Raw genomic sequence first — 56,936 nt, forward strand, 5'->3', positions numbered from 1 at the left:
CGCCTGGTTCTGTTCGCGGAGCTGCTTGGACTGAGCCTGGATATCCGAGAGCTCATCGGCGTGACCGACCGCCGCAAAGGCGAACACGGCCACCGTAGATAAAAGAATCTTTTTCACGTAAATCCCCCGAGTAAAGGCGCGACACGAATTATTCGCGAACCTGCCATCATGATGAGACCTCGAATGAGGTCCCCCTAGACGACCGATCCTGCATCAACGCCCCCACAAAACATGTCACTCCCGTGCAACAGGAATTCTCGAAGCCGACAAAAATTTCTAAAATGATTTTTAGAATAAAAAAAAATTTATTAAAAAAAATTTTATCCAACTTCGCACACTGAACCGATCGCATAGTTGAAGGACAGAGACATTGTGAAACCGGCTCGCTGATGCAGCCTTCAAATGCCTCTGTCTCTCTTATTCAATCATCCAATCGCTCGATCACGCATCAGAACTGGTAGCGCAGACCAACGCCCGGATCCCACGCAGACACCTTGTTGTAGGTGTTGTACGTCGCGGCAACAGCAGGGTTGGTCGCGGTGAGGATGAAGCCGTTGGCGATACCACCGGTCTTTTGCGAGTACATCACACCCGCGTAGAGATCGAACTGCCGCGCGAAGCGCCAGTCGATAACGAACGAGCCCGCATCCAGCGCACCGCTACACGCGGAAGAGATGGAAGTGGTGCAGGTTCCGGTCGGGTTCGTGGAGTTCACGAAGCTGTTCTGCCGTTCGCCGTAATAAGCACCGACGATATCGAGGGTCGGCGTAATCGCATATTTCACGCCAGCCCAGAAGATCTGCAGGTCCTTATCGGTGGTGTAGTTGGTGTTGTTGACGTTGCTGAGATTGTAGCCGCCCTCGACAAACGCGCCGGCAGTCAGCGGGTTATTCGGGTTGGCGTATTGGATATACTCATAGCCACCATAGAGCTTCCACGGCCCGATGGTGTATTTGGCGGCGACCTGAACGTAGGTGTTGTCGGAGATGGTTCCGGACAAACAGCCGAGCGAACAGCTGACCCCGGCAGTACCGGTATTGATCGCCGTGACCTGCGCTGCTGTCAGAGTGGTTCCGACGGCGTTGGCATCGAAGGTTTTGCCGCCGACGACGTCCGCGGAGAAGCCCATATAGTCGATGCCGATATTGCCCTGGAAGATGTTGCCGGTGGCGCTGTTGCCACCGTTCCTGGCCTGCGCTTCAGCCGCCAACCGAACCGGCCCGACATTCAAGCGGTATTCGAATGAGTTGTCGAGAATGCGGTCTTCGGTATCGCCGCCACCGCCGGTCGCACCCTCATAGGTGATGATCGAAAAGGCGTTCGAACCGGAGATCGGGTCATAGTTGACGACCAGATCCGAGGTCAGCGCGCTCTGGCGGCCCATGGTGAACGTACCGTAGGTCGGCGAACTGATACCGAAATACGCCGCGTTGTTGAACATCTGACCGGCCTTGGACGAATCGCCGTAGGAATTCGCACCCGGCAGCGCGCCCGCGGCGCCCAATCCGTTGTTCTGCGCAATGGATCCGGGACCGTTGGCATTCATGCCGCTCGCCGGGTTGAACAGGGTCTGCAAGTTGAAGATAGCGTACAGACCGTCCGCGACTTCCTGCTTGCCCCTCAAACCGATGAACGAGGTGCTCATCTGGTTGGGGCCGGCGCCGAAATACGCACCGTTCGAGGTCTTCTGGACCGAATAGTCCAGCGGACCGCCCGCCAAGGCGTTCAACGGCGCGCCGTGGTTCTGATAGCTCACACCCATGTCGATGTCGCCGTACAGACAGACGCCATGCCAGCACAGGTCATTATTCGCAGGAGCAGGAGCCTTGACGGCGGCCTTGTAGGGCAGGTCGGCAGCCATCGCATCGCCCGGATTGATGCGCGGCGCTGCGGTCTGCGCCTGTGTCGCGGGCGACTGCGCTTCAAGCTTCTGCTGGCGCTTCTCGAGATCCGCGAGACGCTTGGTCAGCGCCTGGTTCTGTTCGCGGAGCTGTTTGGACTGAGCCTGGATATCCGAGAGCTCATCGGCGTGACCTACCGCGGCGAACGCCAACACGGCCACTGAAGATAAGAAAATCCTTTTCACTTAAGTCCCCCCAAAAAGGCGCGACACCAATCGTTCGCGAACCTGCCATCATGATGAAAACCTCGGATGAGGCCCCCAAGACGACTCATCCTGCATCAGCGCGCTGAGAAAATATGTCACCAGCGCGCAACAGGGAATCTGGAAGCCGACAAAGTTCGATAAATACGGATTTACAAATTAAACTTTTTGTTATGACAAAAAATTTAAGGAATAAAACGAACAACACCGCGACCGAGCACGAATTTAAAAAAATCCTTCATCTGTTGCCAAAGACACTGATGTCAAAGACAGAGACATTTCGAAATCGCGTCACCGATGCGAGCCGTAAATGCCTCTGTCCTTGATTGTCTCTGTCGCTAGATCAAAACATCAGAACTGGTAGCGCAGTCCGACACCTGGATCGAACGCGGATGCCTTGTTGCCAGTCGCTCCCGGCAATCCGTTCGCCAGGGCGAAGCCGTTGGCGAGACCGTTCTGCACCTGCGACCACATCACGCCGGCATAGGCATCGAAGTGTCTCGCAAAGCGCCAATCGGCGACAAAGGAAACCGCATCGAGCGATCCACTGCAGCCCGCGGAGACAACAGTGTTGCACGTCCCTGTTGGGTTGCTGCCGTTCCCGATGATGAAGCTGTTCTGGTTCTCGTGGTAGTAGGCGGCTGTCAGGTCAAGGTCGGCCCTGACCGAATATCTCGCGCCAACCCACACCGTCTGCAGGATTTTGTCGGTGGTGAAGTTGGTGTTGTTAGGATTGCTGACGTTGTATCCGCCCGCGAGGAAGGCACCGGGCAGCAACGGGTTACTCGGGTTGGCGAAATCGATACGCTCATAGCCGGCAAAGAACTTGAACGCCCCGATGGTGTATTTGGCACCGACCTGGAAGAGGGTGTTGTCGGAGACGGTGCCGGCCACACAGCCCAGGGAACAGCCGAAGGTCGCGGTAGACAACGCCGTTACTTGCGCAGCACTCAGAGGCGCCGCGGAAACGGCGTCGTAGATTTTGCCGCCGTTGAAATCCATCGAGAAGCCCATATAGTCGAAGCCGATATCGCCTTCGAAGGCATTTCCGGTGCCGCTATTGCCGCCATTGCGAAGCTGGGTTTCCACGGCAAGGCGAACGGGGCCAACGTTCAAGCGATATTCGAACGAGTTGTCGTAGACACGATCCTCGGTATCTCCGCCGCCGCCGTTTGCCCCCTGATAGGTGAGCACCGACCAGGCGTTCGAACCGCCCAGGGCATCATAGTTGGTGACGAGGTCCGAGCTCAGCGTGCTTTGGCGGCCCATGGTGAGCGTGCCGTATGTCGGCGAACTGATACCGAAATAAGCCGCGTTGTTGAACATCTGGCCGGCCTTGGAAGAATCGCTGTACGCGTTCTGCTGGGTCAGGCTCAATCCGTTGTTCTGGAAAACGGACCCTACCCCGTTGGAACTCGTGCCACTCGCGGGGTCAAACAATGCCTGCAGGTTGAACACGGCGTACAGATTGTCCGCAATCTCCTGCTTGCCCCTCAGGGCGATAACCGACGTGCTGAGCTGGTTGGGGCCAGCACCGAAATACGAACCGTTGGAGTTCTTCGACACCAGATAGTCCAGCGGTCCGACGGCCATGGGGCTCAACGGGGCGCCATGGTTCTGATAATTCAGACCCATGTCGATATTGCCGTACAGACAAACGCCGTGCCAGCACAGGTCGTCGTTCACCGGGGCGGGAGCCTTAAGCGCCGCCTTGTAGGGCAGATCGGCAGCCATCGCATCGGCCGGATTGATGTGCGGCTGCGCAGCTTGCGCTTGCGGCTGCTCAAGCTTTTGCTGGCGCTTCTCGAGATCCGCGAGGCGCTTCGTCATCGCCTGGTTCTGTTCACGAAGCTGTTTGGCCTGAGCCTGGATATCCGAGAGCTCGTCGGCATGGCCCGCCGCCGCGAAGGCAAAGACAGCCACTGAAGATAGAAGAATCCTTCTCACGTAAGTTCCCCAAAAAAACGCGGCACACACAATCCGCGAACCAAGTTACGGAGCCTTCGGACGAGGACCCCTTCGGCGTTCTTCTGCGGCAGCGCACGCGCAAATTCTGTGGCCAGCTCGCCACAGCAACCAGGAAGCCGACAAAAATTGCCGCTGCAAACGCACACGTGAAAGCGGCGCTGCATGAGGTCGCTACGATGTGAACCTCCTTGAAAGAAACTTCGTAGGCCTGTCATAAAACCGTCAGTCGAGATGATCCCGACCTGTTGAATCACACCTTGCCGAGCTGCTTCAAAAGCAGCATGCTGATTAACAAAAATATGACCGCGGGATTTCTCGTCCCCGGCGGCAGGGGAGGCGACCATGAAAGAACAAAGAGAAGACCAAAGAAAAGAACAAGCAAAAGACCAAGGCTTCGACCGGCGCGACTTTCTCAAGACCGCCATTGTCGGCGGCGCTGCCGCGGCAGGCGGGACCGCAGGGATCACAACACCTGAAACCGCGCAGGCCCAGCAACCGGCAGCGCCCGCCGCGGCGGCCGGATACGCCTTTCTCAATCTCGATGAGGCGGCTTTCGTCGAGGCCCTGGTCGATCACATGGTCCCTGCCGACGAGATCAGCCCGAAGGGCACCGATCTCGGCGTCAACATTTATATCGACCGCGCCCTGGCCGGCGCCTGGGGCAAGGGCGAGCGGCTGTACATGCAAGGACCCTGGAAACTCGGCGCCCCGAGCCAGGGCTACCAGCTGCCGCTGACTCCGGCGCAGCTCTATCGTGCCGGCATTGAGGCCACCAATACGCATTGCCGCAAGGCCTACGGCAGGACATTCGACCGCATCGAGGAGGCGCAGCGCCAGGAGGTACTGATCGGCCTCTCCACCGGCAAGATCACCTTCGACAGCGGACTGCCGGTGCGGGTGTTCTGGACCACGCTGTACCAGACCGTGATCGAAGGCATGTATTCCGACCCGATCTATGGCGGCAATCGCAACAAGGCGGGATGGGCGATCATCGGCTTTCCCGGCGTCATCGCGGTGCATCGCGATGACGTGGAGAAATATCGCGGCAAACCGTTTCCGAACAAGCCCGTCGGCATCGCGGACATGAGCTGAGGGGGACACGTCATGGCCACAAAACTCAAGGAAGTCGACGTCGTCATCGTCGGGCTGGGCTGGACCGGCGGCATTCTGGCCAAGGAACTGACCGAGGCCGGCCTGAAAGTGGTCGCGCTCGAGCGCGGCGCGCAACGCACCAGCGAGAACGATTATTCGCTGCCCAATATCCGCGACGAGCTGCGCTATGTCGTGCGCCACGATCTGATGCAGAACACCGCGCGCGACACCATCACGGTACGCAACAATCCGCAGCAGCCATCGCTGCCGATGCGCCGGCTCGGCTCTTTCCTGCCCGGCGAGGTGGTCGGCGGCTCCGGCGTCCACTGGAGCGGTCACACCTGGCGCTGGACCGACATGGAATTCAAGATCCGCTCCAACTATGAAGAGCGCTACGGCAAGAAATCCGTCCCCGACGACATGACGATCCAGGACTGGGGCATCAGCTACGCCGAACTCGAGCCCTACTACGACAAGTTCGAATATACCGCCGCGGTCTCCGGCAAGGCCGGCAATCTCGGCGGCCAGATCCAGGCCGGCGGCAATCCGTTCGAGGCGCCGCGCGCCCGCGACTATCCGCTGCCGCCGCTGACGCCGATCCTGGCCAGCGAGATGTTCACCAACGCGGCGCGCGATTCCGGCTATCATCCGTTTCCGCGGCCGTCGGCGAACGCCTCGCAGCCCTATACCAATCCGGACGGTTCGAAATTCGGCGGCTGCCAGTATTGCGGCTATTGCCAGCGCTTCGGCTGCGAAGCCAACGCCAAGGGCAGCCCGCATATGACGGTGATCCCGATCGCGATGCGCAATCCGAATTTCGAGCTGCGCACCAATTCCTGGGTCACCAAAGTGCTCAAGGCCTCCGACGGCAAGCGCGTCACCGGCGTCACCTATACCAACGTGCTCAACGGCGAGGAATTCGAACAGCCGGCCACCATCGTGCTGCTGTGCGCCTATGCGATCAACAATGTGCACCTGATGCTGCTGTCGGGCATCGGCACGCCCTACGACCCGGTCGCGCAGAAGGGCGTGATCGGCAAGAATTACTGCTATCAGACCGGCGCCGGCGCGACATTGTTCTTCGAAGGAAAGTACTTCAACCCGTTCATGAACGCCGGCGGCTCCAATGCCACCATCGACGACTTCAACAGCAACTGGGCGTTCGACCGCGCACCGCATGATTTCGTCGGTGGCTATGTCGTCGCCGGCGGCTTCAACACCCCGCTGCCGATCGGCTACCGGCCGGTGCCGTCAGGCACGCCGCAATGGGGCAGCGACTGGAAGCGAGCGACCGCGAAATGGTACCAGACCGCGATGGTGATCAATGCCAGCGGCAGCGTGATGGCCAACCGCTACAATTGCTACGACCTCGACCCGACCTACCGCAACGCGTTCGGCCAGCCGCTGATGCGCATGACGTTCGACTACAAGGACAACGAACATAAAATGGGCGGCCATGCCGCCCAGACCATCAACACCATCGCCAAGTCGATGAATCCCACCAGGCTCAACCCCGCGTCCGCGCGAACCGATCCCTGGACCGTGGTGCCCTATCAAAGCACGCACAATACCGGCGGCACCATCATGGGCACCAATCCGCGCGACAGCGCCCTCAACAAATATCTGCAGAGCTGGGATTGTCACAATCTGTTCGTGATCGGCGCCAACGTCTTCCCGCACAATTCGGCCTACAACCCGACCGGACCGGTGGGCGCGCTGGCTTATTGGACCGCGGACGCGATCAAGAACCGTTACCTGAAAAACCCCGGTCCGCTGGTGCAGGCATGATCGGCAGGGTGCGCGCGGCGCAGTTATTGGTGACGGCGGTGCTGGTCACGACGTTGCTGCCGGTCGGCATAGCTCGCGCCGCCGACGGCGACCCGGTACGCGGTGAAGCGCGCTTCCAGGAATGCGCCGCCTGCCACAAGCTCGAGGCCGGCGCCAACGAAGTCGGACCAAGCCTGCATGGTCTCTTCATGCGCAAGGCCGGTGAACTCGCCGATTTCCGCTATTCGCCGGCGATGAAGCGCAGTGGGATCGTCTGGACGCCGGAGACACTCGAGAAATACATCGCCGATCCGCAAGCCACGGTGCCGGCCAACCGCATGCCCTATGCCGGCATGGCCAACGCCAGCGACCGCGCCGATCTCATCGCCTATCTGTCGAAGGCATCGAAGTAGACAATTGGTTGCAGCGCCCCGGCCGCGGGGCCTATGCTGGCGATGAACCTAAGAAAAGATTTTCTGGACGATACCGGAAAGGAACAAGACGTGAGCGTTGACCAATATAGAGACGGCCGCAGCGGCGTGCCCGCCATTTTCACCGCGCTGTTCAGTAACGCGACCGTCGATCCGATCCTCGCTCCCTACGGGCTTTTTGTGTTGCGCGTGGCGGTCGGATTTGACTGGATTGTGCACGCCTTCCTCAAGACCTCGCGCGGCATGGAAACCCATGCGGCGCTGCTGGCGAAGAATGGCATCACGCCGCTATTGGCATGGCCGACCTTCAGCCTTGAAGTGATCGGCGGCGTCGCCATCCTGCTCGGATGGTACACCCGCCAATGGGCCGCGTTCCTGCTGGTGTTTCTGGCCGTCGTGGTCTGGATCAAGTGGCCGGTGGGCTGGGGTTACTCCAACACCGGCGGCGGCTGGGAATACCCGTTGTTCTGGCTGGTTGCCCAGGCCGCATTGGTGCTCGCCGGCAGCGGCGCCTTTTCGCTGCAGTCGACGCTCGGCCCATCAAAGCTCTGACGCGCGCGGCGACAATTGGCCGGCGCCGCGATTGCTATTCGGCCGGCTTGTCGTTGACGTTGACAACAGTGCATTTGGCAGAGCTGCCTGACACGCAATAGCCCAGGGCAATTTGGCGCGCCTCCTCGACGGTGCGGCGGCCGGTGGCCCATCCGAAACGCGAGTTGCCGGCGGCCGCAAAGGCCTTGTTGGGTCCGCTATCGAGATAGGTTTTGAACGCGGCGCGGCCGTTTGGGCTCAGGCTGGCCGGCGGGTTTGGCACCGGAATTTCCATCAGATGGTCGCGGAACACGAGATTGTTCGACGCCAGAAACCGGTCGACGATCGGCGACCAGACCGGGACGCCATTGGCGGCGCTGAAGAGCTGGTGCCCATCGCTCCCGAATGGCGGCGCCTTGATGTAGGTGAGATTGCCGCCCGCCGCCGAAAATGCGCCGGTCAGTCGCGGCACCAGAAGCGGGCCGAAGAAGTGATCGTTTTGCGCGGACACCCACAGCAAGGGCAGCCGTGATGTCCTGCCATATTCGGCGAACGCCGAAACAAGCTGCTTCTCGCCGCATACCGCATCGGGGCCGCTCGATCCCCTTCCAGGCGCAAAGCTGATCGCGGCGGCGAGGCCAGGCGGCGGGTCGGCGGTCAGCGCCACGGTGGCGAAGGCCCCGGCCGAATGACCGACACTGATCCACTTGCCCTTGCCGACATAGGGTTCGGCCATCATGAATTTGGCGACGGCGGCGATATCGCTCGCCCCGGCCCGCCCGGCGGTTGCGTAATCCGGATTGGAACAAGGGCCATAGCTTTCGGCCCATTCACCGCCGGAGCGACCATAGCCGCGGCGCAGGAAAGCGACCGCGACCCAGCCGCGCCGCGCGAACGCGACCGCCTGCGCCCATAGGCCAAAGGGCGTCATGGTGGGACGATCATCCGCGCTTCGCGGGGAGCCGTGGTTAAGCACCACCAGCGGATGAGGCAGCCGGTCGTCCGGGCGAACCACCATCGCTTCCAGCACGACGGACGCAGCACCACCTGATCCGGAGACCGGAATGTTCAGCGCGTCCAGACGAATATCCTCGGCGCGCCCTGGCGTGGCCGAAACCATTGCAGCGACCGCCACAAGCAAGGCCGTCGCGAAATATCTGAGGTGTTTGTTCCGAATCACGCAATCCCGCCAGTCCGCTCACAGCCCATCTGTAGCGATCGGCCGACTGGAGGCAATCCTTGCCGGGATCAGGCGGCGTGCGCAGGCTGCAGCTGATTGACGATCATCCGCTGCAGGGTTTCGATCGACTGGAAATTCTCGGGCGTTATTTCGGATTGCGGAATCGTGAAATCGAATTCGGCTTCGACACCGAGCATCAGGTTGACCATGTCCATCGAGGTCAGCCCGACATCCACCAGCCGCGATTGCGGATCGACTTCAGCGACAATCGCGTTCTGTTCGAGGATGGCCTTGACCAGCGCAAGGACCCGGTCCTGAACATCGGCTTCAAAGGCTTTCATCTCTGACCTTCCACCTGTCGCCGTCCGATCGGACGCTGCGGAACTGATCCCAGATTTATAACCCCACTGGGCCTGAAAGACAGTGGCTCTGGTTTGACGCAACTTGTCATTTTGCTCTTAACGCTAACGCGCGGTTGCGCAAAGATTGATGGGCAGCGAGAAATCGATGGGTATCAAAATACGCCTGATTAACCGTCAAGGTTGAAATGAATGTCATTTACCCTGAATTTCGTCGACGCATTTGAATTAAATCCTTAGCCTTGAGGCACGATCGGATGCTGTTGCGCGATCGATGCGAAAATCGGGCGCCATGCTTGCGCGGACGTTTCGCACCGACAAACCCCGGAGGTTATATCGGTCATGAACGTGCAGGAACTCAAGTCACGTACCGCCGCGCGCAGATCCGGCGAACACGCCTTTGTCGACAGAAGTTCTTTCCTCCAGCGCACGACCATCGTCGCGGCCGCAGCCACCGCTGAAGCCGAGGACGTCGATCGCCAGGCACGTTTCCCGCAGGGCGCGATCGATGCCGCCCGCGCGCAGAGACTGCTGGGAATCCAGATTCCGCTGGCATTCGGCGGCGACGGCGCGTCGATGTCGGACGTTACCGACATGTGCTACACGCTCGGCCGCGCCTGCGCTTCCACGGCCATGATATTCGCGATGCATCAGACAAAAATCGCCTGCCTGGTCCGGCACGGAACCGGCAGCGACTGGCACGAAACGCTGATGCGCCGGGTCGCGGCCGAACAATTGCTGCTGGCCTCGTCGACGACCGAAGGACAGAACGGCGGCAACGTCCGCTCGAGTTCCGCCGCCGTCGAGCGCAACGGAACGGATATCTCGCTGGTGCGCAACGCGACGGTGATTTCCTACGGCGCGCAGGCCGACGGCGTCATCACGATCGCCCGCCGCGCCGACGATGCCGCCGCATCCGACCAGGTGCTGGTGGCCTTCACCAGGGATAATTACACGCTCGAACGCAGTCTCGAATGGGAGACGCTGGGCATGCGCGGCACCTGCAGCGCGGGATTCGAACTGAAGGCAACAGGTTCGGCCGAGCAGGTGTTCCCGGAAGCCTACGACAAAATCCATGCGCAGACGATGACCCCGGTGGCCCATCTATGCTGGGCTTCGGCCTGGGCCGGAATTGCCGCCGCGGCCGTCGAGCGCGCTCAAGCGTTCATCCGCAAGGCCGCGCGCGGCGCTGGTGGCCAGATGCCTCCTGGTGCCGCGCACTTTACCGCGGCCAAGATGACGCTCGCCAAGCTGCGCGCCATGATTACTGCGAATCTCGACACCTACATGGCCCACGAGCACGACGAGCGCGCGCTCTCGTCGCTCGACTTCCAGTCACAGATCAACCTGCTCAAGGTGGAAGCTTCCGAACTCGCGGTCGAAACCGTGATGAGCGCGATGCGGGCCTGCGGCCTGTCGGGATATCGCAACGACGGCGATTTCAGCGTCGGTCGGCATCTGCGCGACGTGTTGTCCGCGCCGTTGATGATCAACAACGACCGCATCCTCGCCAACATCTCAACCGCCAGCCTGATGAGCGGCGTGCCCGCCGGTCTTCGCGACTAACGTAATGGTCCTTCGATACAGACATAAGAGGCCTGAACATGAATGTAGTCATCCGGACGACCACCTCCGAGACCACACCGCAACCGGCCGATCCGCTGGATTATCTCGCCAGCGCCCTGTTCCACCCCATGGGCACCGATGGCGTCTACGCCAGGACGGCGCTCTATGAAGGCATGATCGAGCGGCTCGCCGCCCTGATCACGCGGCATCGCGAGCCTGACACCGAGGTGATGCGCTTCCCGCCGGTCATGAACCGCGGCCAGCTCGAGAAATCCGGCTATCTCAAGAGCTTCCCCAATCTGCTTGGTTGCGTTTGCGGCCTGCATGGCACGGAACGTGAGATCAACTCCGCCGTCAGCCGCTTCGACGCCGGCGGTGACTGGACCACATCGCTTTCGCCGGCCGATCTCGTGCTCTCGCCGGCGGCCTGTTATCCGGTCTATCCGATTGCCGCGAGCCGCGGCCCGCTGCCGTCAGGCGGCCTGCGATTTGACGTCGCGGCCGACTGCTTTCGCCGCGAACCATCGCGCCACCTCGACCGGCTGCAGTCATTCCGGATGCGCGAATATGTCTGCATCGGCAGCCCGGACGATGTCTCCAATTTCCGCGAGCGCTGGATGGTGCGGGCCCAGGCCATCGCACGCGATCTCGGCCTGACCTTCAGGGTCGATTATGCCAGCGATCCGTTTTTTGGCCGCGTCGGCCAGATGAAGGCGGTCAGCCAGAAGCAGCAGGAGCTGAAATTCGAGCTTCTGATCCCGCTGCGTTCGGAAGAACAGCCGACGGCCTGCATGAGCTTCAATTATCACCGCGACCATTTCGGCACCACCTGGGACATCAAGGACGTGAACGGCGAGGCGGCCCATACCGGCTGCGTGGCGTTCGGAATGGACCGGCTTGCGGTGGCGATGTTCCATACCCACGGCATCGACCTCGCCAAGTGGCCGGTCGGTGTGCGGGAGACGATCGGCCTGTAACAACAGGGAATTCGTGCTGTACGGCCACAGATCAGGCGTGGGCAAAGTCCCAGTATAGTTTGCGCGCCCGGCCATAGAACGGCCCGGGCTGCAGACTGCGATCGTCGATCCGGATCACCGGCGCGACCTTGGCGAAATTGCCGCTGGAGAAGATTTCGTCGGCGCGCAGAAAATCAGCATAGGTCAGGATGGTCTCGACCACCGTGACGCCGTCGGCGCGCAACAGACCCATCACGCGCTGCCGCGTGATACCGTTCAGGAAGGTTCCATTAGGCGCCGGCGTATAAACCACGCCATCCCGCGCCATGAATACATTGGCATTGCCGAATTCCGCGACATTGCCGAGCATGTCGAGCATCAGGCAATTGTTGAAGCCGCGTGCCTGCGCTTCGATCAGCGCGCGCGAATTGTTGGGGTAGAGACAGGCGGCCTTGCAGTCCACCGGGGCGCTTTCCATCGTCGGCCGGCGGAACGGCGACAAGGTGATCGCCGAGCCCGACGCCGGCGGCATCGGCGCCACGTGGATGCACAGACACCAGTTGGTGGTTTCGGGATCGAACAACACGCCGCCGCCGCTGCCACTCTGGGCCCAATACATCGGCCGAATGTACAGTTCCGCATTGGCGTCGAAGCGGGCAATTCCCTCGCGGGCGAGCCCCAGCCATGTTGCGGTATCGACCACCGGCTTCAGCTTGAAATTGATCGCGGACTGATTGACCCTCGCACAATGGCGGTCGAGATCGGGCGCCACCCCCTCGAACGCGCGCGCGCCGTCGAACACCGTCGATGCCAGCCAGGCCGCATGCGTGCGCGGACCCATGATCGGCACATTGCCTTCATGCCAGTCACCTTCAAAGAAGGTCAGGGTTTGCGAATAGCTGACGGGTTTTACGATCGGGGCCATGGTTGTCATCCACGCGGCAGCGCAAGGTAGCGCCACTATTGTCCGAATTTCCTAAGGATTCCCTCTCTGAGGATTCCCTCCCTAAGGATTCCCTTGCCATGGCGGCGCCAGCGATGGATCCACAATTGACCGACGACGATAAGCCACTACTTTTCCCTTAACCGGAGGCGGCTATGCCCCTTGATCCCGCGGCGCAGCGTTTCCTTGCGATGATGGCGGCGGCCGCATCGGAGGGTCGGTCGCCTTCTACGCTCGGTGAACGCCGTCAGGCGTTTGCGAAAATGATGCGGCTCGCCCGCGCCGACGTGGCGGCGGTGACCGGGGTCGACGGCGTCATGCCGGGACCCGCGGGCGATCTTCCATACCGGCTCTATGCGCCTGCCGATGACGTAACCGAACTTCTGCCGGGCTTCGTGTACTTCCACGGCGGCGGCATGGTCGGCGGCAGTATCGAGAGCCACGATCTTGTCGCCGCCGCGCTGGCGCAGGTGACGGGCTGCCGGCTGGTTTCCGTGGGCTATCGCCTGGCTCCCGAGCACAGATATCCCGCCGCGGTCGAGGATGCGATCGCGGCGACCAAATGGGTTTCCGAACAGGCGCGCTGGCTCGGTATCGATGCGCAGAGGCTGGTGGTCGGCGGCGATTCCGCCGGCGCGACGCTCGCGGCCATCATTTGCCAGGAGGCGCTGCGCAGCGGCGGCCCGGCGATAGCGGCGCAATGCCTGATATGTCCCGTGCTCGATTTCGAAGAGACTTCCCCCTCGCGCGCGGAATTCGCCGAAAACCATCTGCTCGACAGCGCCACGCTGGAGGCGGACCTCGCGCTTTATCTGCCGGAAGGGGTGGAGCGTGGCGATCCCAGAGTTTCGCCGCTGCGCGCCGTGAAATTCGCCGGGCTACCTGCCGCCATTATCCATACCGCCGAGTTCGACCCGATGCGCGACGAGGGCAACGCCTATGCGGCAAAACTGGTCGCGGCGGGGGTTGCCGTCGAACACACCTGTCACGACGGGATGATCCATAACTTCCAGGCCATGGGCGCCATCCTTCCGCAGGGGCGTCTGGTCCTTCACCAGATCGGCGAACAGGTCAGGCGCGCGGTCGGCTGACCGGCACCGCCGAGGGCCCGACCAACGCATTTCGACTACCGGCAAAAGCTCGGTCGAAGGCGCGAACATGGTTACCCGACGATAACAAATTCATTCAAATTTTAATCAATACGCTGACCTCCATTAGGGTTATTTCGTCAATGTTGGCGCGAATTATTGCCCGCTTGACCTCTGCCCTCTAACAAGGGCACGGGCGAAAAAACGCATCCCGAAATGCGTACGCGGAGGTGGAAGATGCGCAACGAAACGATTGCAATTCACGCCGGCTACGATCCCGATCCGACGACCAAGTCCGTCGCCGTTCCGATTTACCAGACCGTGGCTTACGCCTTCGACAGCGCCGATCACGGCGCCGCTCTGTTCAACCTCGAAGCGGAAGGCTACCGCTACAGCCGGATCGCCAACCCGACCACGGCGGTTCTCGAGAAGCGCGTCGCCGAGCTCGAAGGCGGCGTCGGCGCACTCGCAGTCGCCACCGGACAGGCGGCGCTGCATTTCGCCCTGGTCAATCTCGCCGACACCGGCGGCAACATCGTCTCCGTTCCCCAACTCTACGGCACCACACACACTTTGCTCGCGCATGTGCTGCCGCGCCAGGGTATCACCACCCGCTTTGCCGACAGCGACAAGGCCGATGCGATCGAGAAGCTGGTGGACGAGAACACCAAGGCGATTTTTTCCGAGACCATCGGCAATCCCGCCGGCAATGTCTGTGACATCGAGGCGCTGGCCAAGGTCGCGCATCGCCACGGCGTCCCGCTGGTCGTCGACAATACCGTCGCCACTCCGATCCTGCTGAAGCCGTTTGACTATGGCGCCGACATCGCCGTCCATTCGCTGACGAAATTTCTCGGCGGCCACGGCACCACGCTCGGCGGCGCGATCGTGGACAGCGGACGCTTTCCTTGGGCGGAGCAACCGCGCCGCTTCCCGGCCTTCAACGAACCGGACGAATCGTATCACGGGCTGGTCTACACGAAGCAATTCGGCGCCAGCGCCTACATTCAGCGCGCGCGCAGCGTCTACCAGCGCACCATGGGATCGGTGCTGTCGCCGTTCAACGCCTTCCTGCTGTTGCAAGGTATCGAAACCGTAGCACTTCGCATCGAACGGCATGTCGAGAACGCCCGCAAGGTCGCGGAATTCCTGCGCGCCGACCCGCGCGTCGACTGGGTCAATTATGCCGGATTTTCCGACAGCCCCTATTACGAACTGGTCCAGAAATATCTGGATGGCCACGCCTCATCCCTGTTCACCTTCGGCATCAAGGGCGGTCTCGAGGCTGGCAAGACATTCTACGACTCACTGAAGCTGATCACGCGGCTGGTCAATATCGGCGACGCCAAGTCGCTCGCCTGCCATCCCGCGTCGACCACGCACCGGCAGATGTCGGCCGAGCAGCAGCGCATGGCCGGGGTATTGCCGGAAACCATCCGGCTGTCGATCGGCATCGAACACTCCTCCGACATCATCGAGGATATCGACCAGGCGCTCGCGCAAGCCTGCGCGAGGCATCCGCGGCTTGAAGCCGCAGAATAAGGCGACCGAGCCAGGCATGACCCTTCTGCACGATAGGCGCCGATTGATCGTCAGCCCGGCGCTGGCGCCTGCGCAGATGCGCGAGACCGACCGACTCGATCGCGGTCAGGAAGCTACCGATGGCGTGCTCACGATCGGGCTCATCAACAACATGCCGGACTCCGCGCTGCAGACGACGGAACGGCAGTTTATGCGGCTTCTGACCGCCGCCGCCGGCAGCAATCTAATCCGCTTCCACTGTTTTTCGCTGCCATCCGTGAACCGGTCGCAGCCGGCGAAGTCGCGGACCGATCAAAAATATACCGACATTGCCGATCTCGACCGCCTGCACATCGATGGATTGATCGTCACCGGTGCCGAACCAAACGCAGCCTCGCTTCCGGAAGAACCGTTCTGGCAGGACCTCACCGCGATCGTCGACTGGGCGAAGACCAACACCCGCTCAACCATCTGGTCGTGTCTTGCTGCCCATGCCGCGGTCCTGCATCTGGACGGCATCGAGCGACAGCGGCTTGATACAAAATGTTCCGGGGTCTACGAGTGTTTTGGGGTTGCCGACCATTGGCTGACGGCAGGTCTGCCTTCGCCGTTCCGGGTTTCGCACTCGCGTTTCAATGAGCTGCGCGCGGACGATCTGGCGGCGCGGGATTATCAGGTGCTGACGCTTTCGCCGCAAGGCGGCGTCGATATCTTCGCCAAGCAACTGCGCAGCCAGTTCATCTTCTTTCAGGGACACCCTGAATATGACCCGCTGTCGCTGGAGCGGGAGTATCTGCGCGATATCTCCCGCTTTCTGGCAGGCGAGCGCAACGGCTACCCTGCCCTCCCCGCGGATTATTTCGATACCGAGACCGAGCAGAGGCTCGCGGCTTTCGAGCGGCGCGCGCGCGTCGAACGCCGGCCGGGGCTGAGCAGCGAGTTGCCCGACCGCACGGTTCGGCAGGACGCCGCGACCGCTGCCGCGGCGACGGCGATTCTGCGTAACTGGCTCAACTATCTTTCCGACGGTGCGCACGCGGCGCCACCGCACCCCAACCTTTGACCTGGTGAAAGTGGCATCATGCGCCCGGATTGGTCTGCATTAAGGGCGCGTGTCAGCAACCGCCTGGCCCGGCATTTCTGCATCGCGCCGTTCCGGCTGCAAAACAAAGCCCCGATGGTCAGCTTCACCTTCGACGATACCCCGAAGAGCGCGGCCACCGTCGGGGTCCCGATCCTCGATGCGTATCATGCGCGGGCGACCTTCTATGTCGCGGGTGGGCTGGTCGATAAGCCGTCGAGCCATTGGGCCGGAATCAGTGCCGACGAGATTGTGGAGCTTCACAGCCAGGGCCACGAAATCGCCTGCCACACCTTCTCGCACACCCGAACCACCGACCTCGATGCGGCGGCGCTGGCGGCCGAGATCGAGGATAACCGTCGCTATCTGCTGGCGCTCGACCCCTCCATCCGGATCGAGAATTTCGCCTATCCCTATGGTCTCGGATCGGTGTGGCGCAAAGCCCAGCTCGGGAAAATCTTCCATTCCTCGCGTGGCATTATACCCGGGGTCAACAGCGGGGTCGCGGATCTGCAGTTTCTGCGCGCCACCCCGTTGATCGATCGCGATATCGATCGCGATGGCGTCGATCGCGCCTTTGACGAAGCCGTCGCCACGAACGGCTGGCTCATTTTCTACAGCCATGACGTGGCCACCGAGCCAAGTCCCTACGGCTGCTCGCCGGCGCTGCTGCGGCATGCGCTGGAAGCGGCAGCGCGCCTGAATGTCCAGATCCTGAGCGTGGCGGACGCGTTGCGGTCGGCAGGCGCATGAACGCCGCCGGGGCCGGCGCATAAGCACCATTTTACTTCGCGTTGGACGTGCAGGACGGCCCGAATCAGGAATAGAGCTGTTAGGATCGCGATCCGGGGTCTTGGCCTTGGAGATTGATCCTCATCAGCTTCTGTTCGGGCAAACTAAACCGCATGTCTGTTCCTGCCACCGCCCCGGCTTCCAGGCGTTCCCAAGACATCGTCCCCGACGCGCTTTCCGTGCTGAATTCCGTGTTCGGCCTGCCCGGCTTTCGCGGCGCGCAGGAAGAGATCATTGGGCATGTCGTCGGTGGCGGCAATTGCCTGGTGCTGATGCCGACCGGCGGCGGCAAGTCGCTGTGCTATCAATTGCCGTCCCTGTTGCGCGAAGGCTGCGGCATCGTCGTCTCGCCGCTGATCGCGCTGATGCGCGACCAGGTCGCGGGGTTGCTTGAGTCCGGCGTCAAGGCGGCGGTGCTGAACTCTACGCTATCCCCGGACGAAGCCTCCGCGGTCGAGGCGCGGCTTTTGGCCGGTGATCTTGATCTGCTTTATATTGCGCCCGAACGCCTGCTGACGCCGCGCTGCCTCGCTTTGCTCGGCCGGGCGCGGATCGCCCTGTTTGCGATCGACGAGGCGCATTGTGTATCGCAATGGGGGCATGATTTTCGTCCGGAATATATCGGCCTGTCGGTGATATCGGAGCGTTTTCCGGATGTGCCGCGCATCGCGCTCACGGCCACCGCCGACGACCTCACGCGCCGGGAGATCATCGATCGGCTCGGACTCGCCGATGCGCCGAGTTTTGTGGCGAGTTTCGATCGCCCGAATATCCGATATGAGATCGTCGACAAGCAGAACGCGCCGGCGCAGCTCAAGGCCTTCATCAGCGAGCGCCACGCCGGCGACGCCGGCATCGTCTATTGCCTGTCGCGCGCCAAGGTCGAAGACACAGCCGCCGCGCTGACCAAGGCCGGTATCGAGGCGCTGCCCTATCACGCCGGTCTCGACGCCAACATCCGGGCGCGCAATCAGGATCGCTTCCTCAACGAGGACGGTGTCGTGATCGTCGCCACCATCGCGTTCGGCATGGGCATCGATAAACCCGATGTGCGCTTCGTGGCGCATCTCGACTTGCCGAAAAGCATCGAGGCCTATTATCAGGAGACCGGCCGCGCCGGCCGCGACGGCAAGCCGTCCAGCGCCTGGATGGCCTATGGCCTGTCGGATATCGTGCAGCAGCGGCGCATGATCGATGAATCCAGCGGCGCCGAAGCGTTCAAGCGGGTGTCGATCGGCAAGCTGGAGGCGCTGGTCGGCCTCGCCGAAACCACCAACTGCCGGCGCACCCGGCTGCTCGGATATTTCGGTGAAAACCTTGCGATCGCCAGATGCGGCAATTGCGACAACTGCCTGTCGCCGCCGCAGCTGCGCGATGGCAAAGTCATCGCACAGAAGCTGTTGTCCTGCGCCTATCGCACCGGGCAACGTTTCGGCGCCATGCACTTAATCGACGTGCTGATCGGCCGCCTGACCGATCGCGTCAAGCAATTCGGTCACGACAGGATTTCCGTGTTCGGCATCGGCGCCGAGCTCAACGAAAAGCAATGGCGTGGCGCGATCCGCCAGCTGGTGGCGATGGGCCATCTGCAACCCGACGCCGAGGCCTTTGGCGCGCTGAAGCTGACGGAGACCGCGCGCGGCGTATTGAAGGGCGAAACTGAAGTGATGCTGCGCGAGCCAACCGCCGGCTCCCATCGCCCCAGCCGGACCAAATCGAGGCGCGGCGATATTGCTTCGGTAACGGCCGGACAAGGTAAAGCCGGCGATCCCACTTTGATCGGGTCCCTCAGGGCGTGGCGGTCCGAGGTGGCGCGCCAGCGCGGTGTGCCGGCCTATGTCGTGCTGCATGACTCAACGATCGACGGCATCGCGGCGTCGCGCCCGACCACCCCGGGGCAGCTCCGCAACATCCCGGGGATCGGCGACAAAAAGCTCGAGCATTACGGCGACGAGCTGATCGCCTTGGTGAAAGCCAGCCGCGCCTAGGCGAAGGCAACGCCTTCGCCGGTGACGATCGAAATGCCCACCAATGAGCCAATCGGCCAGCGCGCCATGGTTTCATGTCCACCGGACCTCACCAGCAGCCGATCGCGCAAGGAGTCGCTGCACTCGATATGGGTATCGACATAGCCGCCCTGATACACATGCGCGGCGATGGTCCCGCTGGTCGCGCAAGGCTGCGTGGCTTCCGTCAACACAAGGTGTTCGGGGCGCACGAACAGATCGACCGCCGCGGACGCCGCGACATCTTTTAAAGGCTCGCGCGGTACCTTGACCCGCGCGATCCCGACGGCGATGACGGCCAATGTGCCGTCGATACTGTCCAGCCGGCCGCGCAGCACGTTGCTGTCGCCGACAAACGACGCGACAAAGCGGTCGCAGGGCTGGCGGTAGATTTGCTCCGGGGTTCCGAGCTGGCGAATGCGCCCCTCGGACATCACCGCGACGCGGTCGGACAGGCTCAGAGCCTCGCTTTGATCGTGGGTCACGAAGATCGTCGTCACATTCAGCTTGCGCTGGATTTCCCGCAACTCCACCTGCATCGATGCCCGCAGATTCTTGTCGAGCGCGGAAAAGGGTTCATCGAGCAGCAGAACGGTCGGATTGATGACCAGCGCCCGCGCCAGCGCGACGCGCTGCTGCTGTCCGCCGGACAGCTGACGCGGCGTGCGGTCTTCAAATCCCGTGAGCCGGACCAGCGCCAGCACCGCTTCGACACGGCGGTCTCTCTCCTGCCTGGAAACGCCGCGAACCTTCAGGCCATAGGCGACATTGCCGGCAACGTTCATGTGCGGGAACAGCGCATAGTTTTGAAACATCATGCCGATCTCTCGCTGGTAGGTCGGCACGTCATTCATGCGCTCGCCAGCGATCAGGATTTCTCCGCTGTCGGGACCGAGAAATCCGGCTGCCAGATTGAGCAGCGTTGTCTTGCCGCAGCCCGACGGGCCGAGCAGGGTCATGAACTCGCCCTGCCTGATCGACACCGACACGCCGTCGAGCGCGGTGGTCTCGCCGAAACGCTTGGTCACGGCATCGAACCGGACCGCGCCCTCCGCATGGGGGGCGATCGATCCGTGCGGCGCCTTTGCACCTCTGTCAGCGGCTTTGTTCAATGTTCAGCACCTTGCCGAGACCGAGATACGCATTGGCGAAAACAATCAGCGCGGCGGTCGCCGCGATGTACATCACGGAGAGTGCGGCCATCGAGGGATCGGCGAACTCCCTGACATAATTATACATCGCGACCGGCAAGGTCTGCGTCCGTTGCGCGGTGACAAACAGAGAGGCCGTGAACTCGTTGAACGACAACATCGCGGCGAACAGCCAGCCGCTGACCAGGCCGGGGACCAGCAGCGGCAGCGTGATGGTCACCAAGACCCGCAGCGGCGACGCCCCCAGGCTGGCGGCGGCGCGCTCATAGCTTTGATCCAGATTGCGCAGGGAAACATAGACGCTGCGCAGCACGAAGGGGAGCACCAGCACCACGTGGCAGGCGATCACCACCGCATAGCTGCGATTCCAGCCGATCTGCGCCGCCAGGATCAGAAAGCCAAGCCCCACCGTGAAGTGCGGGATCACCAGCGGCGACAACAACACGGCCTCGAGCGTCTTCTTGAAGCGAAATCGGTAGCGGTGCAGCGCAAAGGCGAACATAGCTCCGATCACCAGCGCGATCGTCGAGCTCCATGCCGTGACAATCAGGCCGTTGCGAAAGCCGTCGCGAAAATCCTGATAGGCGATGGCTTTGGCGAACCAGCGCCAGGACCACGCCTGCGGCGGAAACGACAGGATCGCCTTGTCGTTAAATGCCGCGATGGTCACGACCACGGCCGGCAGCACCAGGAAGCCGAGGATCAGCACAACGGCGAGCTTTCCGATGAGGCCGAGCAGGCGCTGATAGGTCGAGCGCGGCATGTCAGTGCGGTCCGATATTTTCGAGCGGGCGCGCCACCAGCCGCAGCGCGCTCAAGACCACGATCGTGAGCGCCAGGCCGGCCACGCACAGGCTGGCCGCGAACGGGAAATTGAAACTGGAGAAACCGAGCTGATACACCAGGTTAGAAATCATGTTGACCCGTCCACCCCCGATCAGCTGCGGCGTGGCGAACGCGCTGAAGGTCCACGCAAAGGCCGTGGTGACGCCGGCCACAACGCCCGGCATCGACAATGGCAGCGTCACCGTCAGGAACACACGAATGGGACCAGCGCCAAGGCTCTCGGCGGCGCGTTGGTAGTCCCGGTCGATATGCGACAGGCCCGCCGCCAGCATGATCACCATGACCGGCATTGTCACATGGACCAGCGCCACGACCACGCCGAAGGTGGTGAACATGAACTGGATCGGCTGCCGGATGATCCCGACATTGAGCAGAACAGAATTGATGAAGCCGTTGTTGCCCAGCACGATGATCCAGGAATAGGTGCGCACCACCTCGCCCAGAAACAGCGGCGTGACGACGATCACGAGAAGAATGGATTTGATGACCGCGCTCTGCGTGCGAACCAAAGCATAGGCCAGGGGATAGCCGACGATCAGCGTGGAGACCGCGGTCAGGAAACATATCACCACGGTGTCGAAAAACACCCGTGCATAAAGCGGCTTTAGCAAATCCGTGAAGTTCGCCAACGTAAAGCCGCCGGGATCGAGCGAGCCGGGAACATAAGCGCGCAGGCTGAATTGCAGCACGGCCGCCAACGCCAGGAGGAAGCCGAAGGCGCACAGCACCGCAGGCGCCGTGAAGGTACGGAGAAAGGGTTGCGGGTTCACGGACTGGGCGGAACTGATGGCATGATCAATTCTGGCATGATCAATTCATGATGTTCTCGGCAAACCACTTGCGCCACTCGGCGGTTTTCTCGGCACGCAATTTGGCATCGATGTTGATCTGCTGCTTCCATTGCGCCGCCGTGGTGAAGACGCCGGGAAGCTTGGCTATTTCTGGATCGATTTTGGCATTGAGCACCGCCGGGCTGCCCTTCTTCAGCTTGGCAATCTCGGCCTGAATCTCCGGATCGTAGAGCGTGTTGATGAACTTGTAGGCGAGGTCGGCCTTCTTCGAACCTTTCATGATGGCCACGGTGTCGACGCCGAGAACCGCGCCTTCTTTCGGTATCGCCAGCGTAATCGGCACGCCCTGTCCGATCATGTAATAGGCATTCATCGACAGCACGATCTGCACCGGCGTTTCACCGCTGGCGAGCAACTGCTGGCTGTTGGCATCGTTGGTATAGAACGCCTTGAAATTGGGTTTCAATGCCTTGAGTTTGTCCTGTCCCTTTTCCCAATGCGCGGCGTCGCTGCCCGAGAGAATCGCCGCGACGGCGATGATATGGCTGGGATCGAAATCCGGTCCCGCGATCTTGCCCTTCAATTCGGGTTTCCACAAATCGTTCCAGCTCTCGAACTTCACGTCACCGAGCAAATCGGCGCGATAGCCGATGGTGTAGACGTAGGCCCAGGCACCGAGGTGGAAAGGACTTATGCGGGCTTCATCGGCGAGGTTTTTGGCGTTTGGAATCTTTGCAAGATCAAGTTCTTCAAACAGCCCGTCATTGGCGTAAAGCCAGCCGACATGGGACGTGGTGAACGTAATGTCGCTTTCGGGATTGCCCTTGGCGAGCTTTTCCTTATTCAACCGGTCGATGGTGCCGCCGGTGATAAACTCGACCGGGACGCCGGTCTCAGCCGTAAATTTCTTCGCGACGGTTTCTGCGACCAGATCGCGCCAGCTGCCGCCCCAGATGCTGATGACCAGTTTATCCTGCGCCTGCGCGGGCAAGGCAATAGCAAGCGAAGAAATCGCAAGCGCAACGATCGCGAGCCAAAAACGTTTCATGTTGGGTCCCCTGTCCGCACTATCCGCTGCTATCCGATCCCGCACCACGCCGTCTCAATATCCTGCACCATCGGTGTCGGATCGACAACAGCACCGATCTTTCCTACATTCGCGGCCGTCATGCCCGAGCGCAGAACTTAAACGCCGTCGGAACAGGATGAAGCGGCGGCAAGCCGCTCACCCCTGAAGTCGCTCACCCCTAAAGGAGAACATTGATGGTGGCGCCGGGTAAGCAATCCGCAACTCCGCATCGGCCGTCCGAGATCCTCAATACTCTGAAACGTCTCGGCTTTGGTGTTGCAATTGCTGTGCCGGACAGCTGGCTCGGCGAGATTCTGGTACGCATCGAGCAGGAACCGGCCATCAAGTTGGTGCGGGCGACGCATGAGGAGGAGGCCCTGGCGATTGCGTGCGGCACCCGGCTGGGCGGCTTGCGCACGGCGATGTTTGTGCAGAATGCGGGATTGCTGAGCATGGGTGCCGGCATGGTCTCGCTGGCCCAGCGTTATCAGTTTCCACTGTTGATGCTGGTCTCATATCGCGGGACCATTGAAGATCCCGTGTTCTATCACGCCCCCAAGGGACGGGTGACGGAACCGGTCCTCAAAGGCATCGGCCTTGCTTATGCGCTGGCCGATCGAAACCGGCCGATAGGTCCCCAGGTCGAACGCGCCGCAACCTATGCCGAGGAAGCCTCGTGTCCGTTCGCGCTGCTGTTGTCGCAGGAGGATGTTCAATGGTGAACGCCATCAGGCCAAGCAGGGCCGACTACTATCAGGTACTCGCGGACAAGCTGCCCAAGGACGCGCTGGTGGTGACGGCGCTCGGCAATGCATCCTATTTGTGGGCGGCGATGCATCACCGGCCCGAGAATTTCTACTTTGAGGACGCGATGGGACTGGCGCTTCCGCTGGCGCTCGGTCTGGCGATCGCGCAACCGGCGCGGCCGGTTGTCGTGGTCGAGGGCGACGGAGCCGTCCTGATGCATATGGGAGCCCTGGTCACCGTCGGAGCGATGGCGCCCGGCAACCTGACCGTGCTGCTGATCCAGAACGGCGTTCACGCCGCTTCCGGCGGACAGGCCCTGACCAATGCCAGCCTCGACCTCGCCGCGCTGGCGCGCGCGGCCGGCATCGACCGCGCGCAGAATGTCACGACGCCAGAGGCTTTCGCTGCGGCGATGGGCGCTCCCGCCGAAGCCGCCGGCGCCCGTTGTCTGGTGCTCTCGACCAAGCCGGATCCCGACGTCGTTCGGCCCCCGATTGCGTTCGATCCGGTTTTGACCAAACACCGCTTCATGTCCGCCATCGGAGCGCCGCGCTATGTACCGACCATGTTTGGCGGTGGACGGCTCCAGCACGATTAGCGTGGGCCGCCCTTTTCGTGCCCGCGATGAAACCTCGCAACTACATCGGCGGGATCACGCCGTCCTTGCCGAAGAGAACAGCGCCGCCGTTCAGGGCGCCATCCGGCTGACGTTGGGTCGGCACGAACACGATCGCACCGGGTTTGATCTCTTCCCTGGTCGCCGGGACAATCGTAACGACCGGGACATTGGCGGGAATGTCGATTTTCTTTTCGCCACCCTTATAGGTGACGGTCACGGTTTGACCTTCGATGCCCTTGACGGCATTGGCGACCGTCGCATTTGTCATCATGCTCGATGAGCCGAGGTCCCAGGGATAGTGACCTTCGCCGGTCCCGCGCATTTTATCGGGGAACACCACGACTTCCAGCGATCGCAAGGTCGAATCGGGTTGCGTCACCGTCGCGGTGCCGATGAACGTGCCTTCCTTGATATCCGCCATCGAGGACTTCACCACGGCCAGCGCGGCAAAATTCTCGGCCAGATTGACGGTGATGTCTTTGCCGTCCTTGGCGTGAACCACGAGTGTGGTCCCCTCGAGGCTCACGACGGCGCCGCGCACGCGGACGGGGGTGCCATCGGCAAAGGCGGATGCGGAGACAAGCGCCATCGGAATGAGGGCCGTGGCAAAAGCGAGCGCCAGACGTCCATAATTGTATGAAAGCCTCATGATAGCTCCTCCTGTGTTCTGTTGCGGCCGCTGCTGCGGCCTTGCTGTTGGTGTTGAATCGGAACACCGGGGTGTCCGGACTATTCCGCGACGGCCCCATTTTCGGAGCCACGGCCGGTCCGCGTCAGGAAAACGCGTCAAAAAAACTCGGAACCGAACAGGCTCCCGACCACACGCGCGTCATTTTTGCCGCGCGGCCGCGATTTCCTTTTGATACCCGCCCAGCACGCGTGCCCTGTATTCGCCCGGCGCCTCGTCGAACCAGCGATGTGAGGCGCGAAAGAAAGTGCTCTGATCCGCATAGCCCAGCAGATAGGCGATTTCGGCCAGCGTGACGCGCCGGTCGGCCAAATGGTGTTGCGCCAATTCGCGGCGGGTGTCGTCCACGAGTTCGGTAAAGGACGTGCCTTCGGCGGCAAGCCGGCGCTGGAAAGTATGGTCGCTCAGGTTCAGCTCAGTGGCGATCGTCGAACGCAGCGGGTTACCATCCTGCAAATGTCGCGCAATGGCTTCCCGGGCGCGATGCGTCGTATCGGCCTTTTCCAGCTTTTGCAGCGCCAGGCCGGCGATGCGGTCATGCAGATCCGCCAGTTGTGGAATCGCGGTGGGCAGCTTGCTGGCGAGATCTTCTTTGGAAATCAGAATGCCGCTGAATTTTGCGTCGAAATGCAGCGGGCAGTTGAACGCTTCATTATAGACCGCGAGCGATATCGGCACCGCATGAACGAAACAGGCGGCTAGCGGCTTCAAAGGCCGGCCCAGCATCCAGCGGCACAGGGTCAGCAAGGTCAGGATCGCGTAGTCGTAGCGTTGACGCGGAACGGGACGTTCGCCGCCGTAGAGTTCGAACTTGACCCTGCGGCCACCGGTACCTGGTTCCAGCGTGATGGTAACGGCATCACTGACCAGGCACAGATAACGGATCAGGCGCGTGAGCCCGGTCAAAAGGTCGGGGCTCGACATCATGGCATAGCCGACGATCCCGTATTGATCCGGCCGGGGCACGTGCGGATTGGATAATCCGATGTCGGGATTGCCGGACCTTTCCGCGGCTTGCGCCCAGAGACGGCTGGCGTCCTCCGTCGGCCAGCGATAATCGGGATCGTCGAGATGTTTGATCGATAGCCCCAATTCCGCGAACATCGCGGGCGCATCCAGTCCTGCTGTCGTCAACGTATTGGCGACCCCGCGCATCCATGCGGAGGAAGTACTTCGATGCTTCATAGACCCCTTGGCCTCCCACGGTCAGTTATTTGGCACTCTAGGGTCAATGCTGGCAATCCGTGAAGCGCCTAGAACGTTTATGCGCGATCACGGTGGACGGGCAGAGATGCTGCCAACGTTGACGAGCGAATCCTTTGGAGCGGAATCGATGTCGAAGACCATCATGTTGGTGCATGGAGCGTGGGTCACCACGGATTGTTGGGCGAGCTTTCGCTCCTTTTTCGAGGCCAAAGGGCATCGTGTCGTCGTCCCGCCGTGGCCATATCTTGACAAGCCCGTCGACGAATTACGTCGAAGCCCCGATCCGCGTCTCGCCGGGATGACCATCAAGGCATTGGTCGACCATTTTGAAGCACAGATTCGAATGCTGCCGGAGCCGCCGGTTTTGATCGGGCATTCCTTTGGAGGCTTGATCGTCCAGATGCTGCTCGATCGCGGCCTGGGGTCCGCAGGGGTGGCGATCGACGCCGGTCCGCCGCGGGGCGTGCTGCCAAGCCTCACCGCTATCGGTGCCGCGCTTCCTGTTCTCACGATGTGGCGGGGTTGGAATCGCATCGCGTCGATGTCGTTCCGGAGTTTTTCGACAACGTTTGCCAATACGCTGCCGCCCGATGAGCAGCGCAAGGCCTATGACCGGCATATCGTGCCGGCGCCCGGCCGCATCTATTTCCAGGCCGCCCTCGGCATCGGAAATGCCGTCGATTTCAGCAATACGAAACGCCCGCCACTTCTGCTGATTGCCGCCAGCGAGGATCGCACATGCACGCCGTCGATGGTCAAGGCCATGTACCGAAAACATTCCCGCGCCCCGAGCAGGACCGATATCAAGGAGTTTCCTGGCCGCAGTCACTGGCTGATCGCCGAGCCCGGCTGGGAAGAGGTCGCGGATGGTGCACTCACCTGGATCGAGGCCAACGTAAAAACGCGGGCTTCGTTGGAAAGTACGGCCCAACTCTAGCAGTTTCGCAACCACGCCAGGAATTCGTTCGGCCAATACTAGGCCGTCTCCGCAACGAAACGTTCAACCAGAAAATCGATGAACAGTCGTACCTTGACCGCCAGATGTCGCGTGGGGGGATAGATCGCGTAAAGCGCCAAAGGCGGCGCGCGGTAGTCCTCAAGCACCGCCCGCAGCGTTCCCTTTTTGAGGGCATCTCCTGCGATGAACATCGGGATAAGGGCCACGCCGCGTCCCTTGACAGCCGCGTCGCGCAGCACTTCCGCATTGTTGGCGCACAGCGTCCATTCCGGCTGGATCCAATGCTCGCCATCCTTGCCGATGAGCTTCCACTGATTACCGGTGAGCAGGAAGCCGTAGGTCAGCAGGGCATGGCTGCGCAAGTCACCGGGATGCTTTGGCACGCCATGTTGAGCGAGGTAGGACGGCGACGCGCAGATCGCGCGATTGATCGCCACGATCTTGCGCGCGATCAGGCTGGAGGATTCGAGATCGGCGATGCGCAGGGTGACGTCGTAGCCGCCCTGCACGGGATCGACCTGCTCGTCGCTGAGAACGAGCTGAATCTTCAGTTCGGGATAGAGCGCCATGAAATCGGCGAGCGCCGGCCCAAGCTGCAACGTGCCGAACGACATCGGCGCGTTGACACGCAACAGCCCGCGCGGTGTCGCCTGCAACTGCGCGACGGCGTGATCCGCCGCATCGAGTTCGGCGAGAATTCCAAGCGCTCGCTCGAAATAGGCCTGGCCGTTTTCGTTCGGACTGGCGTGCCGCGTGGTGCGGTTCAGAAGCTGGACGCCAAGATCCTGCTCGAGGTCGCTGACGTATTTCGAAATCGCCGAGCGCGACAAGCGGAGTTGCCGGCCGGCTTCCGAGAAGCTGCCGAGTTCAACGACTTTGACGAAAGCGCGAAGGCTGGTGAGCTTGTCCATGATTGTCTTCAAATCATAGACAGTAATGTCATGGAATTCCAGATTGTCTTTGACTTCGGCCTGCCCAATTGTCCCGGCAACGGGAGGCGGGCAGCCTCCGATCCAGGAGAAACACCATGTCAGGCATCCATCATGTCACCGCCATCGCCGGCAACGCCTTGCGAAACTACGACTTTTATACCCGCTCGCTGGGACTGCGGTTCGTCAAGAAGACGGTCAATTTCGACGATCCCGGCACCTATCATTTCTATTACGGCGACGAGACCGGGCATCCCGGAACCATCCTTACCTTTTTCCCGTGGGAAGGCGCGGCACCCGGCCGCGGCGGCGTCGGACAGACCCAGCAGACCGCGTTCCGCGTGCCGGCCCGTTCACTCGGCTACTGGACCCATCGATTTATCGAAAAGGGCATCGCCCATGAGGCGCTGGAGAAGCGTTTCGGCGAAGCCGTGCTGCCGTTTACCGATCCCGACGGCATGAGCCTCGCACTGGTCGGGGTTCCCGGCGCCGAGAACGAGGCCGGCTGGAGTAACGGTGACGTGCCGGCGGAGCACGCGATCCGCGGATTTCACGGTGTGACGGTGTTGCTGGAGAGCGCCGCAAAAACCAGCGCGATCCTCACCGACGTGTTCGGTTTTGCGGAAACCGGCCGCGAGGGCTCGACCATCCGTTATCGCGCCCCCGGCGATGCGGTCGGCGCGATTGTCGACATCTATGAAGCAAAGGGCTTTCTGCCCGGCCGTCAGGGCCGCGGCTCGGTGCATCACATTGCATTTCGCGCCACTGACGATGCGGCGCAAAGCGAGATGGCGCGCAGACTGGTGCAGGACCATGGCATGCATCCGACCGAGCAAAAGGACCGTAACTATTTCCGCTCGGTGTATTTCCGCGAGCCTGGCGGCATCCTGTTCGAGATCGCGACCGACATTCCCGGCTTCGCGGTGGACGAGCCGGTCGCTTCGCTCGGCCAGGCACTGAAACTGCCGGCGTTCCTCGAGCCGCATCGCAAGGATATCGCGGCCGTATTGCCGGCACTGGATGAAAAGGTGGCGTGATGGCGAGCAATCTCTCCTTGATCCATCGCTTTGAGCCCGCGACGCGCTCCGGCGTCGCGCCTTTGTTGCTGCTGCACGGCACCGGCGGCGATGAAAACGACCTGCTGCCGCTCGGGCGGATGATCAGCCCGGGCGCCGCACTTCTCTCGGTGCGTGGCCAGGTGCTGGAGCACGGCATGCCGCGCTTCTTCCGCCGCCTCGCGGAAGGCGTGTTCGACGAGGCGGACGTGAACCGTCGCGCGAACGAGCTCGCGGACTTCGTCGAGGCTGCGCGCGAGGCCTACGGCATCGCAGCACCGCTCGTGCTCGGCTATTCCAACGGGGCCAATATCGCCGCTGCGATGCTCCTGCTGCGTCCCCGGACGCTGCGGGGTGGCATCCTGTTGCGTGCGATGGTGCCGCTGGCGCAACCGCCTGAGGCCGACCTGTCGGGCCGATCGTTGTTGCTGGTCTCCGGCCAGCATGATCCGATCATCCCGCCGGCCAACGGCGAGCAGCTGGCCGCGATGCTGACCAAAGCCGGCGCGGATGTCACCCGCCGGGTGCTGCCGGTCGGACATCAACTGTCGCAAGCCGACATCGGCCTCGCGCGCGAATGGCTCACGCGGGTGGAAGCCACCGCCGATATCACGTCAGCCTGATGAGGGAACGCCATGAGCGAACGACGGGTGTTCGGTGACGCCGTGGCGCACAGTCTTGGACTGCATGATGCGCCGATGCTGGCGACACGGACGCTGCGCGCGTCCAGCGTGGCAGTGACGCGCATTTCCTGCGGGCCGAAGCAGATCGGCATGACGCCGCAGATCCCGCCGGAAGACAGCTTCATCGTCGCGCAATATCTGACGCGGCTGCCATATCATGAATTGTGGAGCGGCGGCCGGCCGGTGCTCACGCAGGGTTACGCCACCGGTGCGATGCGGATCGTCAACCTGACCGGCGAATTCTCAGCGCGGATCACCCATCCCCACGAAGCGCTGACCTTCCACATCCCGCGCGCCGCGCTCGACGAACTCGCCGACGACGCCGGCCGCCCGCGGTTGGCCCACCTGGCCTGCACGCCGGGGATCGTCGATCCGGTACTGGTCCATCTCGCCGCAGCCCTGCTTCCGGCGTTCGAACAACCGGAGCAGGCCAATCCGCTGTTCGTGGACTACGTCATGCTGGCGGTCTGCAGCTATCTCGCCGGCAAGTACGGCGATGGCGCACCACCGGTCGCAGCAAAAAAGGGCGGCCTGACGAGCGCGCAATTGCGCCGCGCCAGGGAAATCCTGGTCGCCAACAGCAGCGGGCATATCCTGCTCGCCGACGTGGCGCGGGCTTGCGGGCTGTCGCGCCAATACTTCACCAAGGCTTTCAAGGCGACCACCGGGCTCGCGCCGCACCGCTGGCTGCAGCAGCATCGGATCGACCATGCCAAGCAACTCCTGGGCAAGACCTCGTTGCCGATCGCCGATATCGCGATCCGCTGCGGCTTTGCGGACCAGAGCCACCTCACGCGGGTGTTCACGACATTGGTCGGTCTTCCCCCCGCGGCATGGCGGCGGCAGCGCGATTGAGCACAGACGCGCAGACCTTGATCTTCTCTGCGATCTCAGCTTCGATGGTTGCGCGGCGCGGTGCCTGCGTGGGATAGGCCGTCCGTGAGAGACCAGCAACGAGACAGCAACACCATCGCCGACGGGCTGGGACTTCACCCGCCGCGGACCTTGCTGGTCAAATCGCCCACGTCGCAGATCGAGATTTCACGAATTGACTGCGGTCCCGCGACGGTCGGCATGACATCCGTGATCCCGGCGACCGAGGCGTTCGCGCTCGGCGTCTACCAAACCGACATTCCCTATCACGAGATCTGGCGGCGCGGTCATTCGGTGATCCGGCAGGGATATGCCGCGCAGTCGATGCAGCTCGCCGACCTCGCCGACGAGTATGCCGCCAAGATCTGCGGCACACATGAGGTGGTCACCTTCTTCATTCCCTATGCCGCACTTGACGATGTCGCCGATGACTCACGTCGACGCCGGGTCCGCGGCCTCGCCTGCGACCCCGGCCACACTGACCCCGTGGTCGCACATCTGGTGGCCTCGCTGCTGCCGGCGCTCGAACAGCCGCATCAGGCAAGCGCACTTTTTCTCGAATACGTCACGCTGGCGCTGTGCCTCCATCTGCTGCAGACATACGGAGCGCTATCGCCTATCCGGGTCCATGGCGGCCTCAAGCCCTTGCATCTGAAACGTGCCAAGGATCTGATCGCCGCCAACCTTGGGGACGATCTGTCGCTTGCGCAGGTCGCCGCGCAATGCGACCTGTCGCGCGAGCATTTCAGCCGGGCTTTCAAGGTCAGCACCGGCCTCACGCCGCATCAATGGCGCCAGCTCTGCCGCATCGATGCAGTCAAACAATTGTTGACGGGCTCGTCCCGTTCGATCGCCGACATCGCGCTCGCCTGCGGGTTCGCCGACCAGAGCCATCTGACGCGGGTGTTCGGCCGCATCGCCGGTACGAGCCCGGCGCAATGGCGGCGCGAGCGGCCGTTGCAGTGACGGCTGCCGGAACCTGAGCGGCCCGCATTGCACGCTCCCGCGCGCCGCTTTGTACATTTGTGATGTTTTTGGCGCCGCGTGACCGGTCGCGCTTTCGCTTTCCCTGACCCCGATTTTACCAATTCGGCCGGCGACAAACAAACAAAACAGTTGTCATTCGTTCAAGACGCGATCCGCCATATCAATAGATTGGCGGCGAAGACAGCCGCATTCTGGAAGGTTTTACCATGGCGACAATCACGACCAAAGACGGCGTAGAGATCTACTACAAGGACTGGGGCAAGGGTCAGCCCATCGTATTCAGCCATGGCTGGCCGCTGTCGGCCGATGACTGGGATACCCAGATGATGTTCTTCCTTCATCACGGCTATCGCGTCATTGCCCATGACCGCCGCGGCCACGGCCGCTCCAGCCAGGTCGCGGATGGTCATGACATGGATCATTATGCGGACGACCTTGCGGCGGTGACGGCGCATCTCGATCTGAGCAACGCCATCCATGTCGGTCATTCCACCGGCGGCGGCGAGGTGGTGCATTATCTGGCACGACATGGCGAGAGCCGGGTGGCGAAGGCTGCGATCGTCAGCGCGGTGCCGCCGCTGATGGTGAAGACGTCAGCCAATCCCGGCGGTCTTCCCAAAGAGGTATTTGACAATTTTCAGGAACAGACCGCGATCAATCGCGCGCAATTCTATCGCGACGTCGCGGCCGGTCCGTTCTATGGCTACAACCGGCCGGGCGCCAAGGCCTCGGAAGCCGTGATCCAGAATTGGTGGCGCCAGGGCATGATGGGCGGCGCGAAAGCACATTACGACGGCATTGTCGCGTTCTCGCAGACCGATTTCACCGAGGATCTCAAGAAGATCACCGTGCCGGTGCTGGTGATGCATGGCGATGACGATCAGATCGTTCCCTATGCCGATGCCGGGCCATTGTCGGCAAAACTCCTGAAGAACGGGACGCTGAAGACCTACAAGGGTTTTCCGCATGGCATGCCCACCACGGAAGCAGCCACCATCAACGCCGACCTGCTTGCGTTCATCAAGGGGTGAGCCGCCAGGCTTGTCTAATTTTTCCAATGCCATCGTGGGTAAAGATGCCCCTACAACGGAGAGGCAATATGTCGAAACTCGAAATGCTGACCCCGCAAAACAGCGCCATCGCCCTGATCGACTATCAGCCCGCGATGTATCAGGGCGTGCAGTCGCACGACCGGCTGGTGGTCTTCAACAACATCCAGATCTTGGCCAAAGCCGCCAAGCTGTTCAAGATCCCGACGGTGCTGACCACCGTCGCCAAGGATTCGTTTTCGGGCCCGTTCATGCCCGAAGTCATCGAACTGTTTCCCAAACACGATATCATCGACCGCACCTCGATGAATTCCTGGCTCGATCCGAACTTCCGCAAGGCGGTCGCCGCGACCGGGCGGAAGAAATTCGTCATCGCCGGCCTGTGGACCGAAGCCTGCGTGATGTTTCCGACGCTGGATATGCTCAGGGAGGGCTACGAGATCTATATTCCCGCCGACGCCTGCGGGGATCTGTCGATCGAGGCGCATAACCGCTCGATGGACCGCGCGGTGCAGGCCGGGGCGATCCCGATCACATCCTGTCAATATGTGTTCGAGCTTCAGCAGGATTGGGCGCGCTCGGAGACCTATGAGGGCGTGATGGACATCCTGCGGGCGCATTCGCCTTATGGAATCCAGGTCCGTTTCTCGAAATGGGCACTCGGCGAACACGCGTCCGAGGGCGGACCCAAAGCGGCTTAAAATGGCGGCTTGAAAACGACGGGGGACGGCGAGGAGGAATCATGAAGACCTATCTGATATCGGCCGGCGCCGGCATTCTGGTCGGCGTTATCTACAGCCTCCTCAATGTGCGCTCGCCGGCGCCTCCGCTGGTCGCGCTCGTTGGTCTGCTCGGCATTCTCGTCGGCGAGCAAGCTATCCCGGTAGGTAAGCAACTTCTGTCAGGCAGCGGCATCGCCGCCGCCTGGCGCCAGGCTCAATGCGCCCCGCATATTTTCGGTTTGCTGCCGGGCCGCCACGCGGATGCAGCAGCCGTGGCACCCAGGATTCCCGAGGAGAAACGCTCATGAATTCACCGTCGCCCGATCTCATTCTTCACCGCGGCCTTTTCACGACGCTCGACCGGAGTAATCCAACCGCCAGCGCGGTTGCGATCAAGGACGGCGCGTTCACGGCCGTCGGTCACGATCACGAGATCATGAAGCTCGTGGGGTCTTCGACCAAGGTGATCGACCTCAGGGGCAAGCGCGTCCTGCCGGGACTGATCGATAATCATCTCCATATCATCCGCGGCGGACTCAACTTCAACATGGAGCTGCGCTGGGACGGCGTGCGCTCGCTCGCCGATGCGATGAACATGCTGAGGCGGCAGGTCGCGATCACGCCCGCGCCGCAATGGGTGCGCGTGGTCGGCGGCTTTACCGAGCATCAATTCACCGAAAAACGGCTGCCAACGATCGATGAACTCAATGCCGTCGCGCCCGATACGCCGGTGTTCCTGTTGCATCTCTATGACCGCGCGATATTGAACGGCGCGGCGTTGCGGGCCGTCGGCTACACCAGGGACACGCCGGAGCCGCCCGGCGGCGAGATCACCCGCGATGCCAATGGCAATCCGACCGGACTTCTGCTGGCCAAACCCAATGCCAACATTCTCTACGCGACACTGGCCAAGGGTCCCAAGCTGCCGTTCGAATACCAGGTCAACTCCACCCGGCATTTCATGCGCGAGCTGAACCGCCTCGGCGTGACCGGCGCGATCGATGCCGGCGGCGGGTTCCAGAATTATCCTGATGACTACGCCGTCATTCAAAAGCTCAGCGATGAAGGACAGCTCACGATCCGCCTGGCCTACAATCTCTTCACGCAAAAGCCGAAGGGCGAGAAGGACGACTTTCTCAACTGGGCCAAAACCTCGACATACAAACAGGGCACCGACTATTTCCGGCACAATGGCGCCGGCGAGATGCTGGTGTTTTCGGCCGCCGACTTCGAGGATTTTCGGGTGCCGCGCCCCGACATGCCCCAGGAGATGGAAGGCGAGCTGGAAGAGGTCGTCCGCATCCTCGTGCAGAACAAATGGCCATGGCGGCTGCACGCGACCTATGACGAGACGATTTCGCGCGCGCTCGACGTGTTCGAGAAGGTGAACCAGGACACGCCGCTGGAAGGGCTGCACTGGTTTTTCGATCACGCCGAAACCATCTCGGATCAATCGATCGACCGCATCGCCGCCCTTGGCGGCGGCATCGCCGTTCAGCACCGCATGGCCTATCAGGGCGAGTATTTCGTCGAGCGCTACGGCTTTGGCGCGGCGGAGGCGACGCCGCCGGTTGCAAAGATGCTGGCGAAGGGCATCAAGACCTCGGCCGGGACCGACGCCACGCGCGTCGCCTCCTATAATCCGTGGGTGTCGCTGGCCTGGCTCGTCACCGGCAAGACCGTCGGCGGGTTGCGCATCACGCCGCAGCGTAATTGTCTCGATCGCGAGACCGCGCTGCGGATGTGGACCGAGAACGTCACCTGGTTCTCGAACGAGGAAGGCAAGAAGGGCCGTATCGAGGTGGGTCAGTTGGCCGACCTGGTCGTCCCCGACCGCGATTTCTTCTCTTGCGCCGAAGCCGAGATTGCAGACACCACCTCGGAGCTGACGGTGGTCGGCGGCAAGGTCGTCTATGCCGCGGGTGACTTCAAAGCCCATGACGAGGCTGTGCCTCCGCCTGCAATGCCGGACTGGTCGCCGGTGCGGAGCTTCGGCGGTTACGGCGCCTGGGGCGCGCAGGACAAGCCCGCTGCGGCGATGCGGATGCAGGCCATGCGCCTGTGCGGCTGCGCCAACAGTTGCACGATCCATGGCCATGATCACGCCACCGCCTGGTCGGCCAAATTGCCGATCGCGGATCTCAAGAGTTTCTGGGGCGCGCTCGGCTGCGCCTGCTGGGCGGTTTGACCGCTATCTTCGATTTGCCGCAAAATCTACCATCTTCCAAAATCTACCATCTTCAAGGAGTCGGTTTATGCGCTTTCCTGTCATTGTTTGTGCCGTTCTCGCCGCCATGGGCTCGATCCCTGTTGTTGCGCGCGATGCATCACCGCTGATCGGGGTAGGCTCGCAGTACGACACGACGCATGTCTATGTCGCACCCGATGACGTGGATAAATTCGTGGCAAGCTTCACGGCCACCTTCGGCGGTCAAAGCACCAAACAAGTGGTCGCAACCGTAACGCCGACCCCGAGCAGCACGACCTCGCAACTGATCCAGACTCCCGTTGGCACCGTCTCGCTGTTCGGCTTCAAGACACCGATTCCCTATCCTTTCGGGACCGAGCGCACGGGTTATCTGGTCACGGATATGGATGCCGCGATCAAAGCCGCGCGTGCGGCGGGTGCCGACGTTGTGGTGACGGCATTCCCCGATCCAATCGGCCGCGATGCCGTGATTCAATGGCCGGGCGGCGTGAACATGCAGATCTACTGGCACACGACCAAGCCCTCCTATGCGGTTTCCCAGACGGTGCCTGACAACCGCGTCTATGTTTCTCCTGACCGGGCCGACGCCTTCGTAAAAAGCTTTCTCCGATTTTCGCATGGCAAGGTCGCTTCGGATAACCCGCATGCATCAGGCGTGGAAATCGGCCGCGCCGGCGATACCTACCGGCGCATCCGGATCGAATCCGTTTTCGGCAAGATCACCGTGCTGGTGACGGATGGTCATCTCCCGTATCCGTATGGCCGGGAGATGACGGGCTACGAGGTCGCAAATCTAGCCGACGCACTCGGCAAGGCGAAAGCCTCGGGCGCAACTGTTTTGATCGATGCCTTCAATTCGGATCACCGGGAGATGGCGATGGTGCAATTTCCGGGAGGTTATGTCGCAGAGCTGCATGCCGCGGCGAAATGAACGACTAACCTTGGGGCGCATAAGTTGTCGCCCCGCATCTCGTATTTGCGTTAGGCTGGTGAGATTAATCCCTCGGCGGGATCGCACACAGCGAAAAAGATAAAGGAAAAGAGCCTTCCGATGCGCCGAATGAAAACCATTGAAATCGCCGCCATTTTGGTCGCCGCTGCCGTCATGTCAGCCGCGGGTGCCCGCCCTCTCGACAAGGCGGAACAGTTTGCTGTTGGCGCACAATACGGCAGCACTCATGTCTATGTCGCGGCCGCAGACATGGACCGCTTCACTGCCAGCTTTCTGGCGACCTTCGGCGGAAAGAGCTCGCAGCCATCGGTCCTCACGGTCACGCCGACCCCGAGCACCACGAACTGGCAGGCGCTCACAACGCCGGTGGGTCTGGTATCGCTGTTCGGATTCACAACGCCGATTCCATATCCGTTTGGCCAGGAACGCACCGGCTATCTTGTGACGGACATGGATGCCGCGGTGCGCGCCGCCAAGAAGGCAGGTGCCGCTGTTGTTGTGACGCCGTTTCCCGACGGAATAGGCAGGGATGTCGTGGTCCAGTGGCCGGGCGGCGTCAATATGCAGTTCTATTGGCACACCAAGGCGCCTTCCTACCCTCCGCTGCAGACCGTCCCGGAGAACCGGGTATATGTCGCGTCCGAGGCAGCGGCGAGTTTTATTCGAAGCTTTGTCAGCTTCGCCCATGGCAAAATTGTCTCGGATAACGCGCAAGCGCCGGGCGCGGAAATCGGGCGGCCGAGGGATACCTATCGCCGTGTCAGGATCGAAACGACGTTCGGCAAGATCACCGTTCTGGTGACCGACGGCCATCTACCATATCCCTACGGCCATGAAACGATGGGATACGAAGTGGCGGACGTCAGTGAAACTCTGACAAAGGCAAAGGCGTCTGGCGCATCGGTCCTGGTCGACTCGTTCAAAGCGGACGGGCGTGAAGCGGCTGTCTTGCAATTTCCGGGGGGCTACATTGCCGAGATCCATTCCTCGGCCAAGTGAGGGCGTATCCTTTCTCGTCGCAATGTCGCTCGCCGGCCTGGTCGTGCTTGCCGTCTCAACCGGCGGCGCAACGGCAGAAGAAAGCGCGAGTCCTGCTGAGGCAGCGGCGAAACCGACGCGCCCGGCAATTTTGCCCAACCGTTGGCAAGAGGATTGGTCGGCACTGGCCGATCCGGCATTGCGGACCGAACCCTGGGACAGCCTTAAATACATCCCGCTTTTTGTCACCGATCCCAAAAGCTACGTTTCGTTTGGAGCGACACTTCGGGAGCGGTTTGAATCAAACAACGCCCCAAACTTCGGGGTCGGGAAAGTCGCCGGCGACGATTATTTACTGCAGCGACTTCAGATCAGCGCCGACATCCATCTCAACGCACACTGGCAGATTTTCACCGAGATCGAGGACGACAGGGCATTCGACAAGGCCAGTATTTCTCCGGCAGACCAGGATCCGCTTGATTTGCGCCTTGCGTTTGTCGCCTATACCAACACCTTTGCGGACGGCACCTTCAATGCCCGCGTTGGACGGCAGGAATTTAATTTCGACCTGCAACGCTTCGTCTCCTCACGTGACGGCCCGAACGTCCGGCAGGCATTCGATGCCGCCTGGGCAGATTGGGTAACCGGTCCGTGGAAGTTCATCGGTTTTGTCAGCCGGCCGGTTCAATACCTCGATTACGGTACTTTCAATGACTACTCGGATAATTCCTTTCGTTTCAGCATGCTGCGGGTCGAGCGGCAGGTTTCCAGCACCATAGATTTGTCTGCCTACTATGCTTTGTACGAACGGGACAACGCTCAATACCTCGATGCTGTCGGAATTGAGCATCGGAATGTTTTCGATACCCACTTCGCGGGGCGCCTTCAGAACGTGGACTGGGATCTTGAGGCGATGGCGCAGACCGGAGAGGTCGGTGCGAAGGAAATCCGCGCGTGGGCTTTGGGTGGCCGCACGGGCTACACGTTCGCTAATCTGGCATGGAGCCCCAGAATCGGGCTTCAAGCCGACGCAGCCTCGGGTGACAATCATCCGAACGACAACAAGATAGAAACCTTCAATCCCTTATTTCCAAACGGCTATTATTTCACACTGGGCGGGTACACCGGCTACACGAACCTCATCCATTTGAAACCCTCCATCACCGTGAATCCGGTTGCGGGCTTTTCCGTTATGGCTGCCGTTGGTTTGCAATGGCGACAAACGATTGCCGACGCCGTCTATGTACAGACCAATGCGGTTCCGGGCACCGCCGGTACCGGCGGACTTTGGACCGGCGCTTATGGTCAACTACGCGTGGATTACCGGTTTAACGCCAATCTGACCGGGGCAATTGAGGCGGTGCACTATCAGATTGGTGAAACGGTACGCCAGGCCGGCGGCCACGATAGTGACTACCTCGGAATCGAGCTGAAATATTCGTTGTGATGGGTCGCCGAACTTTGTATCTCAACACCGCATCTGAACAAGGCATCCAATGGCGTCCGCACCACTCAGAATGACGCTTCCGCTGCTGCTCAGCCTGAACGCGGGATTCGTCGATACCGCCGGATTTCTGGCCTTGCAGGGATTGTTCACCGCGCATGTCACCGGAAATTTCGTCACGCTAGGAGCGTCGCTGGTGCTGGGGACATCGGGTGCGGTCGCAAAGCTGCTGGCGCTTCCGGTATTCTGCGCGGTGGTGATCGCAACACGCCTGCTGAGTTCGGCGCTGCTGCGACGAAAGCTCCCCACACTGCGGATCATCCTCGGCTCGAAAGTCGTTCTCCTCATTGCCGGCGCGGCGCTGGCGATCCATTTTGGCCCTTTTGGCAATGGCGATGCCTGGCAGGCGGTCGTGACCGGAATGGTGCTGGTGGCGGCGATGGCGATCCAGAACGCGGCCCATCGCATTCATCTCGGCAGCGCGCCGCCTTCGACGCTGATGACCGGCACGACCACGCAAATCATGATCGACCTCGCCGACATGATTCAGGCCCCGAAGTCCGACAATGCCGAGCGTCCGGGCGCGCGGGTACTGAGGATGTCGGCCAATATAGCCGTGTTCGCGGCAGGCTGCGCCGCGGCGGCCGTTCTATATGCGCGTATCGGCGTCTGGTGCTTTGTGGTGCCGCCGGCGCTGGGCTTCGCGGCGCTGTGCCAGCGAATGGCGGCGGCAGGAAACGATCCGCACTGACAGGTGAGGGCCTGTATACTCTGTCATGACGAATCAGGCAGCCCCGTCGCGCGCTCCCGCGCGATCACGAAACCGAGATCAATAGCTGCCGCAAAAGCAGGCTCCAACCGCAGGCCAAGATCATTGTGAGTGCCCCCGCAACCCGCCCATCTGCCATTGCGCGAATTCGGGCATTATTGAACCAACCCACCCATCACTATCGCCCGGCAACCACGATCTTTCTCGATCTGAATGTCGATCGCGTCGCAGACGAATTACGGCTTGGCGCGCTTGGAACCGAACGTGGCTCGCAGAACCGGCCGACCAGCGACGCGCAGACCCTGGACGATGTTGAACATCAGATCGTCGAGAAAATCGAGGCGCACAAGCAGGATTCCAACGTCATTTATCTCGATCACGTTCACACCTACGACGAACGCCTGACCGCGCTCAGTTTCGAGGAACGCTTTGCGACCATTCAACAGGCCGCGCCTGAAGCGGTGGGCGATTTTCGGGCCGAAGCCACCATCGGCCGCGATGAGCTGTTCGTGTTGCGTCGCCGTCTCAACGAATCGGAGATCGAGCGCGAGCGTTTTCGCGCGCGTCACCGCATCGAGCGTCCGGCACGCCTGGCAAGCCCCGGCAAGGTCATCCTGAAGATCGGCGTGCTGGCCATCCTGTTCATCATCGAGGTGGTGATCAACGGAAGCTTTCTCGCCAAGGCGAACCTCGGCGGCTTGCTCGGTGGCGCCGCGCAAGCGGTGACTTTCGCCGCGTTGAATATCATCGCCAGCTTTTTCTGGGGAATGGTGCTGATCAGGCTTGTCAATCGCCGAAACTATTTCCTGAAGCTGATCGGCCTGCTGTCGTTCCTGGCCTATCTCGCTTTCGCAGCGGCCCTCAACCTGACGCTCTCACACCTGCGCGAGATTCCACCCGCCATCAGCCTGAGTGACAACGTCGGACAGGAAGTCCTGCATCGGTTGCTGACCGCACCCCACGCGCTCACCGATATCAATTCATGGGTTCTGTTCGCGATCGGCTTTATCTTCTCGCTGATCGCGATGGCCGACGGCCTGCTGTTTTTCGATCCCTACATCGGCTATGCCGGCCTCGAGCGGCGATGGATCGAGGCGACCAGGCAATTTGCCAACGCGCGAAGCGAATTGATCGAGCGGCTTCGGGATATTCGCGAGGATGCGACCGAAGCGATGAACGAGGCCGCGCGCGACCTCTCGGTTCGGCGCAGTGAATATGACGCGCTCTTGCAGGGGCGGGCCCGCCTGGCCCAGCGCTTCGACCATCATCAAAACCAAATCGAGCAGACCTGCCGCGCTTTGCTCGAAATCTATCGAGAAGCCAACCGCAGATCCCGCTCTATTGCGGCCCCGGACTATTTTACCAGGGCCTACGCCCTGGCGCGCATCAGCTATGCCGGCGGCGAGCCGGATTCCGGCGCGCGCGAAAGCCTCCGAAAGATGATTGTCGAAACCCAGGAGCTGCTGAACCAGCAGATCAAGGCGATCCACGAAGCCTTCGACAATGCCGTTCGCACCTATCGCGAGATCGACGAACTGCTGCCCGAGAAACTACCGGAGAAGAAGAATGGCTAGGCGGCGTCCCCGGCAACGCGGCACCTCCGGGCTTGGCTGGTCGGGCCTGGGCGGAGCCGTGCTGCTGCTGCTGGCAATTATATCCGGCGGGGCGCTTGGCTATTTCTATTTCTCGGCGCCCGCGCGACCGGCCCTCGACCCTCAGAGTCTGTGTCCCGTCAGCGGGCCGCAAGGTATTACCGTTGTCCTCGTCGACACTTCGGATGACTTGCCGGAGACGACACGCCGCGAGGTCCTCGGCGAGCTCGACGATATGATCACGATGCTGCCGCCGTTCTATAAACTTGACATTCGTGTGCTGGATATCGCGGGCGTTCGCAGCCGTTCGCTGTTCTCGAAATGCAATCCCGGTGACGGCGCGGGCCTGAGCGAATGGACCGACAATCCGCGCATCGCGCGGCTGCGGTGGATCGAGGATTTTCGAAAGCCCGCCGCGGAGGCGGTGAAAAGCAGCGTCGCAGCCGCGAAGGCGAACAGTTCCCCGATCATGGCCGCGATCCAGGACATCGCCATCGATCAATTCTCCAGCGCCAAAAGCCAGAGCGTCAAAAAAACGCTCTATATCATTTCCGACATGATCGAATTCACCAGGGATTACGGTCAATATCCCCGCGCCGGCGATTTGTCGTTTCAGCGCTACCGGCAATCCCCGGCCTACCTGAAGTTTCGTACCGACCTGCATGGTGCTACCGTCAGCATTCGATACGTGACCAGGCAATCGAATGGACAGCCGCTGATCGACGGTACCAAACACATGGAGTTCTGGAAGGATTGGATCGAAGAAAACCGCGGCGCGTTCGGTGGCGTCAAACGGCTGCAGGGGGCTTGACGCATGGCGGCTTCCGAAACCCGACCCGTTCTGCCGCCCGGCCTGCTGAGCGGCGTATTGTTCTTCGCCGTCGTGATCACCGGCAGCGGCTACATCATTTTTTCGAAACTTAACGACTTCGGCGCCTTCGCGGTGACGTCGGTCCCGGTTCTGATCATGATCGGATATGCCATTCTGCTCGGGGCACGCCTGTTCCGGCTGCGTGACGACCAGTCCGGCGACAATCTTTATTATATGGGGTTCCTGTTCACGCTAACGAGTCTCGCGGTGTCGCTCTATCAGTTCTCCGCCGCGGGCTCGGCCGAGCAGATCGTCCAGAATTTCGGGATTGCGATCGCCTCGACCATCGCCGGCATTACCTTACGGATTCTTTTCAACCAGATGCGGCGCGATCCGGTCGAAGTCGAAGCGACCGCGAGGCTGGAGCTGGCCGAAGCCTCACGGCGGGTGAAGCGCGAACTTGAAAGCGCCATCCTGGAATTCGGCTATTTCCGGCGCATGACCCAGCAATCCATCACCGACGCACTCGACGAGGTGCAGGAAAGCATCGGCGCGGCACATCAGCAATTTGCCGGCGAACTACAGAAGCTTGCCGCGACCACGAGCAGTCCATTCGAAGAGGCGTCCAAAAGGTCCGGGGAAACCCTGGACGGTCTAAACGAAAGGACAATTCAAGTGCTCGACGTGTCCAAACAGCTGGTCCAGGAAGGCGAACAGCTCGCAAAAAGCACCACGAGCATCGTACAGGCAATCGATGCCCTTTTTGCCAAACTCGCATCGCACCAATCCCCTGAACAGATCATCGACTCCAAGCTGGCACCCATGATTGAAAGTCTGACCCTCGCAGTCAATTCGCTCACCGCCAGCGCTGAAACTCAGGCCAGGAACGCAGAGATCAATCTTGAGCACGCCCAAAGCGTCGTTGTTGCCATCAACCAGCTGTTGCAGGAAGTACATGCCGCGGAGGCGACGCGTTCGATCGCGGGACCCCGGGTTTCAGCAAGTCGCGACCGATAAACCCTTAAGAAGAAGCGAGTTCGGCCATGGACGGACAGATATTGCAGCAGCGTTCATCGTACCAGCGGGGCCTGGTGCTCGGCCTGACCATGGCCGAAATCATGATCCTGCTGGTGTTTTGCCTGTTGATCGCGATGGCGACATTTCTGAAGCGGGAAGAGACCAGGCGCATCGCCGCCGAACAACAGCTTCAACAACAGATACTTCAGAATGAGCGCAGCCGCGACGTCGTCGCTTCGCTTCAAAAAAGCGCCGATCTCGCCGAAAAGTTTCAAAGCCTGTCCGGCCTTCGCGATCCGCAGGCGATTGACCAGTACTGGCGCGAACTTGTCGACAGCAAGACTGTTGTCAACGAGATCGAGAAAAGCGGCGTGACGGTCGCGGAACTCCGCGAAGGCATCGCCAACGCCGCGGCCCTCCACTCCAACGGCATCGATGTGGGCAAAGCCATTCGCGATTCGGAGTTCGTGGCCGCAATCAACCGCGCGATGACAAAGCCGGGGGACGCGCCGGTCCCGACGCAAACCGTCCTGGATACCATCGCGCGAGGCTTGGCAGCCGGATCCGGTGGCCATCAATGGCCTCCCATCATCCGGATGAGCGAGGCCGACGGCTATTTCTTCAAGTCCGGAAGCGCCGAGTTGTCTGCGACCTTCCATGATGCGCTTATCACTGAAACGCCCGGCGAGATTCTCAAATACATCCGGAAGTATGACGTTGACGTCATCGAGGTCGTCGGCCACACCGATGAACGACCTGTTGGGGTACGCCAGTCATCCAACCTTGACCGGGATCTGCTGTCGGTCCTGAAAAATACCGCCGGTGTCGCCAGCCTTACCCCTGCCGACAATGCAGGGCTTGGACTGGCCCGAGCCGTCGCGGTAGTCAGCGTATTGCGCCAGAGCCCTTTGCTGGCGGGGTACAAATTGATCCCGTTGTCCGGCGCCCAGCTTGTAAATGTCGACGAGACGCTTGCGATAGCGGGATCACCCGGCGATATTCAGCAACGGCGTCGCATCGAAATCCGCTTGCGCAAATCCGCGCCAAACGACGCGACCGCAAGCATCCCGCATGCGCCGGTCGCCGTGCCGCTCGCCGGATCGGAAACGCGGTAAGGTGGAAAAATGAAAAATATACTGCGCTCCTTGTTTGTCACTCTCTCCACCTGCACCGCATTCCCGGCGCATGCCAATGATCCGTCGATGGTCGAGCGGCACGTCCTCTCGCGCGACAATGTCGATATCGAGGTGCTGTCGCAGGGCTCGGGTCCCGCGATCGTGCTGCTGCCTTCCCTGGGCCGATCAGGCGAGGACTACGATTTGGTTGCCACCATGCTGGCGTCCGAGGGATTCAGGGTGCTTCGGCCGCAGCCTCGGGGGATTGGGCGCAGCAAGGGACCGATGGACGGCTTGACCATGCACGATCTGGCGGCCGACGTCGCAGGGGTCATCGAGCATGAAGATAAAGGTGCGGTGATTGTCGTCGGGCACGCCTTCGGCAATTTTGTCGCCCGTCAGATCGCCGCCGACCGGCCTGACCTGGTGCGAGGCGTGGTGGTCGCGGCTGGCTCCGCCGGCAAGGTTCCTCCGGGCTCGACTGAAAAGCCGATAGGCCCCGACATCCGGCAGGCGATCGACGGCCCCTCCGACCTGTCGCTCCCTGAATCGAAGCGCCTGGAGTACCTGCAGATCGCATTCTTTGCGCCCGGCAACGACGCCAGGGTCTGGCTGGGCGGATGGAATGCCGAGGTGCACCACATGGAATCGCACGCGCGCGAGCATACCCCGGTCGATGATTACTTTGCCGCCGGCTCAGCGCCCGTTCTGGACCTTCAGGCCGAACAGGATCCGGTGGCCCCCCGCCGCTTTGCAGGTGTGCTCAAATCGCTGCTGGGAGACCGGGTGACGATTGTCGTGATTCCCAATGCGAGCCATGCGCTGTTTCCCGAACAGCCCAAGGCGGTCACGCAGGCGATCGCGACATTCGCCCGGCGGCTTTACGGAATCTGACTCGAAGTCGCGTCTGCCGGCGGCGCTGCCGATCAAGTCCTTGTTTTGCCGCTGCCGTTTTTCTCGCCGGCGCGGCGCAAGGCGTCAGCGAGCGCTCCGCCGCCCGACGGCTCCTGCGGCTTGCGCGGCGCCGACGATGTCATGGAAGCGCGGGAATTGTCGCGCGGCAGGCCTTTCGCCTGAGACGCCTTGCCGCCCACTTCGTCATCGAGACGCAGGGTCAACGCGATACGCTTGCGAGCGACCTCGACCTCCAGCACCTTCACCTTGACGATGTCGCCCGATTTCACCACTTCGCGCGGATCCTTGATGAAGGTCTTCGACATCGCCGAGATGTGCACCAGCCCATCCTGATGCACGCCGATATCGACGAAGGCGCCGAACGCCGCGACGTTGGTGACCGTGCCTTCGAGGATCATGCCGGGCTTGAGATCCTTCAGGGTCTCGACACCTTCCTTGAACACAGCGGCCTTGAAGGCCGGGCGCGGATCGCGGCCGGGCTTTTCCAGTTCGCGCAGAATATCGGTCACCGTCGGCAGGCCGAAGGTCTCGTCCACGAAAGTCTGCGGTTTCAATTGGCGCACGATCTCGGCATTGCCGATCAGCGCCTTGATGTCGCTTTTGGTCGCCGCGAGAATCCGCCTGACGACCGGATAGGCCTCCGGATGCACCCCGGAGGCATCGAGCGGGTCCACGCCGCCATTGATGCGCAGAAAGCCCGCGCATTGCTCGAAAGCTTTCGGCCCCAGTCGCGGCACCTGCTTCAGCGCCTTGCGCGAGTTGAACGGGCCATTGGCATCGCGATGCTGCACGATGCTTTGCGCGAGGCTGGACCCGATGCCTGACACCCGCGCCAGCAGCGGCGCGGAGGCGGTGTTGGCGTCGACGCCGACCGCGTTGACGCAGTCCTCGACGACGGCATCGAGTGAGCGCGCCAGCTTGGCTTCGCCGAGATCGTGCTGGTACTGGCCGACGCCGATCGCCTTCGGATCGATCTTCACCAGTTCGGCCAGGGGATCCTGCAGACGCCGCGCGATCGACACCGCGCCGCGCAAGGTGACGTCGAGTTCCGGCAATTCTTCCGATGCAAAGGCCGAGGCCGAATAGACCGAAGCGCCGGCTTCCGACACAACGATCTTCGACATTTTCAGATCCGGCAGCAATTTGACCAGGTCCATCGCCAGTCTGTCGGTCTCGCGCGATGCGGTGCCGTTGCCGATCGCGATCAGATCGACATGGTGTTGCACCGCCAATTTCCCCAGCGTCGCCAGCGCCTCGTCCCAGCGCTTTTGCGGCTCATGCGGATAGATCGCCGTGGTGGCCACCACCCTGCCGGTGGCATCGACGATCGCGACCTTGACCCCGGAGCGGAAACCGGGATCGAGGCCCATGGTCACGCGCGCGCCGGCCGGCGCCGCCAGCAGCAGGTCGCGCAAATTCGACGCAAACACGCGCACCGCTTCGGTTTCGGCCAGGGTCCACAGCCGCATCCGCAGGTCGATATTGAGATGCACCTGAATTTTGGTCCGCCACGCCCACCGCGCGGTCTCCACCAGCCAGCGATCGCCGGGGCGGCCCTGATCGGAAATGGCGAAGCGCTGCATGATCTGCAGCTCGTGGGAGCTGGGGATACCGGCGACCGCGACCTGTGCGTCCGGCAGAATCTGAAGGTCGAGGATCTCTTCCTTTTCGCCGCGGAACATCGCCAGAATGCGGTGCGACGGCAGTCTGTGCAACGGCTGGCTGAAATCGAAATAGTCCTTGAACTTCTCGCCTTCGGTTTTCTTGCCACGGCGCACGGTGGACGCCATCAGTCCATTCGACCACATCTGCTCGCGCAGCGTGCCGATCAGGTCGGCATCTTCGGCGAAGCGCTCCACCAGGATCGCGCGCGCCCCGTCAAGCGCGGCGGCAGCATCGGCGACCTGCTTGCCGGCATCGACGAAACCCGCAGCTACCAGCTGCGGATCGTTTTGCGGCTGCGTCAGCAGCAGTTCGGACAGCGGCTCGAGGCCGGCCTCTTTGGCAATCTCGGCCTTGCTGCGACGCTTCGGCTTGAACGGCAGATAGATGTCTTCCAGGCGCCCCTTGCTGTCGGCGGCGAGGATCGCCGCCTCCAGCGTGGCATCGAGCTTGCCTTGCTCGCGAACCGAATCGAGAATCGCGGCGCGACGCTCTTCAAGTTCGCGCAGATAGTTCAGGCGCTCCTCCAGCGTGCGCAATTGCGCATCGTCGAGCGCGCCGGTGATTTCCTTGCGGTATCGCGCCACAAACGGGACCGTGGCGCCGCCGTCGAGCAGCGCTACCGTCGCCTCGACCTGCTGCTCGCGGACGCCAAGTTCTTCCGCAATCCGTCGATTAATGCTTGCCACGCAAAATCTCTCTGAAGCGATCGCGGCGGATGAATTGTCGACCGCAGGGACACCGCTTATGGACCAACCCCGATTGATTCATCAACCCACCGCATCAAACAAATTGTCCTGTGGATGGACATCACTCACTCACCGGGCGAGCCAGCCGATGCGAACCCGGCTCGCTCGCATGGCGCGACAAGATAAAGGTGGATCGATGGCGCTTTAATGTGTAGACGAACGCTCCTTCTGGAGCACTCATGTCAATCTGCGGACTTGATTTTGGAACGTCGAACACGACGCTCGGCACCATCGAAGGCCGCGTGCCGGTTCTGGCCGCGCTGGAAATCGGCCAGACCACGATTCCCAGCGCCATCTTCTACGAAGTGGACGGCGCCGTGCTGATTGGCCGCAGGGCGATCGAAGCCTATGTCGAGGGCGCGCCCGGCCGCCTGATGCGCAGTCTGAAATCGGTGCTTGGTACCTCGCTGATCGACGAGACCACCCGGCTTGGACGCGAGCGCACCAGTTTTCGCGATGTGATTGCCTATTACCTCGGCGCGGTGAAACGGCGCGCCGAACAGGCCACCGGCCGGGAACTGCGCGATGTGGTGCATGGCCGGCCGGTGCATTTCGTCGATGACTCGCCGGAAGCCGACCGCAACGCGGAGCAAACCCTGCGGGAGATTGCGCGCGAGATCGGCTTCGATGAGGTCACTTTCCAGTTCGAGCCGATCGCGGCGGCGCTCGACTATGAGCGCCAGATCTCGACCGAGGAAGTCGCATTGATCGCCGATATCGGCGGCGGCACTTCGGATTTTTCGATTGTGCGTCTGGGGCCGCAGCGCCACCGCAGCGCCGATCGTGCTGCGGACATCCTCGCCAATGACGGCGTGCGCATCGGCGGCACCGATTTCGACCGCCAGCTCAGTCTCGGCGTCATCATGCCGCTGTTCGGCTTCGGCAGTCCCATGAAGCGGGCCGGACTCGATGTGCCATCGTATTATTTTCACGACCTCGCGACCTGGTCGAACATCAACCGCATGTACGAACCGCGCGTGATCGCGGATATCCGTCAGGTTCGGCAGGAAGCCAGTGAGCCGGCCCTGCTCGATCGGCTGGTGCGTGTGGTCGACGAACAGCGCGGCCATACGCTGGCGATGGAGGTCGAGGAAGCCAAGATTGCCCTGTCCGAGACGCGCAAGGCCGACATTCCGCTGGAATGGGTCGCGCCGGGCCTCAATGCCGCGATCAGCCGCCCCGATCTTGTCAGCCACACCCGGCAATTGGCCGAGCGCATCGCGACCCGGATCAAGGTCTGCCTTGCGCAGGCGCGACTATCCGCTGAAGACATCGACGCGGTGTTCCTGACCGGCGGTTCGGTGAGGCTCGCCCATGTCCGCAAGGCGATCACAAAGGCGGTGCCGTCGGCCCGCATCGTCGAAGGCGATACGTTCGGGGCGGTCGGCAAGGGCCTCACCCTTGAGGCGCTCCGACGCTATGGGCCGAGGGACTGAGATCGGCACGGCGACGTCTTTGCTGGAACACGCGCCGGCCCGCCAGGGATGGACCAGGCATCGTCCGGTTCAGTTTTCCGGTTCCCAATGCAATCATGCGCCGACAGCGGCAGCCTTTGTCTCATTCACACGTCAACCCGGGCGGAACCTGTTTCTGATTTTCGCTGATGATCTTGATGGTCTCTCTGCACAGGCTTCTATCCGGGTGCGCGTTGCAGACCTTGATCCATTCCGGAAGGTTTTTATCGTCCCCCTCCAGAAAAACCTGCGGAGCAATAATGATGGCCGCAGCGCTGGCGCAGGCATCGCTGGAAGGATTGGGGTCTGCGGGGGCCACTTCAGCTTCGTCGATCGGGGTTTCCGGCGCGGCGCGAGCCGAGACTGAATACAGACACAACGCGACGGTCAGGATCGTCCATGCAGACCTCATGAATGTCTCTCCGTCACGACGCTGATGCTTTTGTCTCGGCCATGATTTTGGCTATTCTTAGCGCAGCCGCAAGTCGGATATCAACGCGGGACGACAAGGACAGGTCAACGATCAGCGCTGAGGCGGAAGTTCATCTCGATCTTCGGGGCCGAGGTGCTGCTCGGAAATCGCCAGGGCAAATAGCCTGATGTGGGATCGGGATCGCTGGGCAGATCCAGCTGCCAGGTCTGCTCAGGAATACCGGGAAACTCCAGGGTTACGACCCTTCGGCTCGTCTTCCTCATGAGCGTCGTGCTGACGAGGATCACGCGGTGATCGCCATCCGTTCCGTGCCACGATTCGCCGAGCATGACGTAAGCATGTTGCTGCCCCTCCTCCACCTCGATGTGCACATCCGTCGCGTTTGGCGGCAAAGCCATTCCGGGCGGAAGTCGAAATTGCAGTTCGAGTGTCATGAAGCCGTGCGTGAGATAGGGCGAACGGATCAATTCGTACCAGGCCCACCAGGCGAGGCCTCCCGCGAGCGCCAGAACCGCGACGGCAAAAGTGGACGATACCCGCGTCCGCGCGGGAGCCGGTGCGGCGTCGGACCGCTCCGCATCGGGGGACGATGGACCTTGGGAGACGATGCCTATCTTGGCGAACAGCAGCACGCCGACGACGAAGCCGACTACGCCGCCGATCGGCCCGATGTTGAAAAATGCTCCCATGGCGATACCGCCATCGCGGTCCGGCCCCGCGAGGCCAAGCACGAGGGCGGCGAGCCCGAACCAGCCGGCGAGCAGTCCAATAACGCCGGACAGGAAACCGAGGATGATGCGCATAAATGGAAGCACCTGGAGCGGGTTCAGTCGACACGATAGCAGTTGCAACCGGTTTATCCAGTGATGATCCGGTTCGTGCCAACAGGCGACATTAGAAGTTCGACCGGTAGCCAATTGAGTCTATCAATGTAGTCGCCTGCATGACGCCGGCGATGTGACGATAGGTGACCGTCTGATGCTGAGGACCGTCACACGGAAGACGCGTCGTCAGTCGGCTCGCAACCCGGATAAATTTTGAACTGAGGTAGTGCGTCCGCGATCCCGTACCAAGGCGCTTTCGACGCCACGAAGACGTGGCGCTCGGGCCGCGCGTGCGGGTCGCCGTCAAGCGTACCGAGGGTGACGACCGTAGATTCGGGCTTGTCGAGGCGCCGGATGAACAGCTGTGAACCGCAGTTAGAGCAAAAGCACTTTCGGCGTTTGGGCGACGATTCGTACTCCGATATGAAATCCGCGCCAGACGATATGGTGAGTTTGTTAGTGGGGACGGTCGAATTCGCAGAGAACGCTGCACCGTGCGCCTTGCGACACATTGAGCAATGGCAGTATTCGGCGTTTTCAAGGGGAGCGGTGATTTCGTAGCGAACAGAACCACAGAGGCAACTGCCGAACAGCGCGCTGTCTTCCATGTGATATTACACCTTCGGTTGACTGCTCCGTCACAGGCCAAGCACTCGATCAAGAACAAGCACACGAAGCTCCGCGGCGCGGTTTATCAGGAGCTAAAGAGGTCAGCCGTCAATGGCCCGGATGGACAGCATCGTTGAGGTAGATGCAGGCGAGGATGGCGAAGACATAGGCCTGCAGGAACGCGATCAACAGTTCGAGCGCGGTTAGCGCGACGGTCAAGCCAAGTGGGAAGATCGCAGCAAGCCAGCCAATCAAGCCGAGAGTACCGAGCATACCGACAAAGCTCGCGAACACCTTCAGCGCGATGTGGCCCGCCAGCATATTGGCGAAAAGTCGTAGCGAATGCGAAACCGGCTTCACGAAGAAGAACGCAAGGATTTCGATCAGCACCACGAGCGGCAGAATGCCGATGGGGACACCCGACGGCACGAACAGCTTGAAGAATTTCAGGCCGTTCTTGTAGAGGCCGTAGAAAAGCACGATGAAGAACACCAACAGCGCCAGCGCTCCGGTGACGATGATGTGGCTTGAAACCGTGAAAGCGTAGGGAATGAGCCCGATCAGGTTCGAAACGCAGATGAACATGAACAGCGAGAATACCAGCGGAAAGAATTTCATGCCTTCCGGGCCGATCCTGCTCCTGATCATGCTCACAACGAATTCGTAACTGAGTTCAGCCAGCGATTGAAAACGCCCCGGAACAAGCTGCCGTCGGGCGGAGCCGCCGATCATCAGCAGCGAAATGACCGCCACTGAAGCGAACATATAAGCCGACGAATTGGTGAATGCGATTTCCTGTCCGCCAATGTGACCGATTGTGAAGAGCTTGGTGATCTGGAATTGATCAATTGGATCGACGGCCATTCGTCTCTCGGCCTCCAGGTTTCGCGAAACCGAAGCTTATACCCAGGCTCGGGAAAAACAATCCTTGGTTGAAGATCTTTCTTGGGGAAGGCCACCTCTGCATCTTCGCGCGGCAACGCTCGTTAGCGGATGACTTCCGGTTAGGGTCAAAAAGGAGACCTCGGCTTTCATGCAGGCGATGTCCGCGCTGAGCCGACATCTATTTGCGAAGCATCCCTCGCTGAGAGAGTATCTGATCGACGATAGCGGGTGCAGCATTGCGGTGAGAGCCCCGGCGATTTTTTCCCGGAACAGTTGCAAAACTTGAAGCAAGCGGCGACGGTATCCGATCCATCTCTTTTCGCAGGGTTTTCATGCTTATCACCGCGATCGAAAGCTTCGTTGTCTCGCTTCCCTTCGACATGGGCGGCCCGCATCCATTGTTCGCGGGCCGGCCCTGGGACCATCTCGACATTCTCGTGGTGAAGGTCGAGACCGACGACAATCTGGTCGGTTGGGGCGAAGCCTTCGGGCACACCGCTATTCCCGCGACCAAGGCGGCCCTCGACACCATCATTGCGCCGCTGCTGATCGGACGTGACGCGGGCGACATCAACGCCCTCACCCGCGCCATTTTGCACGGCACTCATCTGCTCGGGCGCAACGGGCCGTTCGTCTACGCCTTCTCCGGTGTCGAGATCGCATTGTGGGATCTGCTCGGCAAGCGTGCCGGGCAACCGCTGTGGCGTCTCTTGGGTGGCGGCCGGACCGGGGACTTGCCGGCCTATGCCAGCCTCCTCCACTATGGCGATGAGGCCCTCGTCGCCAAGAATACAGCCGCGGCCTGCGCGCAGGGCTATCGGCATATCAAGCTGCACGAAACCACCCGCAACGCCGTGCGCGCGGCCCGGGATGCATCCGGCGCCGGCAGCGCGCGCATCATGCTCGATGTGAATTGCGCCTGGTCGCCGCCGGTGGCCCGCGAGATGGCCGCAGCCCTCCTTGAAGACGGACTGCTCTGGCTCGAGGAGCCGGTCTGGCCCCCCGAGGACGTTCACGGGCTGGCCAGCGTGCGCGATTGCGGCATCCCGATCGCCGCCGGGGAAAACGTCGCCGGCGTGTTCGGCTTCAAGTCACTGATCGAGGCTGGCGCCATCGACATCGCCCAGCCGAGCGTCACCAAGATCGGCGGCGTCGGCGAGATGGTCAGGGTGATTCATTTGTGTCAGGCGCATGGCATCGAGGTAATGCCGCACAGCCCCTATTTCGGACCCGGCTTCGTCGCCACGATTCATATCGCGGCGGCTTTGGTCGAGAAGCCGATGATCGAAGTTCTCTGGCTCGAGATGGAAGCCAATCCATTCGACCCCTGGGTCCGCGCTATTGAGGGGAAAGTGCGGATCCCGGATCGCCCGGGCCTTGGCTGCGATCCCGATCCCAATGTTCTCAAACGTTATACCAGGGGCGCGTCGACGCGTACCGAACGGAGGTCGAAGCCATGAAAGTCACCGCTGTTGAAACCCTTCCGGTACTGGTGCCCCTCGCCGGTCCGATCGGAAGCGCACTGGGCCAGATCCACAGTTTCGGCTGCATTCTTGTCTCGGTCAGGACCGATGCCGGCATCACCGGCGAGAACCTCATCTTCACGCTCAATGGCCGCCGCACCAAGGTGCTGCGCCAGATGGTCGATGAACTTGCCGACCTGGTGGTCGGACGCGACGCCGGCCATATCGCGGATTTCTGGGCGCGCGCATGGAAGGATATCAATTTCCTCGGCCACAAGGGCGTGCCGGTGGTCGGCATATCCGCGCTCGACGGCGCGCTCTGGGATGTGCTCGGCAAGGCCAGCGGCCTTCCGCTGTATCGATTGCTGGGTGGCGCAAAGACGGCTGTGCCGGCCTATCAGAGCGGCGGGCTGTGGCTGTCGTCATCGACCGGCGAACTCGTGGCCGAAGCCGAACGCTTCATCGCACAGGGTTTCAAGGCGATGAAGATGCGGCTCGGTTCGCCCGACCCGAACACCGACATCATGCGCGTGAAGGCGGTACGCGATGCGATCGGCCCCGATATCAAATTGATGGCTGACGCCAATCAGGGCCTGAACGAAGCGCAGGCGATCCGGCTTGGCCGCATGCTCGAGCCGTTCGCCCTGACATGGTTCGAGGAGCCTCTGCCGGCATGGGATCTCGAGGGTCTTGCGCGCGTATCCGCGGCGCTCGACACGCCCATCGCCAGCGGCGAGACCGAATACACCCGTTACGGCTTCCGCCGCATGCTGGAATTGCGCTCCGCCGATATCCTGATGCCGGATCTGCAGCGCGTCGGCGGCGTCAGCGAATTCATGCGCGTCGGCCACATGGCGGAAAGCCACGACGTGCCGGTATCCAGCCATCTATTTCCTGAGACCAGCATCCAGGTGCTCGGCGCGCTCACCAACGCCGTCTATCTTGAATACATGCCGTGGTTCTCCAAACTCTATCACGAAGAACTGGCGTTCAAGGACGGCAACGCCATGGTTCCGGAACGACCCGGCTGGGGCTTCACCTTCAATCACGACTACGTCCGGCATCTGAACCGATAATTCGCCGGATATTTTCCGCCCGCACTATGGACATTGCGTCCCGCTCAAGTTCACATTTGGCCGTTCAGACTATCAGCCGGTCATAAGCCGGAACGACAAGACGGACGCCCGCAGCAACGACGGGCGCCGGCAGGGGAAACAAACGGAGGCTTTCATGCGCATTTCTCGTCGTGACGTTTTGTCAGGCAGCGTGGGCGCACTTGGCGCCGCGACACTCCCATTCCCAAAACCCGCCATCGCCCAGTCGGAACCGATCAAGATCGGCTGCCTCGCCGCCATGACCGGGCCGAGCTCGGCGCCGACCATCGGTTTCAACCGCGGGGTCAACTTCGCTGCGGATGCCCTCAACGCCGCCGGCGGCGTCAAGGGCCGCAAGATCGAGATCGTTGTGCGCGACACCCAGGGCGACCCGACCAAGGCGGTGAACGCCACCCAGGAACTGATCAGCCAGGTCAAGGTCCACGCGATCTGGGGACCGCTCAATTCGGGCGAGGCGCTTGCCACCACGCCGATCATGGCGCGCGCCAGGATGCCGGACATCCATCCCTGTGTCGTCGAGAGCCTGATCGACACCACGAAATTCCCGAATGCGTTCCGGATGGCGCCCTCAAACAGTCAATGGGACGACGCCGTTCGCAATTATTGCCTCAATATCCTCAAGGCGAAGAAGGTTGCCGTGATCGGCGACACCACGGGGTATGGCGTGACCGCGGTCGGTGCGTCGGTGGCGGCGTTCAGGAAGGACGGCGCCGATGTGGTCTATCAGGCCAACATCGATTCAACCCAGCCCGACATGACCCCGGACATGCTGCGCGCCAAAAACGCCGGCGCCGAAGTTATCGTGGTCTGGAGTGTCTCAACCGGCATGGAAGCGCGAATGTTCAACACCCGCGCGGCGATGAACTGGGACGTTTCGTTCGTCGGACATCCGTCGATGTCATCAGGCGAACTCGCCGGCCTGGTCGAGAAGCCCGCCAACTGGAAAAAAGTCTACGCCATCGGCTACAAGAGCTGCAGTTACGATGCCGCCGGCAAGCTGCCGGCCAAGAGCGAGGATCTCGTTGCCCGTCTTCTCAAAGCCAACGTCGCGATCAACGATACTCTGCTATGGTGGGTCGCGGGCGGCATCGATGCGATCGAGCTGATTGCCAGGGCTGTCGCGGAGAGCGGATCCACCGACAGCGAGGCCATCATCAAATACTGGAATACGCTGTCGAAATATCCGGGCTATTTCGGCAACTACACCTTCACGCCGACCCAGCACAACGGCTATTTGACCGACGAGATCGTCATGTCGGAGGCCTCTACCGCCAGGAACGGGACCTTTGCGCTGGCGCCGGGGTACACGTAGCGGCGGCGGAGAGCACGACCGATGCTCGCCTCTATTCTCGCATCCGGCCTGGCGGCAGGCGCGATCTACGCGCTGGTCGGCGTCACCTACAACACCATGTTCTCGACCTCGCGGGTGATGAGCTTCACCGCCGGCCAGCTCGCGATGCTCGGCGGCGTGTTCGGCTCGATGTTCACGCTGAAACTCGGCCTGCCGATAGCGGCCGGATTGCTGCTGACGCTGCTTGGGTGTGCGATCATCGGAGTGATCACCGAATTCGTCGCGGTGCGGCCGGTTCTGAAAAACCTCGACCAGCATCTCTATGTGCTCTCCACGCTGGCGCTGGCGTTGATGATCCAGCAGGTGACGGCGATCAAATGGGGCACCGAGCCGCAGCCATTTCCGCGCCTGATCGGATGGGGCAGCGGCGTCTGGGATGAAAAGTTCTGGCTGCCGGTGGCAGCCTGCGCGCTCACCATTATCGGTCTCGAATATCTCTATCGGCGCACGCTGGTCGGCCGCGCGTTCCTGGCGATCGCGGAGGACAATTTCGCCGCGCGCGCGCTTGGCCTGCCCGAGCGCAACCTGCGCGTCGCCAGCTACGCGCTCGCCGGGATCATCGGCGGCGTTGCCGGATTTTCCGGCGGCGAGTTGCTGCTGGCGTTCTTCGCCAATGGCGCGCTGCTGAATTTCTACGGTTTTGTTCCGGTGGCACTCGGCGGCCTCGGCAATAACCGCGGCGCCGTGATCGGCGGCCTCGCGCTCGGCCTGTTCCAGCAGGCCGCCAATTTCCTGGTCGGCGGCATCTTCTCTTCGGTGGCGGTGTTCACGCTGTTCATCGTCGTTCTGTTGGCAGCGCCGCAAGGCCTGTTCGGCGCGGCCACCGCGCGG

The 56,936-nt window shown here is 61.6% G+C and carries 53 protein-coding genes (1 of these 53 running past the window's edge); 36 read left to right on the top strand and 17 right to left on the bottom strand.

Annotated features, from left to right (window positions below; genetic code table 11):
• Nucleotides 1-448: 448 nt before the first annotated feature.
• Nucleotides 449-2,053 (bottom strand): porin, encoded by a 1,605-nt coding sequence (locus ABR948_RS00005; RefSeq protein WP_428112972.1) that lies wholly within the window; start codon nt 2,051-2,053, stop codon nt 449-451.
• A 402-nt stretch (nt 2,054-2,455) separates the two neighbouring features.
• Nucleotides 2,456-4,027, bottom strand: a complete 1,572-nt coding sequence (locus ABR948_RS00010) for a porin (RefSeq protein ID WP_428112974.1) — start codon at nt 4,025-4,027, stop codon at nt 2,456-2,458.
• Between the two features lie 387 nt (nt 4,028-4,414).
• On the opposite strand from ABR948_RS00010, the gene ABR948_RS00015 reads away from it, so the two are divergent.
• The 4 genes from ABR948_RS00015 to ABR948_RS00030 all read left to right on the top strand — a co-directional run bounded on the left by ABR948_RS00015 (nt 4,415) and on the right by ABR948_RS00030 (nt 7,914).
• Nucleotides 4,415-5,164: a gluconate 2-dehydrogenase subunit 3 family protein gene (locus ABR948_RS00015; RefSeq protein WP_428112977.1), complete on the top strand. Its 750-nt coding sequence runs from the start codon at nt 4,415-4,417 to the stop codon at nt 5,162-5,164.
• A gap of 12 nt (nt 5,165-5,176) precedes the next feature.
• On the top strand, nt 5,177-6,952 hold the full coding sequence (locus tag ABR948_RS00020) for a GMC family oxidoreductase (protein WP_428112978.1): 1,776 nt from the start codon (nt 5,177-5,179) through the stop codon (nt 6,950-6,952).
• Complete coding sequence (locus ABR948_RS00025) at nt 6,949-7,344, top strand: c-type cytochrome (protein ID WP_428112981.1); 396 nt, start codon at nt 6,949-6,951, stop codon at nt 7,342-7,344. The genes ABR948_RS00020 and ABR948_RS00025 overlap by 4 nt, the downstream gene beginning before the upstream one ends.
• A gap of 90 nt (nt 7,345-7,434) precedes the next feature.
• Nucleotides 7,435-7,914, top strand: coding sequence for a DoxX family protein (locus ABR948_RS00030; protein ID WP_428112983.1), 480 nt, complete (start codon nt 7,435-7,437; stop codon nt 7,912-7,914).
• 34 nt (nt 7,915-7,948) lie between these two features.
• On the opposite strand, the gene ABR948_RS00035 is transcribed toward ABR948_RS00030, so the two are convergent.
• Both ABR948_RS00035 and ABR948_RS00040 read right to left on the bottom strand, forming a co-directional pair.
• Complete coding sequence (locus tag ABR948_RS00035) at nt 7,949-9,013, bottom strand: alpha/beta hydrolase family protein (protein WP_428112986.1); 1,065 nt, start codon at nt 9,011-9,013, stop codon at nt 7,949-7,951.
• Nucleotides 9,014-9,141: 128 nt separating this feature from the next.
• Nucleotides 9,142-9,414 (bottom strand): phosphopantetheine-binding protein, encoded by a 273-nt coding sequence (locus ABR948_RS00040; protein ID WP_428112988.1) that lies wholly within the window; start codon nt 9,412-9,414, stop codon nt 9,142-9,144.
• A 360-nt stretch (nt 9,415-9,774) separates the two neighbouring features.
• Here ABR948_RS00040 and ABR948_RS00045 point away from each other — a divergent pair, with 360 nt between their 5' ends.
• Both ABR948_RS00045 and ABR948_RS00050 read left to right on the top strand, forming a co-directional pair.
• Nucleotides 9,775-10,998 carry an acyl-CoA dehydrogenase family protein gene (locus tag ABR948_RS00045; protein ID WP_428112991.1) on the top strand — a complete coding sequence of 408 codons (1,224 nt, stop codon included), beginning with the start codon at nt 9,775-9,777 and terminating at the stop codon, nt 10,996-10,998.
• Nucleotides 10,999-11,036: 38 nt separating this feature from the next.
• Nucleotides 11,037-11,975: an amino acid--[acyl-carrier-protein] ligase gene (locus ABR948_RS00050; RefSeq protein WP_428112993.1), complete on the top strand. Its 939-nt coding sequence runs from the start codon at nt 11,037-11,039 to the stop codon at nt 11,973-11,975.
• 31 nt (nt 11,976-12,006) lie between these two features.
• Here the strand turns inward: ABR948_RS00050 and ABR948_RS00055 are convergent, their stop codons facing one another.
• Nucleotides 12,007-12,879: a branched-chain amino acid aminotransferase gene (locus tag ABR948_RS00055; protein ID WP_428112996.1), complete on the bottom strand. Its 873-nt coding sequence runs from the start codon at nt 12,877-12,879 to the stop codon at nt 12,007-12,009.
• Between the two features lie 173 nt (nt 12,880-13,052).
• On the opposite strand from ABR948_RS00055, the gene ABR948_RS00060 reads away from it, so the two are divergent.
• From ABR948_RS00060 to recQ, 5 genes are all read left to right on the top strand, one after another.
• Nucleotides 13,053-13,988: an alpha/beta hydrolase gene (locus ABR948_RS00060; RefSeq protein ID WP_428112997.1), complete on the top strand. Its 936-nt coding sequence runs from the start codon at nt 13,053-13,055 to the stop codon at nt 13,986-13,988.
• A 234-nt stretch (nt 13,989-14,222) separates the two neighbouring features.
• A complete protein-coding gene (locus ABR948_RS00065; RefSeq protein ID WP_428112999.1) occupies nt 14,223-15,527 on the top strand; it encodes an O-acetylhomoserine aminocarboxypropyltransferase/cysteine synthase family protein in 1,305 nt (434 codons plus the stop codon).
• A 16-nt stretch (nt 15,528-15,543) separates the two neighbouring features.
• Nucleotides 15,544-16,569, top strand: a complete 1,026-nt coding sequence (gene metA, locus ABR948_RS00070) for a homoserine O-succinyltransferase MetA (protein WP_428113002.1) — start codon at nt 15,544-15,546, stop codon at nt 16,567-16,569.
• An 18-nt stretch (nt 16,570-16,587) separates the two neighbouring features.
• Nucleotides 16,588-17,340 carry a polysaccharide deacetylase family protein gene (locus ABR948_RS00075; RefSeq protein WP_428113004.1) on the top strand — a complete coding sequence of 251 codons (753 nt, stop codon included), beginning with the start codon at nt 16,588-16,590 and terminating at the stop codon, nt 17,338-17,340.
• A gap of 152 nt (nt 17,341-17,492) precedes the next feature.
• The gene (gene recQ, locus ABR948_RS00080; protein WP_428113006.1) at nt 17,493-19,367 is read left to right on the top strand and encodes a DNA helicase RecQ; all 1,875 of its coding nucleotides are present in this window, start codon (nt 17,493-17,495) and stop codon (nt 19,365-19,367) included.
• On the opposite strand, the gene ABR948_RS00085 is transcribed toward recQ, so the two are convergent.
• The 4 genes from ABR948_RS00085 to ABR948_RS00100 are packed head-to-tail and all read right to left on the bottom strand — an operon-like array spanning nt 19,364 to nt 23,221.
• Nucleotides 19,364-20,497, bottom strand: coding sequence for an ABC transporter ATP-binding protein (locus tag ABR948_RS00085; protein ID WP_428113007.1), 1,134 nt, complete (start codon nt 20,495-20,497; stop codon nt 19,364-19,366). The genes recQ and ABR948_RS00085 overlap by 4 nt on opposite strands.
• Nucleotides 20,481-21,299 (bottom strand): ABC transporter permease, encoded by an 819-nt coding sequence (locus tag ABR948_RS00090; protein ID WP_428113010.1) that lies wholly within the window; start codon nt 21,297-21,299, stop codon nt 20,481-20,483. Before ABR948_RS00090 ends, ABR948_RS00085 begins: the two co-directional genes overlap by 17 nt.
• A 1-nt stretch (nt 21,300) precedes the next feature.
• Nucleotides 21,301-22,152, bottom strand: coding sequence for an ABC transporter permease (locus tag ABR948_RS00095; RefSeq protein ID WP_428113012.1), 852 nt, complete (start codon nt 22,150-22,152; stop codon nt 21,301-21,303).
• A 40-nt stretch (nt 22,153-22,192) separates the two neighbouring features.
• On the bottom strand, nt 22,193-23,221 hold the full coding sequence (locus ABR948_RS00100; protein ID WP_428113015.1) for an ABC transporter substrate-binding protein: 1,029 nt from the start codon (nt 23,219-23,221) through the stop codon (nt 22,193-22,195).
• A 215-nt stretch (nt 23,222-23,436) separates the two neighbouring features.
• On the opposite strand from ABR948_RS00100, the gene ABR948_RS00105 reads away from it, so the two are divergent.
• Complete coding sequence (locus ABR948_RS00105) at nt 23,437-23,964, top strand: thiamine pyrophosphate-binding protein (protein WP_428113137.1); 528 nt, start codon at nt 23,437-23,439, stop codon at nt 23,962-23,964.
• Entirely contained in the window at nt 23,958-24,587 is a 630-nt protein-coding gene (locus tag ABR948_RS00110; protein ID WP_428113017.1) for a thiamine pyrophosphate-dependent enzyme, read from the top strand. The genes ABR948_RS00105 and ABR948_RS00110 overlap by 7 nt, the downstream gene beginning before the upstream one ends.
• Before the next feature lie 40 nt (nt 24,588-24,627).
• On the opposite strand, the gene ABR948_RS00115 is transcribed toward ABR948_RS00110, so the two are convergent.
• Nucleotides 24,628-25,257, bottom strand: a complete 630-nt coding sequence (locus ABR948_RS00115; RefSeq protein WP_428113020.1) for a single stranded DNA-binding domain-containing protein — start codon at nt 25,255-25,257, stop codon at nt 24,628-24,630.
• A 180-nt stretch (nt 25,258-25,437) separates the two neighbouring features.
• Nucleotides 25,438-26,481 (bottom strand): AraC family transcriptional regulator, encoded by a 1,044-nt coding sequence (locus ABR948_RS00120; RefSeq protein WP_428113022.1) that lies wholly within the window; start codon nt 26,479-26,481, stop codon nt 25,438-25,440.
• Nucleotides 26,482-26,629: 148 nt separating this feature from the next.
• Here ABR948_RS00120 and ABR948_RS00125 point away from each other — a divergent pair, with 148 nt between their 5' ends.
• Nucleotides 26,630-27,439 carry an alpha/beta hydrolase gene (locus ABR948_RS00125; RefSeq protein WP_428113024.1) on the top strand — a complete coding sequence of 270 codons (810 nt, stop codon included), beginning with the start codon at nt 26,630-26,632 and terminating at the stop codon, nt 27,437-27,439.
• A 38-nt stretch (nt 27,440-27,477) separates the two neighbouring features.
• Here ABR948_RS00125 and ABR948_RS00130 read toward each other — a convergent pair whose 3' ends face one another.
• On the bottom strand, nt 27,478-28,371 hold the full coding sequence (locus ABR948_RS00130) for a LysR family transcriptional regulator (RefSeq protein WP_428113026.1): 894 nt from the start codon (nt 28,369-28,371) through the stop codon (nt 27,478-27,480).
• A 116-nt stretch (nt 28,372-28,487) separates the two neighbouring features.
• Between ABR948_RS00130 and ABR948_RS00135 the strand changes: the two genes are divergently transcribed.
• The 17 genes from ABR948_RS00135 to ABR948_RS00215 all read left to right on the top strand — a co-directional run bounded on the left by ABR948_RS00135 (nt 28,488) and on the right by ABR948_RS00215 (nt 45,539).
• The gene (locus tag ABR948_RS00135; RefSeq protein WP_428113028.1) at nt 28,488-29,426 is read left to right on the top strand and encodes a ring-cleaving dioxygenase; all 939 of its coding nucleotides are present in this window, start codon (nt 28,488-28,490) and stop codon (nt 29,424-29,426) included.
• Nucleotides 29,426-30,067 carry an alpha/beta hydrolase gene (locus ABR948_RS00140; protein WP_428113030.1) on the top strand — a complete coding sequence of 214 codons (642 nt, stop codon included), beginning with the start codon at nt 29,426-29,428 and terminating at the stop codon, nt 30,065-30,067. The genes ABR948_RS00135 and ABR948_RS00140 overlap by 1 nt, the downstream gene beginning before the upstream one ends.
• 12 nt (nt 30,068-30,079) lie before the next feature.
• Entirely contained in the window at nt 30,080-30,982 is a 903-nt protein-coding gene (locus tag ABR948_RS00145) for a helix-turn-helix domain-containing protein (protein ID WP_428113031.1), read from the top strand.
• Between the two features lie 84 nt (nt 30,983-31,066).
• The gene (locus ABR948_RS00150; protein ID WP_428113033.1) at nt 31,067-31,966 is read left to right on the top strand and encodes a helix-turn-helix domain-containing protein; all 900 of its coding nucleotides are present in this window, start codon (nt 31,067-31,069) and stop codon (nt 31,964-31,966) included.
• Nucleotides 31,967-32,193: 227 nt separating this feature from the next.
• Entirely contained in the window at nt 32,194-33,018 is an 825-nt protein-coding gene (locus ABR948_RS00155; protein WP_428113035.1) for an alpha/beta fold hydrolase, read from the top strand.
• A gap of 68 nt (nt 33,019-33,086) precedes the next feature.
• Nucleotides 33,087-33,737 (top strand): hydrolase, encoded by a 651-nt coding sequence (locus tag ABR948_RS00160; RefSeq protein ID WP_428113038.1) that lies wholly within the window; start codon nt 33,087-33,089, stop codon nt 33,735-33,737.
• Nucleotides 33,738-33,778: 41 nt separating this feature from the next.
• Nucleotides 33,779-34,066: a XapX domain-containing protein gene (locus ABR948_RS00165; protein ID WP_428113040.1), complete on the top strand. Its 288-nt coding sequence runs from the start codon at nt 33,779-33,781 to the stop codon at nt 34,064-34,066.
• Entirely contained in the window at nt 34,063-35,946 is a 1,884-nt protein-coding gene (locus tag ABR948_RS00170) for an amidohydrolase (RefSeq protein WP_428113042.1), read from the top strand. Before ABR948_RS00165 ends, ABR948_RS00170 begins: the two co-directional genes overlap by 4 nt.
• A gap of 67 nt (nt 35,947-36,013) precedes the next feature.
• Nucleotides 36,014-36,898: a glyoxalase gene (locus ABR948_RS00175; RefSeq protein WP_428113138.1), complete on the top strand. Its 885-nt coding sequence runs from the start codon at nt 36,014-36,016 to the stop codon at nt 36,896-36,898.
• A gap of 129 nt (nt 36,899-37,027) precedes the next feature.
• The gene (locus ABR948_RS00180) at nt 37,028-37,918 is read left to right on the top strand and encodes a glyoxalase (RefSeq protein ID WP_428113044.1); all 891 of its coding nucleotides are present in this window, start codon (nt 37,028-37,030) and stop codon (nt 37,916-37,918) included.
• Nucleotides 37,919-37,940: 22 nt separating this feature from the next.
• Nucleotides 37,941-39,344, top strand: coding sequence for an alginate export family protein (locus ABR948_RS00185; protein ID WP_428113139.1), 1,404 nt, complete (start codon nt 37,941-37,943; stop codon nt 39,342-39,344).
• A 49-nt stretch (nt 39,345-39,393) separates the two neighbouring features.
• The gene (locus ABR948_RS00190) at nt 39,394-40,092 is read left to right on the top strand and encodes a YoaK family protein (protein ID WP_428113046.1); all 699 of its coding nucleotides are present in this window, start codon (nt 39,394-39,396) and stop codon (nt 40,090-40,092) included.
• 176 nt (nt 40,093-40,268) lie between these two features.
• Nucleotides 40,269-41,684, top strand: a complete 1,416-nt coding sequence (locus ABR948_RS00195; protein ID WP_428113047.1) for a hypothetical protein — start codon at nt 40,269-40,271, stop codon at nt 41,682-41,684.
• Nucleotides 41,677-42,513 (top strand): hypothetical protein, encoded by an 837-nt coding sequence (locus tag ABR948_RS00200; protein ID WP_428113049.1) that lies wholly within the window; start codon nt 41,677-41,679, stop codon nt 42,511-42,513. Before ABR948_RS00195 ends, ABR948_RS00200 begins: the two co-directional genes overlap by 8 nt.
• Before the next feature lie 72 nt (nt 42,514-42,585).
• Nucleotides 42,586-43,530, top strand: coding sequence for a hypothetical protein (locus ABR948_RS00205; protein ID WP_428113050.1), 945 nt, complete (start codon nt 42,586-42,588; stop codon nt 43,528-43,530).
• 101 nt (nt 43,531-43,631) lie between these two features.
• A complete protein-coding gene (locus ABR948_RS00210) occupies nt 43,632-44,645 on the top strand; it encodes an OmpA family protein (RefSeq protein ID WP_428113053.1) in 1,014 nt (337 codons plus the stop codon).
• A gap of 9 nt (nt 44,646-44,654) precedes the next feature.
• Nucleotides 44,655-45,539, top strand: a complete 885-nt coding sequence (locus tag ABR948_RS00215; RefSeq protein ID WP_428113054.1) for an alpha/beta fold hydrolase — start codon at nt 44,655-44,657, stop codon at nt 45,537-45,539.
• A gap of 32 nt (nt 45,540-45,571) precedes the next feature.
• On the opposite strand, the gene ABR948_RS00220 is transcribed toward ABR948_RS00215, so the two are convergent.
• Nucleotides 45,572-47,911, bottom strand: coding sequence for a Tex family protein (locus tag ABR948_RS00220; protein WP_428113057.1), 2,340 nt, complete (start codon nt 47,909-47,911; stop codon nt 45,572-45,574).
• 239 nt (nt 47,912-48,150) lie between these two features.
• On the opposite strand from ABR948_RS00220, the gene ABR948_RS00225 reads away from it, so the two are divergent.
• Complete coding sequence (locus ABR948_RS00225) at nt 48,151-49,407, top strand: Hsp70 family protein (RefSeq protein WP_428113059.1); 1,257 nt, start codon at nt 48,151-48,153, stop codon at nt 49,405-49,407.
• A gap of 121 nt (nt 49,408-49,528) precedes the next feature.
• Here the strand turns inward: ABR948_RS00225 and ABR948_RS00230 are convergent, their stop codons facing one another.
• The 4 genes from ABR948_RS00230 to ABR948_RS00245 form a co-directional block, all read right to left on the bottom strand.
• Complete coding sequence (locus ABR948_RS00230; RefSeq protein ID WP_428113061.1) at nt 49,529-49,837, bottom strand: hypothetical protein; 309 nt, start codon at nt 49,835-49,837, stop codon at nt 49,529-49,531.
• 104 nt (nt 49,838-49,941) lie between these two features.
• A complete protein-coding gene (locus ABR948_RS00235; RefSeq protein ID WP_428113063.1) occupies nt 49,942-50,775 on the bottom strand; it encodes a hypothetical protein in 834 nt (277 codons plus the stop codon).
• Between the two features lie 74 nt (nt 50,776-50,849).
• Nucleotides 50,850-51,290: a GFA family protein gene (locus ABR948_RS00240; RefSeq protein ID WP_428113065.1), complete on the bottom strand. Its 441-nt coding sequence runs from the start codon at nt 51,288-51,290 to the stop codon at nt 50,850-50,852.
• A gap of 109 nt (nt 51,291-51,399) precedes the next feature.
• Complete coding sequence (locus tag ABR948_RS00245) at nt 51,400-52,155, bottom strand: F0F1 ATP synthase subunit A (RefSeq protein ID WP_428113066.1); 756 nt, start codon at nt 52,153-52,155, stop codon at nt 51,400-51,402.
• 353 nt (nt 52,156-52,508) lie between these two features.
• Between ABR948_RS00245 and ABR948_RS00250 the strand changes: the two genes are divergently transcribed.
• The 4 genes from ABR948_RS00250 to ABR948_RS00265 all read left to right on the top strand — a co-directional run.
• Nucleotides 52,509-53,636 carry a mandelate racemase/muconate lactonizing enzyme family protein gene (locus tag ABR948_RS00250; protein ID WP_428113068.1) on the top strand — a complete coding sequence of 376 codons (1,128 nt, stop codon included), beginning with the start codon at nt 52,509-52,511 and terminating at the stop codon, nt 53,634-53,636.
• Nucleotides 53,633-54,715, top strand: a complete 1,083-nt coding sequence (locus ABR948_RS00255) for a mandelate racemase/muconate lactonizing enzyme family protein (RefSeq protein WP_428113070.1) — start codon at nt 53,633-53,635, stop codon at nt 54,713-54,715. The genes ABR948_RS00250 and ABR948_RS00255 overlap by 4 nt, the downstream gene beginning before the upstream one ends.
• A 154-nt stretch (nt 54,716-54,869) precedes the next feature.
• A complete protein-coding gene (locus ABR948_RS00260) occupies nt 54,870-56,066 on the top strand; it encodes an ABC transporter substrate-binding protein (protein WP_428113072.1) in 1,197 nt (398 codons plus the stop codon).
• 21 nt (nt 56,067-56,087) lie between these two features.
• Nucleotides 56,088-56,936: the 5' portion of a branched-chain amino acid ABC transporter permease gene (locus ABR948_RS00265; protein WP_428113075.1), read on the top strand. The gene runs 9 nt beyond the window's last position; 849 of the gene's 858 nt are visible here — the first part of the coding sequence; its start codon is at nt 56,088-56,090; its stop codon lies beyond the right edge, outside the window.

Source organism: Bradyrhizobium sp., assembly GCF_050014615.1.
Taxonomy (GTDB): Bacteria; Pseudomonadota; Alphaproteobacteria; order Rhizobiales; family Xanthobacteraceae; genus Bradyrhizobium.

What these genes read in the sequence shown, in the direction of transcription:
- ABR948_RS00015 (WP_428112977.1), top strand. Translation starts at nt 4,415, where the DNA reads ATGAAAGAACAAAGAGAAGACCAAAGAAAAGAACAAGCAAAAGACCAA.
- ABR948_RS00020 (WP_428112978.1), top strand. Translation starts at nt 5,177, where the DNA reads ATGGCCACAAAACTCAAGGAAGTCGACGTCGTCATCGTCGGGCTGGGC.
- ABR948_RS00025 (WP_428112981.1), top strand. Translation starts at nt 6,949, where the DNA reads ATGATCGGCAGGGTGCGCGCGGCGCAGTTATTGGTGACGGCGGTGCTG.
- ABR948_RS00035 (WP_428112986.1), bottom strand. Translation starts at nt 9,013, where the DNA reads ATGGTTTCGGCCACGCCAGGGCGCGCCGAGGATATTCGTCTGGACGCG.
- ABR948_RS00040 (WP_428112988.1), bottom strand. Translation starts at nt 9,414, where the DNA reads ATGAAAGCCTTTGAAGCCGATGTTCAGGACCGGGTCCTTGCGCTGGTC.
- ABR948_RS00045 (WP_428112991.1), top strand. Translation starts at nt 9,775, where the DNA reads ATGAACGTGCAGGAACTCAAGTCACGTACCGCCGCGCGCAGATCCGGC.
- ABR948_RS00050 (WP_428112993.1), top strand. Translation starts at nt 11,037, where the DNA reads ATGAATGTAGTCATCCGGACGACCACCTCCGAGACCACACCGCAACCG.
- ABR948_RS00055 (WP_428112996.1), bottom strand. Translation starts at nt 12,879, where the DNA reads ATGGCCCCGATCGTAAAACCCGTCAGCTATTCGCAAACCCTGACCTTC.
- ABR948_RS00060 (WP_428112997.1), top strand. Translation starts at nt 13,053, where the DNA reads ATGCCCCTTGATCCCGCGGCGCAGCGTTTCCTTGCGATGATGGCGGCG.
- ABR948_RS00065 (WP_428112999.1), top strand. Translation starts at nt 14,223, where the DNA reads ATGCGCAACGAAACGATTGCAATTCACGCCGGCTACGATCCCGATCCG.
- metA (WP_428113002.1), top strand. Translation starts at nt 15,544, where the DNA reads ATGACCCTTCTGCACGATAGGCGCCGATTGATCGTCAGCCCGGCGCTG.
- ABR948_RS00075 (WP_428113004.1), top strand. Translation starts at nt 16,588, where the DNA reads ATGCGCCCGGATTGGTCTGCATTAAGGGCGCGTGTCAGCAACCGCCTG.
- recQ (WP_428113006.1), top strand. Translation starts at nt 17,493, where the DNA reads ATGTCTGTTCCTGCCACCGCCCCGGCTTCCAGGCGTTCCCAAGACATC.
- ABR948_RS00090 (WP_428113010.1), bottom strand. Translation starts at nt 21,299, where the DNA reads ATGCCGCGCTCGACCTATCAGCGCCTGCTCGGCCTCATCGGAAAGCTC.
- ABR948_RS00100 (WP_428113015.1), bottom strand. Translation starts at nt 23,221, where the DNA reads ATGAAACGTTTTTGGCTCGCGATCGTTGCGCTTGCGATTTCTTCGCTT.
- ABR948_RS00105 (WP_428113137.1), top strand. Translation starts at nt 23,437, where the DNA reads ATGGTGGCGCCGGGTAAGCAATCCGCAACTCCGCATCGGCCGTCCGAG.
- ABR948_RS00110 (WP_428113017.1), top strand. Translation starts at nt 23,958, where the DNA reads ATGGTGAACGCCATCAGGCCAAGCAGGGCCGACTACTATCAGGTACTC.
- ABR948_RS00115 (WP_428113020.1), bottom strand. Translation starts at nt 25,257, where the DNA reads ATGAGGCTTTCATACAATTATGGACGTCTGGCGCTCGCTTTTGCCACG.
- ABR948_RS00120 (WP_428113022.1), bottom strand. Translation starts at nt 26,481, where the DNA reads ATGAAGCATCGAAGTACTTCCTCCGCATGGATGCGCGGGGTCGCCAAT.
- ABR948_RS00125 (WP_428113024.1), top strand. Translation starts at nt 26,630, where the DNA reads ATGTCGAAGACCATCATGTTGGTGCATGGAGCGTGGGTCACCACGGAT.
- ABR948_RS00130 (WP_428113026.1), bottom strand. Translation starts at nt 28,371, where the DNA reads ATGGACAAGCTCACCAGCCTTCGCGCTTTCGTCAAAGTCGTTGAACTC.
- ABR948_RS00135 (WP_428113028.1), top strand. Translation starts at nt 28,488, where the DNA reads ATGTCAGGCATCCATCATGTCACCGCCATCGCCGGCAACGCCTTGCGA.
- ABR948_RS00140 (WP_428113030.1), top strand. Translation starts at nt 29,426, where the DNA reads ATGGCGAGCAATCTCTCCTTGATCCATCGCTTTGAGCCCGCGACGCGC.
- ABR948_RS00145 (WP_428113031.1), top strand. Translation starts at nt 30,080, where the DNA reads ATGAGCGAACGACGGGTGTTCGGTGACGCCGTGGCGCACAGTCTTGGA.
- ABR948_RS00155 (WP_428113035.1), top strand. Translation starts at nt 32,194, where the DNA reads ATGGCGACAATCACGACCAAAGACGGCGTAGAGATCTACTACAAGGAC.
- ABR948_RS00160 (WP_428113038.1), top strand. Translation starts at nt 33,087, where the DNA reads ATGTCGAAACTCGAAATGCTGACCCCGCAAAACAGCGCCATCGCCCTG.
- ABR948_RS00165 (WP_428113040.1), top strand. Translation starts at nt 33,779, where the DNA reads ATGAAGACCTATCTGATATCGGCCGGCGCCGGCATTCTGGTCGGCGTT.
- ABR948_RS00170 (WP_428113042.1), top strand. Translation starts at nt 34,063, where the DNA reads ATGAATTCACCGTCGCCCGATCTCATTCTTCACCGCGGCCTTTTCACG.
- ABR948_RS00175 (WP_428113138.1), top strand. Translation starts at nt 36,014, where the DNA reads ATGCGCTTTCCTGTCATTGTTTGTGCCGTTCTCGCCGCCATGGGCTCG.
- ABR948_RS00180 (WP_428113044.1), top strand. Translation starts at nt 37,028, where the DNA reads ATGAAAACCATTGAAATCGCCGCCATTTTGGTCGCCGCTGCCGTCATG.
- ABR948_RS00185 (WP_428113139.1), top strand. Translation starts at nt 37,941, where the DNA reads ATGTCGCTCGCCGGCCTGGTCGTGCTTGCCGTCTCAACCGGCGGCGCA.
- ABR948_RS00190 (WP_428113046.1), top strand. Translation starts at nt 39,394, where the DNA reads ATGGCGTCCGCACCACTCAGAATGACGCTTCCGCTGCTGCTCAGCCTG.
- ABR948_RS00200 (WP_428113049.1), top strand. Translation starts at nt 41,677, where the DNA reads ATGGCTAGGCGGCGTCCCCGGCAACGCGGCACCTCCGGGCTTGGCTGG.
- ABR948_RS00210 (WP_428113053.1), top strand. Translation starts at nt 43,632, where the DNA reads ATGATCCTGCTGGTGTTTTGCCTGTTGATCGCGATGGCGACATTTCTG.
- ABR948_RS00215 (WP_428113054.1), top strand. Translation starts at nt 44,655, where the DNA reads ATGAAAAATATACTGCGCTCCTTGTTTGTCACTCTCTCCACCTGCACC.
- ABR948_RS00225 (WP_428113059.1), top strand. Translation starts at nt 48,151, where the DNA reads ATGTCAATCTGCGGACTTGATTTTGGAACGTCGAACACGACGCTCGGC.
- ABR948_RS00230 (WP_428113061.1), bottom strand. Translation starts at nt 49,837, where the DNA reads ATGAGGTCTGCATGGACGATCCTGACCGTCGCGTTGTGTCTGTATTCA.
- ABR948_RS00240 (WP_428113065.1), bottom strand. Translation starts at nt 51,290, where the DNA reads ATGGAAGACAGCGCGCTGTTCGGCAGTTGCCTCTGTGGTTCTGTTCGC.
- ABR948_RS00245 (WP_428113066.1), bottom strand. Translation starts at nt 52,155, where the DNA reads ATGGCCGTCGATCCAATTGATCAATTCCAGATCACCAAGCTCTTCACA.
- ABR948_RS00250 (WP_428113068.1), top strand. Translation starts at nt 52,509, where the DNA reads ATGCTTATCACCGCGATCGAAAGCTTCGTTGTCTCGCTTCCCTTCGAC.
- ABR948_RS00255 (WP_428113070.1), top strand. Translation starts at nt 53,633, where the DNA reads ATGAAAGTCACCGCTGTTGAAACCCTTCCGGTACTGGTGCCCCTCGCC.
- ABR948_RS00260 (WP_428113072.1), top strand. Translation starts at nt 54,870, where the DNA reads ATGCGCATTTCTCGTCGTGACGTTTTGTCAGGCAGCGTGGGCGCACTT.